This window comes from Pseudomonas brenneri (assembly GCF_007858285.1).
Taxonomy (GTDB): Bacteria; Pseudomonadota; Gammaproteobacteria; order Pseudomonadales; family Pseudomonadaceae; genus Aquipseudomonas; species Aquipseudomonas brenneri.
The window spans coordinates 1-57,671 of the sequence record NZ_VFIL01000004.1 but is presented as its reverse complement, the minus strand read 5'-3'; the positions used below and the strand labels follow the sequence as shown (position 1 = coordinate 57,671).

Annotated in this window: 49 protein-coding genes, 1 tRNA gene and 1 pseudogene (1 of these 51 running past the window's edge); 29 read left to right on the top strand and 22 right to left on the bottom strand. The window is 59.5% G+C overall.

Annotation, left to right across the window (positions count from 1 at the left end; genetic code table 11):
• From FJD34_RS09700 to FJD34_RS09675, 6 genes are all read right to left on the bottom strand, one after another.
• Positions 1-786, bottom strand: the 5' portion of a protein-coding gene (locus FJD34_RS09700) for a vWA domain-containing protein (RefSeq protein ID WP_032860899.1). Its footprint begins 303 nt before the window's first position; only the first 786 of its 1,089 coding nucleotides appear in the window; its start codon is at positions 784-786; its stop codon lies beyond the left edge, outside the window.
• Entirely contained in the window at positions 779-1,273 is a 495-nt protein-coding gene (locus tag FJD34_RS09695; protein ID WP_032860898.1) for a DUF4381 domain-containing protein, read from the bottom strand. Before FJD34_RS09695 ends, FJD34_RS09700 begins: the two co-directional genes overlap by 8 nt.
• A complete protein-coding gene (locus FJD34_RS09690; RefSeq protein ID WP_032860897.1) occupies positions 1,270-2,202 on the bottom strand; it encodes a DUF58 domain-containing protein in 933 nt (310 codons plus the stop codon). The genes FJD34_RS09695 and FJD34_RS09690 overlap by 4 nt, the downstream gene beginning before the upstream one ends.
• A 5-nt stretch (positions 2,203-2,207) precedes the next feature.
• Complete coding sequence (locus tag FJD34_RS09685; protein ID WP_003218556.1) at positions 2,208-3,167, bottom strand: AAA family ATPase; 960 nt, start codon at positions 3,165-3,167, stop codon at positions 2,208-2,210.
• 419 nt (positions 3,168-3,586) lie between these two features.
• Complete coding sequence (locus tag FJD34_RS09680) at positions 3,587-3,940, bottom strand: hypothetical protein (protein ID WP_090290892.1); 354 nt, start codon at positions 3,938-3,940, stop codon at positions 3,587-3,589.
• A 94-nt stretch (positions 3,941-4,034) separates the two neighbouring features.
• Positions 4,035-5,480 carry a dermonecrotic toxin domain-containing protein gene (locus tag FJD34_RS09675; protein ID WP_032860893.1) on the bottom strand — a complete coding sequence of 482 codons (1,446 nt, stop codon included), beginning with the start codon at positions 5,478-5,480 and terminating at the stop codon, positions 4,035-4,037.
• Between the two features lie 688 nt (positions 5,481-6,168).
• Here FJD34_RS09675 and FJD34_RS09670 point away from each other — a divergent pair.
• Positions 6,169-11,028 carry an NAD-glutamate dehydrogenase gene (locus FJD34_RS09670; protein WP_065943635.1) on the top strand — a complete coding sequence of 1,620 codons (4,860 nt, stop codon included), beginning with the start codon at positions 6,169-6,171 and terminating at the stop codon, positions 11,026-11,028.
• 80 nt (positions 11,029-11,108) lie between these two features.
• Here the strand turns inward: FJD34_RS09670 and FJD34_RS09665 are convergent, their stop codons facing one another.
• The 3 genes from FJD34_RS09665 to FJD34_RS09655 all read right to left on the bottom strand — a co-directional run bounded on the left by FJD34_RS09665 (position 11,109) and on the right by FJD34_RS09655 (position 13,625).
• The gene (locus tag FJD34_RS09665) at positions 11,109-12,104 is read right to left on the bottom strand and encodes a tetratricopeptide repeat protein (protein ID WP_065943636.1); all 996 of its coding nucleotides are present in this window, start codon (positions 12,102-12,104) and stop codon (positions 11,109-11,111) included.
• A 102-nt stretch (positions 12,105-12,206) separates the two neighbouring features.
• Positions 12,207-12,908: a GntR family transcriptional regulator gene (locus tag FJD34_RS09660; RefSeq protein WP_032860888.1), complete on the bottom strand. Its 702-nt coding sequence runs from the start codon at positions 12,906-12,908 to the stop codon at positions 12,207-12,209.
• A 15-nt stretch (positions 12,909-12,923) separates the two neighbouring features.
• Positions 12,924-13,625, bottom strand: coding sequence for a FadR/GntR family transcriptional regulator (locus FJD34_RS09655; RefSeq protein ID WP_032860887.1), 702 nt, complete (start codon positions 13,623-13,625; stop codon positions 12,924-12,926).
• A 48-nt stretch (positions 13,626-13,673) separates the two neighbouring features.
• Between FJD34_RS09655 and FJD34_RS28265 the strand changes: the two are divergent.
• A pseudogene (locus FJD34_RS28265) lies at positions 13,674-13,766 on the top strand (outer membrane lipoprotein carrier protein LolA); the annotation flags it as partial.
• A gap of 9 nt (positions 13,767-13,775) precedes the next feature.
• On the opposite strand, the gene FJD34_RS09645 reads toward FJD34_RS28265, so the two are convergent.
• The gene (locus tag FJD34_RS09645) at positions 13,776-15,086 is read right to left on the bottom strand and encodes a C4-dicarboxylate transporter DctA (RefSeq protein WP_090290893.1); all 1,311 of its coding nucleotides are present in this window, start codon (positions 15,084-15,086) and stop codon (positions 13,776-13,778) included.
• Positions 15,087-15,318: 232 nt separating this feature from the next.
• Between FJD34_RS09645 and FJD34_RS09640 the strand changes: the two genes are divergently transcribed.
• A complete protein-coding gene (locus FJD34_RS09640; protein ID WP_032860884.1) occupies positions 15,319-15,954 on the top strand; it encodes a DNA-3-methyladenine glycosylase I in 636 nt (211 codons plus the stop codon).
• On the opposite strand, the gene FJD34_RS09635 is transcribed toward FJD34_RS09640, so the two are convergent.
• A complete protein-coding gene (locus FJD34_RS09635) occupies positions 15,951-16,358 on the bottom strand; it encodes a cupin domain-containing protein (protein ID WP_032860883.1) in 408 nt (135 codons plus the stop codon). The genes FJD34_RS09640 and FJD34_RS09635 overlap by 4 nt on opposite strands.
• An 83-nt stretch (positions 16,359-16,441) precedes the next feature.
• Positions 16,442-17,875 carry a MocR-like pyridoxine biosynthesis transcription factor PdxR gene (pdxR, locus tag FJD34_RS09630; protein WP_090290894.1) on the bottom strand — a complete coding sequence of 478 codons (1,434 nt, stop codon included), beginning with the start codon at positions 17,873-17,875 and terminating at the stop codon, positions 16,442-16,444.
• Between the two features lie 161 nt (positions 17,876-18,036).
• On the opposite strand from pdxR, the gene FJD34_RS09625 reads away from it, so the two are divergent.
• Entirely contained in the window at positions 18,037-18,477 is a 441-nt protein-coding gene (locus tag FJD34_RS09625; protein WP_032860881.1) for a carboxymuconolactone decarboxylase family protein, read from the top strand.
• A 13-nt stretch (positions 18,478-18,490) separates the two neighbouring features.
• Here the strand turns inward: FJD34_RS09625 and FJD34_RS09620 are convergent, their stop codons facing one another.
• From FJD34_RS09620 to FJD34_RS09610, 3 genes are all read right to left on the bottom strand, one after another.
• On the bottom strand, positions 18,491-19,258 hold the full coding sequence (locus FJD34_RS09620) for an SDR family oxidoreductase (protein ID WP_032860879.1): 768 nt from the start codon (positions 19,256-19,258) through the stop codon (positions 18,491-18,493).
• Between the two features lie 21 nt (positions 19,259-19,279).
• Positions 19,280-20,347 carry a phosphotransferase family protein gene (locus FJD34_RS09615; RefSeq protein WP_032860878.1) on the bottom strand — a complete coding sequence of 356 codons (1,068 nt, stop codon included), beginning with the start codon at positions 20,345-20,347 and terminating at the stop codon, positions 19,280-19,282.
• A 129-nt stretch (positions 20,348-20,476) separates the two neighbouring features.
• On the bottom strand, positions 20,477-21,430 hold the full coding sequence (locus tag FJD34_RS09610; RefSeq protein ID WP_065943642.1) for a 2-hydroxyacid dehydrogenase: 954 nt from the start codon (positions 21,428-21,430) through the stop codon (positions 20,477-20,479).
• A 572-nt stretch (positions 21,431-22,002) separates the two neighbouring features.
• Between FJD34_RS09610 and FJD34_RS09605 the strand changes: the two genes are divergently transcribed.
• Positions 22,003-23,280: an HAAAP family serine/threonine permease gene (locus FJD34_RS09605; protein ID WP_032860874.1), complete on the top strand. Its 1,278-nt coding sequence runs from the start codon at positions 22,003-22,005 to the stop codon at positions 23,278-23,280.
• Positions 23,281-23,541: 261 nt separating this feature from the next.
• On the opposite strand, the gene acnB is transcribed toward FJD34_RS09605, so the two are convergent.
• The gene (acnB, locus tag FJD34_RS09600) at positions 23,542-26,151 is read right to left on the bottom strand and encodes a bifunctional aconitate hydratase 2/2-methylisocitrate dehydratase (protein WP_090290896.1); all 2,610 of its coding nucleotides are present in this window, start codon (positions 26,149-26,151) and stop codon (positions 23,542-23,544) included.
• Between the two features lie 393 nt (positions 26,152-26,544).
• Between acnB and FJD34_RS09595 the strand changes: the two genes are divergently transcribed.
• Positions 26,545-27,015, top strand: coding sequence for a DUF1289 domain-containing protein (locus FJD34_RS09595; protein ID WP_029294834.1), 471 nt, complete (start codon positions 26,545-26,547; stop codon positions 27,013-27,015).
• 52 nt (positions 27,016-27,067) lie between these two features.
• Here the strand turns inward: FJD34_RS09595 and FJD34_RS09590 are convergent, their stop codons facing one another.
• On the bottom strand, positions 27,068-27,931 hold the full coding sequence (locus tag FJD34_RS09590; RefSeq protein WP_032860872.1) for a universal stress protein: 864 nt from the start codon (positions 27,929-27,931) through the stop codon (positions 27,068-27,070).
• A 157-nt stretch (positions 27,932-28,088) separates the two neighbouring features.
• Here FJD34_RS09590 and FJD34_RS09585 point away from each other — a divergent pair, with 157 nt between their 5' ends.
• From FJD34_RS09585 to FJD34_RS09575, 3 genes are all read left to right on the top strand, one after another.
• Positions 28,089-28,691 carry a MiaE family protein gene (locus FJD34_RS09585; protein WP_032860871.1) on the top strand — a complete coding sequence of 201 codons (603 nt, stop codon included), beginning with the start codon at positions 28,089-28,091 and terminating at the stop codon, positions 28,689-28,691.
• Positions 28,692-28,851: 160 nt separating this feature from the next.
• A complete protein-coding gene (locus FJD34_RS09580) occupies positions 28,852-29,559 on the top strand; it encodes a response regulator (protein ID WP_032860870.1) in 708 nt (235 codons plus the stop codon).
• Between the two features lie 4 nt (positions 29,560-29,563).
• Positions 29,564-30,844 carry an ATP-binding protein gene (locus tag FJD34_RS09575; protein WP_090290897.1) on the top strand — a complete coding sequence of 427 codons (1,281 nt, stop codon included), beginning with the start codon at positions 29,564-29,566 and terminating at the stop codon, positions 30,842-30,844.
• A gap of 127 nt (positions 30,845-30,971) precedes the next feature.
• On the opposite strand, the gene FJD34_RS09570 is transcribed toward FJD34_RS09575, so the two are convergent.
• On the bottom strand, positions 30,972-31,775 hold the full coding sequence (locus FJD34_RS09570) for a MipA/OmpV family protein (protein ID WP_167360819.1): 804 nt from the start codon (positions 31,773-31,775) through the stop codon (positions 30,972-30,974).
• Between the two features lie 93 nt (positions 31,776-31,868).
• Positions 31,869-32,762 carry a LysR family transcriptional regulator gene (locus FJD34_RS09565; protein ID WP_032860868.1) on the bottom strand — a complete coding sequence of 298 codons (894 nt, stop codon included), beginning with the start codon at positions 32,760-32,762 and terminating at the stop codon, positions 31,869-31,871.
• A gap of 131 nt (positions 32,763-32,893) precedes the next feature.
• On the opposite strand from FJD34_RS09565, the gene FJD34_RS09560 reads away from it, so the two are divergent.
• From FJD34_RS09560 to FJD34_RS09490, 14 genes are all read left to right on the top strand, one after another.
• A complete protein-coding gene (locus FJD34_RS09560; RefSeq protein WP_090290898.1) occupies positions 32,894-33,712 on the top strand; it encodes an HTD2 family dehydratase in 819 nt (272 codons plus the stop codon).
• 28 nt (positions 33,713-33,740) lie between these two features.
• Positions 33,741-34,904, top strand: a complete 1,164-nt coding sequence (locus FJD34_RS09555) for an acyl-CoA dehydrogenase family protein (protein ID WP_090290899.1) — start codon at positions 33,741-33,743, stop codon at positions 34,902-34,904.
• Positions 34,905-34,914: 10 nt separating this feature from the next.
• Complete coding sequence (locus FJD34_RS09550; protein ID WP_090290900.1) at positions 34,915-36,264, top strand: MmgE/PrpD family protein; 1,350 nt, start codon at positions 34,915-34,917, stop codon at positions 36,262-36,264.
• 9 nt (positions 36,265-36,273) lie between these two features.
• A complete protein-coding gene (locus FJD34_RS09545) occupies positions 36,274-37,470 on the top strand; it encodes a CaiB/BaiF CoA transferase family protein (protein WP_090290901.1) in 1,197 nt (398 codons plus the stop codon).
• A gap of 39 nt (positions 37,471-37,509) precedes the next feature.
• Positions 37,510-38,325 (top strand): HpcH/HpaI aldolase/citrate lyase family protein, encoded by an 816-nt coding sequence (locus tag FJD34_RS09540; protein WP_090290902.1) that lies wholly within the window; start codon positions 37,510-37,512, stop codon positions 38,323-38,325.
• A 159-nt stretch (positions 38,326-38,484) separates the two neighbouring features.
• Positions 38,485-39,468, top strand: a complete 984-nt coding sequence (locus FJD34_RS09535) for a TRAP transporter substrate-binding protein (protein WP_090290903.1) — start codon at positions 38,485-38,487, stop codon at positions 39,466-39,468.
• 77 nt (positions 39,469-39,545) lie between these two features.
• Positions 39,546-40,178, top strand: a complete 633-nt coding sequence (locus FJD34_RS09530) for a TRAP transporter small permease (protein WP_032860857.1) — start codon at positions 39,546-39,548, stop codon at positions 40,176-40,178.
• The gene (gene dctM / locus FJD34_RS09525) at positions 40,178-41,458 is read left to right on the top strand and encodes a C4-dicarboxylate TRAP transporter large permease protein DctM (protein ID WP_032860855.1); all 1,281 of its coding nucleotides are present in this window, start codon (positions 40,178-40,180) and stop codon (positions 41,456-41,458) included. The genes FJD34_RS09530 and dctM overlap by 1 nt, the downstream gene beginning before the upstream one ends.
• A 111-nt stretch (positions 41,459-41,569) precedes the next feature.
• A complete protein-coding gene (nosR, locus tag FJD34_RS09520) occupies positions 41,570-43,750 on the top strand; it encodes a transcriptional regulator NosR (protein ID WP_090290904.1) in 2,181 nt (726 codons plus the stop codon).
• 38 nt (positions 43,751-43,788) lie between these two features.
• On the top strand, positions 43,789-45,711 hold the full coding sequence (gene nosZ, locus FJD34_RS09515; protein ID WP_032860854.1) for a TAT-dependent nitrous-oxide reductase: 1,923 nt from the start codon (positions 43,789-43,791) through the stop codon (positions 45,709-45,711).
• A gap of 177 nt (positions 45,712-45,888) precedes the next feature.
• Positions 45,889-47,148 (top strand): nitrous oxide reductase family maturation protein NosD, encoded by a 1,260-nt coding sequence (locus tag FJD34_RS09505; RefSeq protein WP_373290086.1) that lies wholly within the window; start codon positions 45,889-45,891, stop codon positions 47,146-47,148.
• The gene (locus tag FJD34_RS09500) at positions 47,148-48,059 is read left to right on the top strand and encodes an ABC transporter ATP-binding protein (RefSeq protein ID WP_032861110.1); all 912 of its coding nucleotides are present in this window, start codon (positions 47,148-47,150) and stop codon (positions 48,057-48,059) included. Before FJD34_RS09505 ends, FJD34_RS09500 begins: the two co-directional genes overlap by 1 nt.
• Positions 48,056-48,886, top strand: coding sequence for an ABC transporter permease (locus tag FJD34_RS09495; RefSeq protein WP_032860851.1), 831 nt, complete (start codon positions 48,056-48,058; stop codon positions 48,884-48,886). The genes FJD34_RS09500 and FJD34_RS09495 overlap by 4 nt, the downstream gene beginning before the upstream one ends.
• A 19-nt stretch (positions 48,887-48,905) precedes the next feature.
• On the top strand, positions 48,906-49,415 hold the full coding sequence (locus FJD34_RS09490; RefSeq protein WP_032860849.1) for a nitrous oxide reductase accessory protein NosL: 510 nt from the start codon (positions 48,906-48,908) through the stop codon (positions 49,413-49,415).
• 37 nt (positions 49,416-49,452) lie between these two features.
• Here FJD34_RS09490 and FJD34_RS09485 read toward each other — a convergent pair whose 3' ends face one another.
• Entirely contained in the window at positions 49,453-50,739 is a 1,287-nt protein-coding gene (locus tag FJD34_RS09485) for an MFS transporter (RefSeq protein WP_090290905.1), read from the bottom strand.
• Positions 50,740-50,883: 144 nt separating this feature from the next.
• Here FJD34_RS09485 and ggt point away from each other — a divergent pair, with 144 nt between their 5' ends.
• From ggt to FJD34_RS09455, 6 genes are all read left to right on the top strand, one after another.
• On the top strand, positions 50,884-52,608 hold the full coding sequence (ggt, locus tag FJD34_RS09480) for a gamma-glutamyltransferase (protein ID WP_090290906.1): 1,725 nt from the start codon (positions 50,884-50,886) through the stop codon (positions 52,606-52,608).
• A 229-nt stretch (positions 52,609-52,837) separates the two neighbouring features.
• Positions 52,838-52,911, top strand: a tRNA-Cys gene (locus tag FJD34_RS09475).
• A 414-nt stretch (positions 52,912-53,325) separates the two neighbouring features.
• The gene (locus FJD34_RS09470; protein WP_146552197.1) at positions 53,326-54,510 is read left to right on the top strand and encodes a hypothetical protein; all 1,185 of its coding nucleotides are present in this window, start codon (positions 53,326-53,328) and stop codon (positions 54,508-54,510) included.
• The gene (locus FJD34_RS09465; protein WP_090290908.1) at positions 54,507-54,998 is read left to right on the top strand and encodes a hypothetical protein; all 492 of its coding nucleotides are present in this window, start codon (positions 54,507-54,509) and stop codon (positions 54,996-54,998) included. Before FJD34_RS09470 ends, FJD34_RS09465 begins: the two co-directional genes overlap by 4 nt.
• 141 nt (positions 54,999-55,139) lie before the next feature.
• Positions 55,140-55,817 (top strand): Shedu anti-phage system protein SduA domain-containing protein, encoded by a 678-nt coding sequence (locus FJD34_RS09460; RefSeq protein ID WP_090290909.1) that lies wholly within the window; start codon positions 55,140-55,142, stop codon positions 55,815-55,817.
• Positions 55,818-55,863: 46 nt separating this feature from the next.
• Positions 55,864-56,592, top strand: a complete 729-nt coding sequence (locus FJD34_RS09455; RefSeq protein ID WP_090290910.1) for a DUF2971 domain-containing protein — start codon at positions 55,864-55,866, stop codon at positions 56,590-56,592.
• A 52-nt stretch (positions 56,593-56,644) separates the two neighbouring features.
• Here the strand turns inward: FJD34_RS09455 and FJD34_RS09450 are convergent, their stop codons facing one another.
• Positions 56,645-57,493, bottom strand: a complete 849-nt coding sequence (locus FJD34_RS09450) for a tyrosine-type recombinase/integrase (RefSeq protein ID WP_420892872.1) — start codon at positions 57,491-57,493, stop codon at positions 56,645-56,647.
• 69 nt (positions 57,494-57,562) lie between these two features.
• Positions 57,563-57,671: IS3 family transposase (locus tag FJD34_RS09445; RefSeq protein ID WP_130926105.1), on the bottom strand; the 109-nt coding region annotated here is incomplete at its 5' end.

The following is a 57,671-nucleotide window of genomic DNA, read 5'->3' as shown; positions in this document are numbered from 1 at the left end:
CTCGGCAATGGCCTTGAGTGCCGGCTCGTCGAGGTCCAGGCTCGGATTGAGGCCGAGCATGCCCAGGGTCCCGGTTTGTTCTGGGTTGGCGCCGATGCCGATGGGGTAGATCTTCACCCCTTCTTCGCCGGCCAGGCGGGCGGCCGTCAGCGGGTCGATTTCGCCGCCATTGTTGGCGCCGTCGGTGACCAGGATCAGCACCCGGCTTTGTGCCGGGCGTTGGCGCAGGCGCTTGAGGGCCAGGCCGATGGCGTCGCCAATCGCGGTGTTTTTGCCGGCAATGCCGATGCGCGCTTCATCCAGCCAGGTGCGCACGGTGCGCCGGTCGAAGGTCAGTGGTGCTTGCAGGTAGGCCTGGCTGCCGAACAGGATCAGGCCAACACGGTCACCTTCGCGGCTTTCGAGAAAGTCTCCAAGCAGGTGCTTGACCAGGCTCAGGCGGCTGACGTCTTCGTCCTGCCATTGCATATCAGGGAAGTCCATGGAGCCGGATACATCCACCGCCACCAGCAGGTCGCGGCCGCTGGCAGCGATTGGCAACGGCTCGCCGAGCCATTCCGGGCGGGCGGCGGCGGTCAGCAGCAACAGCCATAGCACTACGAAAGGTGCCTGTTGGCGCCAGCCTGGCAGGTTGATCCGCGCGCGCCGCCGGGCCAGGCCTTCGAGGTCGCCGAGGAAGCTGACTTTCAAGGCCGGCTCGCCGCTGTCGGCCACCGGCAGGATCAGGCGCATCAACCACGGCAAGGGCAACAAGGCAAAGACCCACGGCCAGGCGAACTCAAACATGTTTGCGAATCCAGGTGTCGACCGCTTGCGTCAGGCCGGCAATGGCCTTGTCGTCGAGTTTGCATTCGGGTTTGTAGGCGCCTTCCACCAGGACCATCCATCGCGTGAGGCCGGCCGCCGGGCAGCGGTTGTCGAGAAACGCCAGCCATTTGCGGCCATTGAGGGTGTGGCTCTGGCTGTAGGGGTAGTCGTTGCGGCACAGGCGCTTGAGCAGGCCATTGAGCTGTTGCAGCCAGGCGCCGGCCGGTGCGCCATCGTAGGGCTTGGGCATCAGCGCCAGTTCTGCGAGGGCGGCAATGCGCAATGGGTCCAGAGGCTGTTCGGCCCGGCCCACGGGGCGTTTGCCCGGCAGGAAACGACGCAGTGACCACACGCCCCAGCCCGCCAGGGGGATCAGCACCAGCAACAGCCACCAGCCCGGCGCCGGTGGCCAGAAACCAATGGCCGGCGGGGCGATCAGCGGTTGCAGTGGGTCCAGGCGGCTCATGGCTTTTTCACCGGGCGTTGCGGGTTGAGGTATTCGCGCAGTTGCTCGACCATTTCGCTCTGGGTGCTCAAGGGCATCAGCAAGACCCGTAGCTTCTGCGCGAGCAACTCCCAACGGGCGATGCGTGCTTCGGCCTGGGCCTTGTAGGCCTGGCGCAGTTCGAAGTTCAAGGTGTCGATTTCCAACTGCGCGCCGCGCTCGGCGAAACGCAGCAGCCCGGCGGCGGGCAGGGCATGGTCCAGCGGGTCGGACACCGGCAGCAGCAACAGGTCGCAATGGCGTGATAACAGGCTCAGCTGTTGCTCGGCACCTTCGGTCAGGGCGCGTTCATCGCAGATCACAATCACCAGGCTGCCGGGGCGCAGTACTTCACGGCCACGGCGCAGGGCCATGCCCAGGGCATCGGCCTCGGGACGGCTCTCGGTGTTGAGGCTCTGGTTGACCCGCACCAGGCGGTTGAGCAGTTGCAGCAGGCTTTGTTTGCTGCGTCGCGGCTTGATTTCATAGTGTTCGTTGTCACCGAACACCAGGCCGCCGACCCGGTCGTTGTGGCCCAGCGCGGCCCAGCCGATCAGGCTCGCGGCCTGGGCGGCGAGAACCGACTTGAACATCAGCCCGGAGCCGAAAAACAGCCGGCAACTTTGCTCCACCATGATAAAGATCGGGCGTTCGCGTTCTTCATGGAACAGCTTGGTGTGGGGCTCCTGGGTGCGCGCGGTGACGCGCCAGTCGATGGTGCGCACGTCGTCGCCGGCCTGGTACACCCGCACCTGGTCGAAGTCGACGCCGCGCCCGCGCAACTTGGAGTGATGCAGGCCGATCAACGGGCTGCGTTGGCTCGGCGTGGAAAACAGTTGCACCTCTCGCACGCGATGACGCATCTCGATCAATTCGCTGAGGGTGACACGGATCCCGTCGCCGGTATTCATGGGGATCAAGCGACGGCTACGACGTCGAGAATACGCTGCACCACGCGGTCCTGGTCGATGCCGGCCGCCTCGGCCTCGAACGACAGAATGATCCGATGGCGCAGTACATCGAACAGCACGGCCTGGATATCTTCCGGGCTGACAAAGTCGCGGCCGGCCAGCCAGGCGTGGGCCCGGGCGCAGCGGTCGAGGGCGATCGAGCCCCGGGGGCTGGCGCCGTAGGCAATCCACTCGGCCATTTCCGGGTCGAACTTGGCCGGGGTACGGGTGGCCATGACCAGTTGCACCAGGTATTCCTCCACCGCATCGGCCATGTACAGGCCGAGGATTTCCTTGCGTGCAGCGAAAATCGCCTGCTGGCTGACCCGCCGCTCGGGCTTGGTCTCGCCATTCAGGGCTTCGCCACGGGCCTGTTGCAGGATGCGCCGCTCCACGGCGGCGTCAGGGAAGCCGATCTTGACGTGCATCAGGAAGCGGTCGAGCTGGGCTTCGGGCAGGGGGTAGGTGCCTTCCTGCTCGATGGGGTTTTGCGTGGCCATCACCAAAAACAGCGGCGACAGCTCATAAGTACTGCGCCCGACACTGACCTGGCGCTCGGCCATGGCCTCCAGCAAGGCCGACTGCACCTTGGCCGGGGCACGGTTGATTTCGTCCGCCAGCACCAGGTTGTGGAAGATCGGCCCTTGCTGGAACACGAAGCTGCCGGTTTCCGGGCGATAGATCTCGGTGCCGGTGATATCGGCGGGTAACAGGTCGGGGGTGAACTGGATGCGATGGAACTGTGCTTCGATCCCTTCGGCAAGCTCCTTGATGGCCTTGGTCTTGGCCAGGCCGGGAGCGCCTTCTACCAGCATGTGGCCGTCGGCGAGCAGGGCAATGAGCAGGCGCTCGATGAGTTTTTCCTGGCCGAGAATCTGCGTAGAAAGAAAGGTTCGCAGCGCGAGCAGCGCTTCACGATGTTCCATCGATGACGGTTCCTGGAAAGATGAGCCTGGGGAGTGTGAAAAATGCCAGGGCCTGGGGGGCTTACTTTAATGCATTGGAGGGGCTGGCGACTAACGAACCCGGGGGTATTTTTTGGGGTTTGTGGGAAAGGTCTGGGGTTTTTGGCGTCGCTGAGGGCCTCATCGCGGGCAAGACCGCTCCTACACCAATCCAAATGTGGGAGCGGGCTTACCCTAATACCAGTCAGTTAAGCCTTTTTGTAGGAGCGAGGGGGACGCCTAGTTCTTGCTCGCGAAGAACTTGAAAGCGCCGCGTTTACCTAGCAAGCACGCGTTATCGTTGACGTCCTTCGCGAGCAAGCTCGCTCCTACAGAAAGCAGAGTCCGCTTAACTGACTGGCATTAGGGCTTACCCGCGATGGCGATTTTTCAGCCGCCAATCAAGGCGTGCGGATGTAGGTGCCGGTGCCCTTGAGAATGTTCTGCAGGGTTTGCTCCACCTCGGCCATGTCCGAATCAGGCGTGCTGTGTGTGATTTGCAGGTGATCGCTGCCGCCCAATGCGTCCTTGTCCGCCGCACCAATCTCCACCAGCAAGGTGGTTGCACCGAGGGTGATCTTCAGGCCGTCCAGGGTCGAAGGCTCGTAATCCCAGGTGAGCTCCACCTCGTCCTCATCCGGATAACGGGACAGCATGAACATCTCGCCATGGGTGCCGTGGCAGCAGAGCATGGCCATGTTGTCTTCTTCGTCGTCGCAGGGGGTGGCGAGCAGGTGGGCGGTGGTCAGTTGCATGTGGAATCCTGTCTGGAAAGGCGGCTTCAAGGCCGGCAGGTTTTAATTCTGCCATTACCTCGGGCTTTGTGTCGGCTTTTGTATCAAGCGGGCATCAGGGTTTGAGGGCCCAAGCACTGATTGTGCTGCCTATCGGTTTTAAGGCATTCCCCAAACCACTGGTAAAGATTGGTGTAAGGGTTTTCGAGGCACCTTCGCTGATGAGCTTGTCTGCCTCTGGGCGCTTGTTGATATAGCTGTCTATGCCAACGCCGAACTCGGCTGCACCCAGTGAGACGCTTGCCACAGTCAGTGCAATCCCCAGCGGTGGGTAAGCGATGCCTAGCGGGGCTAGAAGGAGCAGCCCATATTTTGCCCAGTCGAGGTACTTGAACACCGTCTTTGCCGTGACGTCGCGATTGAGTACGAATTGAAAACGAGTGGCGCTTTTCAGGTCCTCCTCGGTGCGTTGCTGGAGTTCCTCGAACGGGTTCCCTTGGACAACCTGGCCGCCGAATAGGCCGCCCTCGTCAAAGTAGCCGAGCTTTTCTTGCGTGGAGACAGGAAGGTCACTGTTAAGCACATCGCGGGTATTGTCTATGAGTGCATCGATGCCTTTGGACAGGAATTCATTGGGGCGGTCCTGGGGGCGGAAGTAAAGTTTGAAATTTTCGGCTTGTTCCGGATCTTTCAATTGCTCGGCCAGCCACTTATTCATTTCTTTCTTGGAATCGAAGCCTTTCAACATGGATGCCTGGCCAGGTAGATACAACAAGATCCTTCCTGTGGACTTATCCTGTGTGTAAAAAGCGCGCATGTTAAAACCTTTGAACGTGAGGAATTTGGTTTCCAGATTTGGATCAGCCTTGTAGGGCTGTATCAGGTCATTGTGATTGAGGGACAGGTAATTTTTGTCGGCCGGTATGCCTGCGACGCCCATGGCAGTCTGTCGATCATTTTCGGTAAGGGACCTGTCCTGGTGTTGTGTGTGCGATGCCTTCAAAAAGGCGCCTCTGGACGCTTCGGTATAGGCATGTCGGGAATTGCTGGTCCAGTAACTGTTCAGATACTGGTCATAGGGGGACTTGTAGCTGTTGTCCCAGACCATCTGTTTGAAGTCAGTTGCTGAGATGTCGATTCTATTGCTTGCATCATAGACATTCGCAGACGCCTGCTGCGGTTCAGTGTAAATGCCTTGAAAGTGGCTGCTGAACCCGGTCTCATTTGGGCGGGGGAACATACCAAAGGCATCAGGCTTTTCTGTATGCCTTGAACTTTTTCTTATTTCAAAGGGGCCGTCTTCTTTTGAGCGTTTCGCCCCGTGGAAATCAGGTTCGTCCTGCTGGTTGAGCCTTGCCGCCTGGGTCAGTGATATTTTTTGAACAATGACTCCACTATAAGGTGGGGTGTTAGTACGGTGATCATACTGAATACTCACTAAGTAAGTTTTATCGGGGTCAATATCTTTACCAAACTTTTCCTTGATCTGGCGCCTAACCTCAAGCGAAGTGACTTCGTCCGGTGTCTTGGGGTACGTATAGTCGGTGATGAGTTGTTCCACTGCCTTATTAGCGGATACTGGCGCTTCGAAATAGGCCGCCGAAAGGTCCTGCCTGGGTGCAATGGCTGCCTTGTCCGGGCTTGATTGCGTAGCGGGCCGTACGGAAGGGACCTGGTTCCCACCGGATGGGGTGCTAATAGCGGGTGAATGTATGTTCAATTGAGCCTCGTTGAGTGGTAGTAGGGCCTTTGCTGAAGGAAATACCTGCTCAAACTAAGTGACTGAATTTTGAAGTGCGGTTCCTGTATGGAGCTAGGAATTAGATTGTACGAATGTATGAGATTTTACCTGTCAGCTAACGGGTCATTCATGCATGACCCGCCTCGCTTTTAATCGGCAGTCAACACTTGAGTGGCGGGGGCGGTTGCTCTTGGTGCAACCGTGCATTGCCGGGTGTTGACCGAATATGTCGCAGTGCAGCAAGCAGCCTGCTTGCTGCACTCGTTAAGCTGCGTAACGGATGTGCCTTCTGCGTGACCCTGACCTGCCCGTCGTGCCGTCGTCCGCAGGTGGCACATCCAGTGGACGTCGAATGTGACCTCATTGACTTGTCCAGCTTCACCCACCTGTCACCCTGATTCGTTTATGGTGTTTATCATCATCACCTGCGAACAGAAATGACGGTCTCCCCGCAAGGGGATAACACGCGACGCTTCCATCAATAACAAGCCCAAGCGGAGTACCACAGATGGCGTTCTTCACCGCAGCCAGCAAAGCCGACTTCCAGCATCAACTGCAAGCGGCACTGGCGCAGCACATCAGTGAACAGGCACTGCCACAAGTGGCGCTGTTCGCTGAGCAATTCTTCGGCATCATTTCCCTGGACGAACTGACCCAGCGTCGCATGTCCGACCTGGCCGGTTGTACCCTGTCTGCCTGGCGCCTGCTTGAGCGCTTTGACCACACCCAACCGCAAGTGCGGGTCTACAACCCCGACTACGAACGTCACGGCTGGCAATCGACCCACACGGCGGTCGAAGTGCTGCACCACGACCTGCCGTTCCTCGTGGATTCGGTGCGTACCGAGCTGAACCGTCGCGGCTACAGCATCCATACCCTGCAAACCACCGTACTCAGCGTGCGTCGTGGCAAGAAGGGCGAGTTGCTGGAAATCCTGCCCAAGGGCACACAGGGCGATGACGTTCAGCAAGAATCGCTGATGTACCTGGAAATCGACCGCTGCGCCAATGCCGCCGAACTCAACGTCCTGAGCAAGGAACTTGAGCAAGTGCTGGGCGAAGTGCGCGTGGCCGTGGCTGATTTCGAGCCGATGAAGGCCAAGGTCCAGGAGCTGCTGGCCGGGATCGACAACAGCCAGTTCGCCATCGAAGGCGAAGAAAAGGCCGAGATCAAGAGCTTCCTCGAATGGCTGGTGGGTAACCACTTCACCTTCCTGGGCTATGAAGAGTTTGTGGTGCGCGACGAGCAGGACGGCGGTCATCTGGAATATGACGCCAATTCCTTCCTCGGCCTGACCAAGCTGCTGCGCGCCGGCCTCACCGCTGAAGACCTGCGCATTGAAGACTACGCCGTGGCCTACCTGCGCGAGCCGACTGTATTGTCGTTCGCCAAGGCCGCGCACCCAAGCCGTGTGCACCGCCCGGCTTACCCCGACTACGTGTCGATCCGCCAGATCGATGCTGACGGCAAGGTCATCAAGGAATGCCGCTTCATGGGCCTCTACACCTCTTCGGTGTACGGCGAAAGCGTGCGAGTGATTCCTTATATCCGGCGCAAGGTTGCGGAAATCGAGCGCCGCTCGGGCTTCCAGGCCAAGGCGCACCTGGGCAAGGAACTGGCCCAGGTGGTCGAAGTGCTGCCCCGCGACGACCTGTTCCAGACCCCGGTGGATGAGCTGTTCAGCACCGTGATGTCCATCGTGCAGATCCAGGAACGCAACAAGATCCGCGTGTTCCTGCGCAAAGACCCGTACGGTCGCTTCTGCTACTGCCTGGCCTACGTGCCGCGTGATATCTACTCCACCGAAGTGCGCCAGAAGATCCAGCAAGTGCTGATGGATCGCCTGAAGGCCTCGGATTGCGAGTTCTGGACATTCTTCTCCGAGTCCGTGCTGGCCCGTGTGCAGCTGATTCTGCGGGTTGACCCGAAGAACCGCCTGGATATCGACCCGCTGCTGCTGGAAAAAGAAGTGGTGCAGGCCTGCCGCAGCTGGCAGGACGACTACGCCAGCCTGGTGGTCGAGAGCTTCGGCGAAGCCCACGGCACCAACGTGCTGGCGGACTTCCCGAAAGGCTTCCCCGCAGGCTACCGGGAGCGCTTCGCCGCACACTCGGCCGTGGTCGACATGCAGCACCTGTTGAACCTGACCGAAGCCAAGCCGCTGGTGATGAGTTTCTATCAGCCGCTGGGCCATGTGACCGGCCAGCAGGAGTTGCACTGCAAGCTGTACCACGCCGACACCCCGCTGGCGTTGTCCGACGTGCTGCCGATCCTGGAAAACCTCGGCCTGCGCGTGCTGGGTGAGTTCCCGTACCGCCTGCGCCACGCCAATGGCCGCGAGTTCTGGATCCACGACTTTGCGTTCACCGCCGCCGAAGGCCTGAACCTCGATATCCAGCAGCTCAACGACACCCTGCAGGACGCGTTCGTACACATCGTCAATGGCGATGCCGAGAACGATGCGTTCAACCGCCTGGTGCTGACCGCAGGTTTGCCATGGCGTGACGTGGCGCTGTTGCGTGCCTATGCCCGTTACCTGAAGCAGATCCGCCTGGGCTTTGACCTGGGCTATATCGCCAGCACCCTGAACAACCACACCGACATCGCCCGCGAGTTGACCCGGTTGTTCAAGACCCGCTTCTACCTGGCGCGCAAACTGACCAGCGACGACCTGGAAGACAAGCAGCAACGCCTGGAACAAGCGATCCTCACTGCCCTGGACGATGTGCAGGTGCTCAACGAAGACCGCATCCTGCGGCGCTACCTGGACCTGATCAAGGCCACGTTGCGCACCAACTTCTACCAGGCGGATGCCAACGGTCAGAACAAGTCGTACTTCAGCTTCAAGTTCAACCCGCACGCCATTCCTGAATTGCCCAAGCCAGTGCCGAAGTTTGAAATCTTCGTCTACTCGCCACGCGTCGAAGGCGTACACCTGCGTTTTGGCAACGTCGCTCGCGGCGGCCTGCGTTGGTCCGACCGCGAAGAAGACTTCCGTACCGAAGTGCTCGGCCTGGTAAAAGCCCAGCAAGTGAAGAACTCGGTGATCGTGCCGGTGGGCGCCAAGGGCGGCTTCCTGCCGCGTCGCCTGCCACTGGGCGGCAGCCGGGACGAGATCGCAGCCGAGGGCATCGCCTGCTACCGCATCTTCATTTCCGGCCTGTTGGACATTACCGACAACCTGAAAGACGGCGCCCTGGTGCCACCGTTGAACGTGGTGCGCCACGACAACGATGACCCGTACCTGGTCGTGGCGGCCGACAAAGGCACCGCGACCTTCTCCGATATCGCCAACGGCATCGCCATCGATTACGGCTTCTGGCTGGGCGATGCGTTTGCTTCCGGTGGTTCGGCCGGTTACGACCACAAGAAGATGGGTATCACCGCTAAAGGCGCGTGGGTCGGTGTGCAGCGTCACTTCCGCGAGCGCGGCATCAACGTGCAGGAAGACAGCATCACCGTGGTCGGCGTCGGCGATATGGCCGGTGACGTGTTCGGTAACGGCTTGCTCATGTCTGACAAGCTGCAACTGGTCGCGGCCTTCAACCACCTGCATATCTTTGTCGATCCGAACCCGAACCCGGCGACCAGCTTCGTCGAGCGCCAGCGCATGTTCGAGCTGCCGCGTTCGGCCTGGAGCGACTACGACACCAGCATCATGTCCGAAGGCGGCGGGATCTTCTCGCGCAGTGCCAAAAGCATCGCCATCTCGCCACAGATGAAAGAACGCTTCGACATCCAGGCCGACAAGCTGACCCCGACCGAACTGCTGAACGCCTTGCTCAAGGCACCGGTGGATCTGTTGTGGAACGGTGGTATCGGTACTTACGTCAAGGCCAGCACTGAAAGCCATGCAGACGTGGGCGACAAGGCCAACGACGCACTGCGGGTCAACGGCAACGAACTGCGCTGCAAGGTGGTGGGCGAGGGCGGTAACCTCGGCATGACCCAACTGGGTCGTGTGGAATTCGGCCTCAATGGCGGCGGTTCCAACACCGACTTCATCGATAACGCCGGTGGCGTGGACTGCTCCGACCACGAAGTGAACATCAAGATCCTGCTCAACGAAGTGGTGCAGGCCGGCGACATGACCGACAAGCAACGCAACCAGTTGCTGGCGAGCATGACCGACGAAGTCGGCAACCTGGTGTTGGGCAACAACTACAAGCAGACCCAGGCCCTGTCCCTGGCCGCGCGCAAAGCCTACGAGCGTGCTGCCGAGTACAAGCGCCTGATGAGCGACCTGGAAGGCCGTGGCAAACTGGACCGCGCCATCGAGTACCTGCCGACCGAGGAGCAGCTCACCGAGCGCGCTGCCACCGGCAAGGGCTTGACCCGTCCGGAGCTGTCGGTGTTGATCTCATACAGCAAGATCGACCTCAAGGAAGCCCTGCTCAAGTCCCTGGTACCGGATGACGACTACCTGACCCGTGATATGGAGACCGCGTTCCCGCCGAGCCTGGTGGCCAAGTTCTCCGAGGCCATGCGTCGTCACCGCCTCAAGCGCGAGATTGTCAGCACCCAGATCGCCAACGACCTGGTCAACCACATGGGCATCACTTTCGTGCAACGACTCAAAGAGTCGACCGGCATGAGCCCGGCGAACGTGGCCGGCGCCTATGTGATCGTGCGTGACATCTTTCACCTCCCACATTGGTTCCGTCAGATCGAAGCCCTGGACCACCAGGTCTCCGCTGAAGTGCAACTGGCGCTGATGGATGAGCTGATGCGCCTGGGTCGCCGTGCCACGCGTTGGTTCCTGCGCAGCCGTCGTAATGAGCAGGACGCAGCGCGAGATGTGGCGCACTTCGGTCCGCATCTGGCGGCGTTGGGCCTCAAGCTCGACGAGTTGCTGGAAGGGCCGACCCGCGAAGGCTGGCAGAACCGTTATCAGAAGTACGTCGAGGCTGGCGTACCGGAGTTGCTGGCGCGCATGGTTGCTGGCACGACCCACCTGTACACCCTGTTGCCGATCATCGAAGCGGCCGACGTCACCGGCCAGAGCGCCGCGGATGTGGCCAAGGCTTACTTCGCTGTGGGCAGCGCCCTGGACTTGCCGTGGTACCTGCAGCAGATCAGCGATCTGCCGGTAGGCAACAACTGGCAGGCCCAGGCCCGCGAAGCCTTCCGCGATGATGTGGATTGGCAGCAACGGGCGATCACGATCAAGGTGCTGCAGATGGCCGATGCGCCAGAAGACATGGAGACCCGCGTGGCTCTGTGGCTTGAGCAGAACCTGGGCATGGTCGAGCGCTGGCGCGCAATGATGGTGGAAATTCGTGCTGCAGTCGGTACGGATTACGCCATGTATGCAGTTGCTAACCGTGAGTTGCTGGACCTGGCGTTGAGTGGTCAATCGGTGCTGTAACCGTCTCGCTCAAGCGCTGAAAAAAAAGCCCCGTATCGTACGATACGGGGCTTTTTCATGGTTTGCGCAAAGGCTGGGCGTCAGTAGGCTCTGCCCAGAATGACCATGGGGTTGAGGGTTTTGAACACGACCGGCAGGGTGTCCTGGAGCTCGTTGAGAATGGTCTGTGCCGTGTGGCTGTCTTGTGGGGACAACTGGTGCCGCAGTGCCCAGGCGTCTTGCTCGACGGTCTGTAGAAGCAGTGCACCGTCTGTTTTCATCAGTACGAACTGCAGCATTGCATAGGCCTTGGGCAGGTTTCTCTCAAGCCCATAAGTGTGTGGTGCCCTGGTCCTGTCCTGCGACAGACCGGCCAGTGCATAGCCATATTCCAGGATTCCGTCCAACTGCCCCATCAGTGCCAGTTGAGTAATCCGTGTTTGTTTTTCCTCGACACTGACCGTTTTATCCGACGTAAAAGCCCGGGTGTAGACCGCTTCTGGATATCCACTGTCGGCAGACTTTTGATGCAGCTCTGCAATCAGTGCTGCACGTTCTACCGTGTTGGTAATCAGCTCTGGTCGTTCGCGGTAAGCCTCGGCAAGTGTGTACTGAGCTTCGGGGTTGCCCGTTGCTGTGGCCTTGACCAGCCACTCGGCATCCTGGGTCAGTGTATACAGGTACAGCATGGCGCGAGCACTGCCGTCGGCTGCAGCACTTGTTGCCAAGTCCTTGGCCTTTGCCAGCGAGTCGCGGTCGCCCAGTCGCATCAGTGCCGGAATGTGATCCTGGGCTGCAGCCAGTCTCAGCCATTTTTTGGTGTTCTCACTCGCAGAGCGAAATCCTCCGTCCAGGCGTGTTTCACAGGTCGCCATGGCGTATTGCGACTCTGCGTCTCCAGCGGCGGCGGCAATGGTCAGGTGGTACCTGGCTTTTTCATAGTTCTCCAGTTTGAACAGTGCAAGTCCGGTTTTTTTGGCCGCCTCATTCAATTGGCCCAAGGAAAGGCCCAGGACTGCTGGAGTTGTTTCGGCCTGGGTGTTCAGCTGTGTGAGCAGAGTGAACAGCGACGACAGCGCGGGTGAATCAATAGACATATTCGATACCTGTAATAAAGCACTCAAGTTGTGCGAGATACAGGCTATGGAGAATTTGCTGGTAGGAGTGGCTAGATAGTTACTGCAAGGGTCTGCGGTCGATTAGCCTCGATCGGGCTGGCCCAAACGGTGCTGGAGATGTTCCAGGTGTTGGGTCATCCGTGCAGCGGCGATTGTCGCATCAGCGCTCCCTAGTGCTTCAACAATGGCCATCTGTGCCTGGCCTGCACTATCGCTGTAGGCCTGTGCGTCGTGTCGGGCAACGAACAACGATGTCAGCGGCACCAGGCTATTGAGGAAATGTGCCAACGGTCGATTTCCTGCAATTGTTGCCAGATGCAGGTGAAACTCCCCCGACAGTCGAATCGCCGACCCATACTGGCGCCGCTCGGTGCATTCGTCCTGCTGTGCGATCAGCTCGCGCAATTGGGATATCTGAGCGGGTTTTGCCTGGGCGCAAGCCAGGTGGACCACCGTCACCTCCATTAACCGCCGTGCTTGCAGGACTTGCTGCATGTGGTGGGTATCCGGTGCCGCCACTTGGGCGCGCAAATTGGGGCGAAGGATGATTACTTGCTGATCGGCCAGGCGTGCCAGGACTCGACGAATTGCGCTGCGGCTGACGCCAAAACTGTGTGCCAGGCTTTCTTCGGTAAAGCGACTGGTCGGCACGATGCGTTGCTCCAGAATGGCATCGAACAGTTGTGGGTAGATGTCCTGCGCCGAGCGCTTTTTACCGGCCACCAGGCACATGCTGGGCGGGGCGGTGACAGCGATGTTGCGTAGCAGGGCGTGAGCGTTCATGGCCAGTCTCCGGAGTCAGTTGCCGAGATGATCGTCAGGAATGTTCAGGGCAACGCCCATGCGCTGGCCTTCGTTGAGGATATGGCGGCGCATTTCGGCACTGGCCAGGGCACTGTTTTTATTGCGGATGGCGCGCACGACCGCATCGTTTTCCTGCAGGCGTTCGGCCAGGTGCTCGGGGGAGTTGCGCAGCACCTGGGCGCTTTGCTTGAGGGCGTTGCTGGTCTGCTGCACCACATTCTGGAAGATCGGGTTGGAGGTCAGGGCGAACAGTTCTTCGTGGAACGCGATGTAGGCGTTCATTCCCGCCTCGCTGTCGTTGGCGTCGAGGGCTTCGCGCATGTCCATCAGGGTCAGGCGCAGTTGGCCGATTTCCTTGCTGGTGATGGACTGGGCCACCAAGCCGACGATAAACGGCTCCAGGGTGTAGCGCAGTTGCAGGATGTCGGCGAGGCTGGCGTCGGCCACAGCGTCATGGGACTGGGGGTCGTTGACGCTGGTTTCCAGCACAACCACGCCTTTGCCGGGCATCGAACGTACCAGGCCGAGGGTTTCCAGCACGATCACTGCTTCACGCAGGCTGGGGCGGCTGATGCCCATTTGTTCGGCCAGTTCGCGCTGGCCGGGCAGCATTTCGCCACGCCGCCATTGGCCTCGGGCCAGGGCGGCGCGCAGTTTTTCTACGACTGAATTGACGACGGTTGAGGTGCTGATCACGTCGTGGGCTCCTTGAATTTAAATAACCCTTCAACTGTAGGTGCGAGCTTGCTCGCGAAGGTCGTCAACGATAACGCGGGCAGACTGGGGGCGCGCGGTGCCTTGAAGTTTTTCGCGAGCAAGCTCGCTCCTACAGTGTATGGGGAAGGTTCAGAACTCCTGATGGGCCGGCAACACCGGCTTCTTGGCCTGGAACGCATACCCTTGTTGCCCATCGAGCACCTTGTTGGCCCGTTGGATATCAATGTCTTTTTCCCAGCGTGCAATAGCCACGGTGGCCACGCAGTTGCCGATCAGGTTGGTCAGCGCCCGGCCAATCCCCATGAACCAGTCCACCGCCAGCACCAGCACCAGGCCTACCACCGGGATCGCGGGAATGGCGGTCAGGGTCGCGGCCAGAATCACCAGGGCCGAGCCCGGGATGCCGTGGGCGCCCTTGGAGGTGATCAGCGATACCAGCAAGATTGTCAGCAGGTCGGTCATCGACAGCGGTGTACCGGTGGCGTTGGCAATAAACACAATGGCCAGGGTCAGGTAGATCGAGAAACCGTCGAGGTTGAACGAGTAACCGGTTGGGATCACCAGGCCGACCGTGGAGCTGCCAATGCCCAAATGCTCCAGTTTACGCATGATCTGTGGCAGCACCGCGTCGGAGGAGGCGGTGCCCATCACGATCAGCAGTTCTTCGCGCAGGTACTTGAGCAGTGGCAGCATGCGCAGGCCCGAGAAGCGCATCACGGCGCCGAGGATTATGGCGACGAACGCCATGCACGTCAGGTAGAACAAACCCACCAGGCTGCCCAGGTGTTGCAGCGAGTCCAGGCCGTAAGTGCTGGTGGTAAAGGCGATGGCGCCGAATACACCAATCGGCGCCAGGCGCACGATCATGCCCATGATGCGGAAGATCACATGGCTCAACTCGTTGATCAGACGTGAAATGCCCGAGGCCGCTTCACCCACCAGGTTCAGGGCGCTGCCAAATAGCACCGAGAACAACAGCACCTGCAATACGTTGTTGTCAGCAAAGGCGCCGATCACCGAGTTGGGGATCAGGTCCATCAGGAACTGGCTGGTGCCCTTGATGTGCTGGCCGCGATCCGCCAGTTCATTGAGACCTGCTGAAGACAGCTGTTCCAGGTGGATGTTGGCGCCACTGCCGATCCCGGTGCTGAAGGCCAGGATCAAGCCCAGCACCAGCGCGATGGTGGTCAGCACCTCAAAGTAGATCACCGACTTGAGGCCAATGCGCCCGACCTTTTTCAGGTCGCCGGCACCGGAAATACCGCTGACCACCACGCAGAAGACGATCAGGCCAATCAGCATCTTGATCAGCTTGATAAAGCCGTCACCCAGGGGTTTGAGTTGTGCGGAAAATTCGGGAAGGGCCAAGCCGCAAGCGATGCCGAGCATCAGGCCTATGACGACTTGCAGGAAAATCGAACGCGAGCACCATCTGAGCATGGGAAGGATCTCTATTCGGTGCCCTGGTGGGTCCAGGGCTTAATTGTTGTGGTCTGACCGGTAAGTCCAGTGCGTGGCCAGTCTACGCTGGGTTTTTTGCAAACTACAAGGGGGGAGTGGGGTGTTTAGAGTCTCCGGTCTGACCAGTTGCTCGGTAAGCGTGATGCTTGAGCGGTTGGTCGCCTGGAATTTTTTTCGCTTATCATCTCTCGCTTGGCCGTTGAGGTGATAAATGGATAAGCCCGGACTGACGACGGATGAAACGGGACTGACCCGTTGTACATGGCGCACGGCCGCCGCCCAATACCCTGATTATCACGATCACGAGTGGGGCGTGCCGGTTGCCGATGACATTGCGTTGTACGAGAAGATCTGCCTGGAAGGCTTCCAGGCCGGTATGGCGTGGATCACCATCCTGCGTAAGCGCGAGCACTTTCGCCGGGCGTTCGAGGGCTTTGATTTTCGTCGCGTGGCGCTGTACACCGAGCGGGATGTTGAGCGCTTGATGGCTGATCCTGGCATCGTGCGCAATCGGGCGAAAATTGTCTCGACCATCAATAACGCGCGCAGGGCCTGTGAGCTGGTGGATGAAAGCGGGTCGCTGGCCGCCTGGCTATGGGCGTTCGAGCCGGGCACCGAGGAGCGTCCGGCGTTGGTGGACCTGGCTTATTGGACGGGCAATCCGACGTCGCCGGCGTCGGTGCGTTTGTCCAAGGCCTTGAAAAAGCGTGGCTGGACATTCGTGGGACCGACGACGATGTATGCGTTCATGCAGGCGATGGGCATGGTCAATGACCACTTGGAGGGCTGCGCCTGCCGGCAGCCGATCGAAGATCTGCGGCGCCAGTTCAGGCGCCCTGAACTTTAGTTCTGCGCTGGCAGGGGCGTCAGTACCTCAGCCTTATCATCCAGAACCATCACCACCAGCAACTTGGCCGGCTGGGTCTGGCTGGCATTGCTGGATTCGAAGTGGCGCGAGCCGGCCGGTTCGTAGAACGACTGCCCGACCTTGTAGGTAATGGCTTTCTCATCGTTGACCCGCGAGGTGATTTCACCTTCGAGCACGTAGGCCACGGCGGTGCCGGTGTGGCTGTGAGGGACGGTGGCCTGGCCCGGCGCATAGTCCACGGTCAGCATGATGGTTTTCTTGCCTGGCACGTTGCTCAGGGCGTGCTCTTGCAGCACCTTGATCGATTCCTGGTTGTAGACCGGTTCGTGGGCGAAGACGTTTAACGAAGCCAATAGAAGGGTGGTGCCGAGCAGGGTTTTCATGGTGAGGTTTCCAGTAATTCCAGACCCCTTAACCCTACGCCCGGCAGCGTGGCGTACCTATAGCCAATCGGCCGGAAAAACCCTCAGCCAATCTGCTGCAAGATCGTGCGGACCTTGTCCAGCGAAGGGTCGATATCCAGGGTCTCGATGGCGCCAAAACCAATGATCAGGCCACTGCGCACCGGTGTCTGATGAAAAAATACATCCAGCGGATACAGCCCGACTTCGACCTGGCGCGCCAGCTCGATCAGCAGCGCAATGTTGACGGGTACCTTGCACAGCGCCGCCAAATGGAAGCCTGCCACGCTGGGCACGACGTCGAACCAGGGTGACAAGTCGCCGGCCAGGCGGCTGAGGATGCGCTCGCGGCGAGAAGCGTACACGGTGTGACAGCGCCGGATGTGCTTGAGTAAATAGCCTTCGTTGATGAACTTGGCCAGTGCCCATTGCGCCAGTGTCGAGGTGTGCTGGTCTGTCAGTTGCTTGGCCTTGAGGACGGCGCCGTGGATCACCGGCGGCAGTACGGCATAGCCCAGGCGCAGTTCCGGCAGCAGGCTTTTGGAGAAGGTCCCGACATAGGCGACCATGCCCCACTGGTCCATGCTTTGCAGGGAGTGGGTGGGGCGGCCTTCGTAGCGAAAGTCACTGTCATAGTCGTCCTCGATCACAATGGCACCCAGCTCCAGGGCTCGCGCCAGAAGGGCTTCACGCCGTGGCAGGCTCATTGGCATGCCGAGGGGGAACTGGTGCGATGGCGTGACGTAGATCAGCCGCGTGCCGTCGGGAATCAACGCCACTTCAATTCCTTGTTCGTCCACCGGCACGCAGGCAACCGATGCGCCCATGGCTTCGAACAGTAGGCGCGCCGGGGTGTAGCCGGGGTCTTCCATGGCGACGATAGTTCCCGGCTCCAGCACCACGCGGGCGATCAGGTCCAGCGCCTGTTGGGCGCCGTTGCACACCACAATGTCGTCGTCCCGGCAGTTCACACCTCGGGAAAAGGCAACGTGCCCGGCAATCGCACTGCGCAAGGCGGGCAGGCCTTCGGGCTGGCTGTAGAAGCCACTGTTCTGGGCGGCGCGGCGCAATGCGTCCTGGGTGCAGCGTCGCCACTCGTCCTGGGGGAACAGGCTGCGGGTGGTGGCCCCGCCGATGAATTCGTAGCGCAGGGTGCTATCGCGGGTTGGATGGCGCATGGGGGAGGGCAGTGTCTGCCACTTGGCGAGGTTGGCGGCACAGGCCAGGTCCGTGGCACTTTGCAGCTGTTTGGCACGCAACGCGTGGGCGTTGACGAAGGTCCCGCGCCCGGTCTTGCCGATCAGCAAACCTTCGTAGGTCAGCGTGGTGTAGGTGTCGGACACGGTCTTGCGCGACACCCCCAGTTGCTCGGCCAGCAAGCGGCTGGGGGGCAATTGCGCGCCGGCTGCCAGGCGCCCCGACTCAATGGCCTCGCGCAATTGTTGGTAAAGCTGTTCGGCCAGATCCTTGCGGCCGTTGATGACAACGTGCAGTTCCATGTTTGATCCCGAAGCGGTCGATCCTGCCAAGGTTACTCGCAAGTGCTGCGTGCCGGTATCGTCAAGATGGCCTCCCGCTAAACCTGCAGATTGGCTATTGGGCTTGTGGCAGGGTGCCGTTAGGCTGGATGGTCACCGCATTCGCCACCCGAGATTGCCCAATGGAACGCCTCAATTACTACACCGCCTCGCCTCAAGCGCTCAAGGGCATGCTGATGCTGGAGGCGTCGATCTTTGATCTGTCCATCGAAAAGCCGTTGCTGGAACTGATCAAGATCCGTGTGTCACAGCTCAATCGCTGTGGGTTTTGCACGGACATGCACTCGACGGCTGCGCGTCAACATGGGGAAAGTGAGCGCAGGTTGTTTGCCCTGTGCGTGTGGCAGGATTCACCGTTTTTTACACTGCGGGAAAAGGCCGCGCTGGCCTGGAGTGAGTCGATTGCCTTGCTGCCCAGCTCCAATGTGCCGGATGAACTGTATGCGTCGATGCGCGAGGTGCTCAGTGAGCAGGAGCTGGTGGACCTGACCATGGCGGTGTCTGCCATCAGCGGCTGGAATCGCTTGGCGGTGAGCTTTCGCAAGCAACCGCCAAACCCCTAATCAAAAATGTGGGTCAGGAGAGGAAACCACCGTCCACATTCAGCGATACGCCGGTGGTGTAGGTCGATGCATCGCTGGCCAGGTACAACACGGCGCCGGCCATCTCGCTCGGATCGGCCACACGCTTGAGCGGGATCTGCGCCAGGGCCATGTTGAGGATCGATTCGTTCTTGACCAGCGCCGAGGCGAACTTGGTGTCGGTCAGGCCCGGCAGCAGGGCGTTGCAACGGATGCCGAATGGCGCGCACTCCTTGGCGAAGACCTTGGTCATGTTGATCACGGCGGCCTTGGTCACCGAGTAGATGCCCTGGAAGTGCCCTGGGGAAATACCGTTGATCGAGGCCACGTTGATGATGCTGCCGCCGCCGTTTTCACGCATCAGCTTGCCGGCTTCCACCGACATGAAGAAGTAGCCACGGATGTTCACGTCAACGGTTTTCTGGAACGCGCCCAAGTCGGTGTCCAGCACGTTGCAGAACTGCGGATTGGTGGCGGCGTTATTGACCAGGATGTCCAGGCGCCCGAACTGCTGGCGGATGCCGGCGAAGACCTCGGTGATCTGCTCCATCTCGCCGATATGGCAGGCAATGGCCGTGGCCTTGCCGCCGGCGGCGACGATGGCGTCGGCCACGTGCTGGCAGCCATCGATCTTGCGGCTTGAGACAATCACATGAGCGCCTTGCTGGGCCAGCAGTTTGGCAATGGCTTCACCGATGCCACGGCTGGCGCCGGAGACAAAAGCGATCTTGCCGTCGAGGTCAAACAGGTTGGTCTTGGACATGGTGGTTCCTTGTGAGGGCTATCAGAGGGCGGATTTGCCGATGACATTCAGGCTCATCTGCTCCAGTAATTTGTTCATGTGAATGAACTGCGCAAAACGTTTGTCCTGGGTCTGGCCATGGAAGAAGCGGTAGTAGATCTGCTGCACGATGCCGGCCAGGCGGAACAGGCCGTAGGTGTAGTAGAAGTCGAAATTGTCGATCTGGATGCCTGAGCGCTCGGCGTAATAATCGACAAACTGGCGGCGGGTGAGCATGCCGGGAGCGTTGCTCGGTTGGCGGCGCATCAGTTGCACGGGCGCAGGGTCTGCGGCTTCGATCCAGTAGGCGAGGCTGTTGCCCAGGTCCATCAGGGGATCGCCCAGGGTGGTCAGTTCCCAATCCAGCACACCGATGATTTGCATCGGGTTGTGCGGGTCTAGGATTACATTGTCGAAGCGATAGTCGTTGTGCACGATGCTGGAGGTCGGATGATCGGCCGGCATCTTGTCATTGAGCCAGGCACGCACGGCCTCCCATTTCGGCGCGTCGGGGGTCAGGGCTTTTTCATAGCGCTCGCTCCAGCCACGGATCTGGCGCTGCACGTAACCCTCGGGCTTGCCCAGGTCTGCCAGGCCGCAGGCGTTGTAGTCGACCTGGTGCAGTTCGACGAACTTGTCGATAAAGCTCTTGCACAAGGCCTCGGTGCGCGCCGCGTCCAGGCCCAGCTCCGGCGGCAGGTCCGAGCGCAGGATGATGCCCTTGACCCGCTCCATCACATAGAACTCGGCACCGATCACCGATTCGTCGGTGCAGTGCACGTAGGCCTTGGGGCAGTAGGGGAAACCATCCTTGAGTTGATTGAGGATGCGAAACTCGCGGCCCATGTCATGGGCGGACTTGGCCTTGTGGCCAAAGGGCGGGCGCCGCAGGACGAATTCCTGGTCGGGGTACTCCAGCAGGTAGGTCAGGTTGGAGGCGCCGCCAGGAAACTGGCTGATTTTGGCGCTACCACTCAAGCCAGGGATATGGGCCTTGAGGTACGGGTCGATGAGGCTGGCATCCAGTTCTTCGCCGGGGCGGATCTGGGTGGATTGGTCATTGAGCGCCATGCTTATCCCTTCTGCTTATTCTTGAGGCCTTGGACTATTGGCTAATCTAATGCGCACAGCCGACCCGCCACAAGGCTGGCACGGCTTAATAGGTTAGCGTGTTGGATGATAATCAGCGTGCCTGATCGGTCACTTTTCGGGCGTAGGCAAGGCCACCGGCGTGAGGACCGGGCGCCCGGCGAAGTACTCCAGCAGGTTGTCCGCCACCCGTTGCACGGTGTCATGGGCCGCTTCCGGCGACAGACCGGCTACGTGCGGGGTGAGGACGGTGTTGCAGAGGCGCTTGAGGGCGTCGGGTACGCTGGGCTCATCGTCGAACACATCCAGCGCCGCACCGCCAATGCGCCGTTGTTCGAGGGCGCTGATCAGGTCGGCGGTGGCAATCACGCTGCCACGGGCGATGTTCACCAAAAAGCCATGGGGGCCAAGGGCGTCCAGGGCTTGGCGGTCGATCAGGTGGCGGGTGCCGGGGCCGCCGGGGGTGGCGATGACCAGGAAGTCCGCGGTACGGGCCAGTTCAACCGGCGTGGCGCAGTAGGTGTAGTCCACATCGCTACGGGGCTGGCGGCTGTGATAGCTGATCTGCATGTCAAACCCCAGGGCTGCGCGCTTGGCGATCGCCAGGCCCACCGCGCCAAGGCCCAGGATGCCCAGGTGCTTGCCGGCCAGGGACGGGCGCATGACCTTGGGCCATTCGCTGCGCCTTACGGCAGCGTCTGCCCGGGGAATGTCTCGCACCATCGACAGCAGCAGTGCCATGGCGTGGTCTGCCACCGACGGCGCATTCACGCCCGCGCCGTTGGTCACCACTATTCCCCGATTGCTGGCGGCTTGCAGGTCGACATGCTCATAGCCGGCACCGATCACACAGATGATCTCCAACAAGGGCAGGGCAGCGATTTCCTCGGCATACAAGCCCAGCGGACCACGGGTCAATACGGCCTGGATCTGTCCGCCATGGGTCTTGATTGCCTGGCTGCGCTCAGCAGGTGTGGGGGCGAGGATCACGTGAAAGCCGTTGCTCTCGATGATCGGCAGGTAATCATTGATGGTTTCAACCAGGACCAGAACGGTTGCGGGCATGGGGCGGCTCTTCCTGAGGGGGCGGATGGAAGAGAGAGTATGCGATATTTTATGTGATGGCGGCGTGAGCGCCTGCACCCGTAGCGATAGGGCAACGAATCTATTGCGTAATAGATTCGGTGCCCACAGGGTGTGGCGAGGTTTAGCCAATTCGAGGCGTGGGTATCAAGGTATTGCGAGGCTTGGGCGGGGCGGTGTATTCCACACCGCCGAACGTGAAGGTATTAGTCTGTTGTTGTTTGGGTTTGCCTTGCGCAGCCATTAGGTCTGCAATGTGGGATGACACGCTATCGATGATGTGGCCGGCGTTGTCTATGCTCGATAATGAGGTTGTCATAATGAGTCTCCAGTCAGGGGTAGAGCTTCAACTGAGTGGGCTGCATCGTAAAAAGCGTTCCTGACTCACACATATTGTCGTCAATCGGATTTATCTGCTCCGCACAACCATTCCTCAGCTAAGTCTTTGCTTATTCAGGCGAATCCCGGACAATCGCGCCCCTGTTACGGTCGTGGCGCTGCCTGTCAGGTTTTTCTGACTCGTCGCGATCGTATGAAAGCGGAGATCCGAGCGGATGAATGATCAGGCCAATAGCGTCGATGAACGCTACGCAACGACACCTGTAACCCTCACGGGCTGGAGCCGCCAGGACACAACCTGGATGCTTGGCCTGTTCGGCACGGCGATTGGCGCCGGTACTTTGTTTCTGCCCATCAATGCTGGCCTGGGCGGCTTCTGGCCGTTGCTGATCCTGGCGCTGCTGGCGTTCCCGATGACCTACTACGCACACCGTGGCCTGACGCGTTTTGTCTTGTCGGGCCGTGCGGGCTCGGACATCACCGAGGTGGTTGAGGAGCACTTCGGCATCAAGGCCGGTGCATTGATCACCTTGCTGTACTTCTTCGCGATTTTCCCGATTCTGCTGATCTACAGTGTGGCGCTGACCAATACGGTGGGCAGCTTCATGTCGCACCAATTGCACATTGAACCGCCACCTCGGGCGCTGCTGTCGTTTGTGCTGATCCTTGGCCTGCTGGCCGTGGTGCGTTGCGGCGAACAGGTGATCGTCAAGGCCATGAGCCTGATGGTGTATCCGTTTATTGTCGCCTTGCTGTTCCTGGCGGTGTATCTGGTCCCGCACTGGAATGGCGGGATCCTGAGCACTGCCAGCACCGTGCCGGCGCCGTCGGCGCTGCTGCATACGCTGTGGCTGGCGATTCCGGTGATGGTGTTCTCGTTCAACCACTCGCCGATCATCTCGGCCTTCGCCGTTGACCAGAAACGCCAGTACGGCGCCCACGCCGAGGAGCGTAGCTCGCAGATTCTGTCCCGTGCCCACCTGTTGATGGTGGCGATGGTGATGTTCTTCGTATTCAGCTGCGTACTGACGTTGTCGCCAGGCCAACTGGCCGAGGCCAAGGCGCAGAACCTGTCGATCCTGTCTTACCTGGCCAACCACTTCGATAACCCGACCATCGCCTTTGCTGCGCCATTGATTGCGTTCGTCGCAATTGCCAAGTCGTTCCTGGGCCACTACATCGGCGCCAGTGAAGGCCTCAAGGGCCTGATCGTCAAGAGTGGCCGCCGCCCGGGTGCCAAGGCCCTGGACCGCATGACCGCAGGCTTCATGCTGGTGGTGTGCTGGATCGTCGCCACGCTGAACCCGAGCATCCTGGGAATGATCGAGGCACTGGGTGGGCCGATCATCGCTTCGATCCTGTTCCTGATGCCGATGTATGCGATTCGCAAGGTGCCAGCCATGGCCAAGTACCGTGGGCAGGCGTCCAATATCTTTGTCACGGCGGTAGGCTTGGTGGCGATCACCGCGGTGGTGTACTCCCTGTTGGCCTAAGCCTCAAGGCTGTACAGCGCTAAGCGGGATTGCTCGCGATAGCGGTGGGTCAGTCAATTAAGATGTCGACTGACCCACCGCTATCGCAGGCAAGCCAGCTCCCACATTTGTTTTGTGGTGTGTCCAAAACTCCCTACCTCGCCGAGATCCCCTGTGGGATCGGGCTTGCCCGCGATGAGGCCACAACAGGCCCCAAATTTCTCCAGGCATAAAAAAACGCCGCGTACCTTGCGATACGCGGCGTTTTTACATCAACAGACCTTAGGCTTGAACCACCGGAATGTTGGCGCTTGCAGCGATTTTGCGGAACTCTGCGATCTGGTCGAAGTTCAGGTAGCGGTAGACGTCACTGGCCATGGTGTCCAGTTTGGCCGCGTAGCCCATGTACTCTTCGACGGTCGGCAGGCGACCCAGCGTGGAGGCGACTGCCGCCAGCTCGGCCGAGGCCAGGTAGACGTTGGCGCCATCACCCAGACGGTTCGGGAAGTTACGGGTCGACGTCGACACTACGGTCGAATTCGGCTCAACACGTGCCTGGTTACCCATGCACAGCGAGCAGCCCGGCATTTCCATGCGCGCGCCAGCCTTGCCGTAGATGCCGTAGTAGCCTTCTTCGGTCAGTTGGTGAGCGTCCATCTTGGTCGGCGGCGACAGCCACAGACGGGTTGGCAGCTGACCCTTGACCTGTTCCAGCAACTTGCCGGCAGCGCGGAAGTGACCGATGTTGGTCATGCACGAACCGATGAACACTTCGTCGATCTTCTCGCCAGCCACGCTGGACAGCAGACGGGCATCGTCCGGGTCGTTTGGTGCGCAGAGGATTGGCTCGTTGATGTGTGCCAGGTCGATCTCGATGACTTCGGCGTATTCGGCGTCGGCATCGGCTTCCATCAGTTCTGGGTTGGCAACCCAGGCTTCCATCGCTTGGGCACGACGTTCCAGGGTACGCGCATCGCCGTAGCCTTCACCGATCATCCAGCGCAGCAGGGTGATGTTGGAGTTCAGGTACTCGGTCACGGAGTCTTTCGACAGCTTGATGGTGCAACCGGCAGCCGAACGTTCGGCCGAGGCGTCGGACAGTTCGAAAGCCTGTTCCAGCGTCAGGTCGTTCAGGCCTTCGATTTCCAGGATGCGGCCGGAGAAGGCGTTTTTCTTGCCTTTCTTCTCAACGGTCAGCAGGCCGGACTGGATCGCGTAGTAAGGAATGGCATGAACCAGGTCACGCAGGGTGATGCCAGGTTTCATTTTGCCTTTGAAGCGCACCAGAATCGATTCCGGCATGTCCAGTGGCATCACGCCAGTGGCTGCGGCGAACGCGACCAGGCCAGAACCGGCCGGGAACGAGATGCCCATCGGGAAACGGGTGTGGGAGTCACCACCGGTACCCACGGTGTCCGGCAGCAGCATGCGGTTCAGCCAGCTGTGGATGATGCCGTCGCCTGGACGCAGCGATACACCGCCACGGGTCATGATGAAGTCAGGCAGGGTGTGGTGGGTGGTCACGTCGATCGGCTTAGGGTAAGCCGCGGTGTGGCAGAAGGACTGCATCACCAGATCGGTCGAGAAGCCCAGGCACGCCAGGTCTTTCAGTTCGTCACGGGTCATGGGACCTGTGGTGTCCTGGGAGCCGACGGTGGTCATCTTCGGTTCGCAGTAGGTACCTGGGCGAACGCCTTTGCCTTCTGGCAGGCCGCAGGCCTTGCCGACCATTTTCTGCGCCAGGGTGAAACCCTTGCCAGTGTCGACAGGTGCTTCAGGCAGCTTGAACAGGTCGGTAGGGCCCAGGCCCAGTTCGGTGCGCGCCTTCTCGGTCAGGCCACGGCCGATGATCAGCGGGATACGACCGCCGGCACGGACTTCGTCCAACAGGACCGGGGTCTTCATTTCGAAGGTGGTCAGGACTTCATCGGTGCCGTGCTTGCAGACTTTGCCAGCATGCGGGTACAGGTCGATCACGTCGCCCATGTGCATGTTGGTGACGTCGAATTCGATTGGCAGTGCGCCAGCATCTTCCATGGTGTTGTAGAAGATTGGAGCGATCTTGCTGCCGAAGCAGAAGCCGCCAGCGCGCTTGTTCGGCACGTAAGGAACGTCGTCGCCGAAGAACCACAGTACCGAGTTGGTCGCCGACTTACGGGACGAACCGGTACCGACCACGTCACCGACGTAGGCGATCGGGAAGCCCTGGCCGCGCATTTCTTCGATCTGCTTCATCGGGCCGGTCTTGCCTTGCTCGTCCGGCACGATGCCTTCACGGGCCATTTTCAGCATGGCCAGGGCGTGCAGCGGGATGTCAGGACGGGACCAGGCATCGGGAGCAGGGGACAGGTCGTCGGTGTTGGTTTCGCCGGTGACCTTGAACACGCGCAGGCTGATCTTGTCGGCCAGGGTCGGGCGGTTCTTGAACCACTCGCCGTCGGCCCAGGACTGGATCACTTCCTTGGCGTGCTGGTTGCCATTCTTGGCTTTTTCCGCGACGTCGTGGAAAGCATCGAACATCAGCAGGGTGTGCTTGAGCTGGGCAGCTGCAACGGCGGCCAGTTCGGCGTCGTCCAACAGCTCGACCAGGGTCACGATGTTGTAGCCGCCTTGCATGGTGCCGAGCAGTTCAACAGCGCGTTTTTTGTCGATCAGGGGAGAAGAGACTTCGCCCTTGGCCAGGGCAGACAGGAAACCGGCCTTGACGTAGGCAGCTTCGTCAACGCCTGGTGGAATGCGGTTGGTGATCAGGTCAACGAGGAACTCTTCTTCGCCAGCCGGGGGATTTTTTAGCAGCTCGACCAGGCCTGCGGTTTGTTCGGCGTTTAGCGGCTGGGGAACGATACCCAGGGCTGCACGCTCTTCGATATGTTTGCGGTAGGCTTCAAGCACAGTTATTACCCTCATCAGTGGTCCCACGGGACGCTCATCCAGACATGCACGGCACGCATGCGCTCGGGGGCTTTTTGGGCCGTAGAACCAGCGCTGCCGGCATTTCTCACAGAAGCTGCTTTCAAAGTTTTACGCCTGCAGAACGGAGCTGATGAGGGTTGGCGCTGGTTATTTAAAGGGTAAATAACCAGCGCCAACACCGTTCTGAAGGAACGACTGTGCTCGTGACGCTTTGAAAACAGCTTCCAACGGATTATTTGGCGCCTTACAAGGCCGGATGATTCTACGGCAAAAAATTTCTAAAGGTAAGTTGCCACAGCAAGTTTGCAGGGTGATGAACCTTAGACAAAGGGCTAACATGGGCCACTGTTTCTGATTCGTGCGTTGCCACCCATGTCCAACCAAACCATCAAGACCCCCTGCATCGGCCTGTGCTCCACGGTTTACGGCGATCTTGTATGCCGGGGCTGCAAGCGTTTCCACCACGAAGTGATCCAGTGGAACGGCTATGGCGAGGAAGAAAAACGTGCCGTATGGCTGCGGCTTGAGCAACTGCTGGTGCAGGTCATGGCGGGCAAACTGGAGGTTTTCGATCCCAAACAGCTGCGTTGGCAGCTGGAACAGCGCAAAATCCGCTTTGTGCCGCACCAGTCCGAATACTGCTGGGCCTACCAGTTGATCGCCCGGGGTGCGCGGGTGATCAACAATCTGGAAGCCTATGGGATGGTGCTGATGCCGGAGTTTCGCGACTGGAACCTGCCGGAACTGCGCGATGCCATTGATCGGGAGTTTTTTATCCTGTCCGAGGCGCATTACCAGCGTTACATCGCGCCTGGGTTCCTCAAGGATGCACTTTCTGGCTGAAGACACCGATCAAAATGTGGGAGCAAGCCCGCTCCCACATTTTTGATCTTTGTTATTCCTGGCTGGCCAGTTCTTCCAGGTGATCGATGATGCTCTGGGGCTTGAGTACCAGCACATCACTCTCCAGCGCATCCAGCACCACTTCCGCCGTATTGCCAATCAATGCCCCGGAAATCCCGGTGCGCGCCACGGTGCCAATGATCGTGACCGCCGCGCGCAATTTATGGGCAGCATGGGGAATCAGCACATCGGCCGGGCCTTCTTCGATATGCAGGCGGCTGTCATCAATGTCGAATTCGGCCTGGAATGCCTTGCACTGCTCGCGATAGCGGGCTTCGATGGTTTCCTTGAGCTGGAACACCGGATCCGCGGCCGACAACATGGGCGACGGATGGGCGCTGATCACATGCAACTGACCCTTGGCCAGGCTGGCGATGTCAAAACCATGATCGACAATGGCGGCATGCAGGGTTTTATGCTCGTTATCGAGGTTGCCCACGTCGATGGCCGCCAGGATCACACCGTCGGTCCATGGGGTCGCGGTCTTGACCAACAGCACTGCCGCTGGGCACAAACGCAAGAGTTTCCAGTCATCCGGCGTCAGCAGGGCCTTTTTCAACGGGCTGTCGGGGTAGTGCTGCTTGATCACCAATGCGCACCCTTCGGCCTGTTGAACGTCGATGATGGTTTCGTGTCGGTTGTTGCTCCAGGCCTGTTCGGTGCTGACGCTGTAGCCGTCTGCTAGCAGTTGTTCCTTGAGCAAGCTCAGCAATGCCGAATGCTCATGTTTTCTGTCGCACACCAGCAAATGCAGGTGGGCGTCGGTCACCCCGGCAATCAGCTTGGCGCGCTTGAGGGCCAGGCTTTCTGAATGTTCGGGCTCGATGATCACCAGGATTTTGCCAATTTCGTTCATGAGCGGGATCTCCAGGGGTGGGAAGGGCAAGGCTTGGAACAACTATAGTTGTTGCCCGCCGTACGTCATGTTGATGCACATCAAGGCCCGTGACTGGTGGTCTGCGGCGGGGTCGGTATAATCGGCGGCCTTTTGTGATCCTTTGCCCGTGAGCCCGATGAACCTGCCAGAAATCCACGACTTCCTCGGTTGCCGCACCCCCGACGCCTGGGTCCAGGCGGCACTGGCCGACCAGGAAACGATGCTGATCGACCACAAGAACTGCGAGTTCAAGGCCGCCAGCACCGCCTTGAGCCTGATTGCCAAGTACCACTCCCATGTCGACCTGATCAACATGATGTCGCGCCTGGCCCGCGAAGAGCTGGTGCACCATGAGCAGGTCATGCGCCTGATGAAAAAGCGCAAGATCGAGCTGCGCCAGCTGCATGCCAGCCGGTATGCCTCGGGCTTGCGCAAGGTGGTACGCAGCCACGAACCGGTCAAATTGGTGGATACCCTGGTGGTGGGCGCCTTTATCGAAGCCCGTAGTTGCGAGCGTTTCGAAGCACTGGTGCCACATCTGGACGAAGAGCTCGGCAAGTTTTATTTCGGCCTGCTGAAAAGCGAGGCGCGGCATTTCCAGGGTTACCTGAAGCTGGCCTATCAGTATGGTGAGGCCAAGGACGTTGCCCAAGTGATCGAACGGGTGCGTGCCGCCGAGCAGGCGTTGATCGAATCGCCGGACGTCGAGTTCCGTTTCCACAGCGGCGTGCCAGCCTGAGGCTAAACCCCCGTAAAAGACTGCGGGCTATTTGTTAAAAACTCTTAAAAACATGAAGTTTGCGCCAAAGCCCCTCGGCAAAGGGGTTGGGTGCGCGTGTCGACCGGTGTTGGCCCCTATAATGCGCGCACTTCAATCAGTGCTCGTACAGTGGAAGCTTATGGAAAACTTGGGTCTTGGCAGGGTATTGCTCGTTGAGGATGATCAGAAGCTCGCAGGCCTGATTGCGCACTTCCTGTCCCAGCACGGTTTCGAGGTGTCGACCGTGTATCGCGGGGATCAGGCCTTGGCGGCCTTTCTCGCATTCAAGCCCAAGATCGTCGTCCTTGACCTGATGCTGCCAGGCCAGAGCGGCCTGCATGTGTGTCGCGAAATTCGTAATGTGTCCGACACGCCCATCGTGATCCTCACCGCCAAGGAAGATGACCTGGACCACATCCTCGGCCTGGAGTCCGGCGCCGATGACTATGTCATCAAACCCATCAAGCCCCCGGTGTTGCTGGCGCGCCTGCGGGCCCTGCAACGGCGCCAGGCGCCCGAGCCGACCGTGCGTGGTTCGCTGGCGTTCGGCCAGTTGGCGATTGATCGCAGCTGCCGGGGGGTGAGCCTGGGTGACGAGAAGATCGACCTGACCACCATGGAGTTCGAGTTGTTGTGGTTGCTGGCCAGCAGCGCGGGGAAGATCCTCTCGCGTGACGATATCCTCAATCGCATGCGCGGGATCGCCTTCGATGGGCTCAACCGCAGTGTCGATGTGTATATCAGCAAGCTGCGCAGCAAACTCAACGACAACCCCCGCGAGCCCGTGTGCATCAAGACCATCTGGGGCAAGGGCTACCTGTTCAATCCGTTTGCCTGGGAGGTCTAGCCAGATGCTGCGCCTGTTCCTGCGTCTTTACATCATCCTGGCCCTGGGGTTGGCAGGGGCGATCTGGCTGGTGAACTACACCTTCGACGAATTGCTGCCCGAAGCCAACGAAACCTACAACCGTGAAGCCTTGCGCGGTCCGGCCTACGGCCTGGTGGAGCAGTTGCGTCCATTGCCGGCTGGCGAGGCCCGCGTGGCGCGCCTGGCCGAGCTGCAAAAGCACTATGGCTTGCGCCTGGGGTTTATTGACCGCGACGCCGCCGGGCTCAACCCCCGCGAACAACAATTACTGGCAGACGGCAAGTTGGTGGTGCGCGGCGATTTCATGGAATTCATTACTGAAATCGACGGCGGCGTGCAGTTGCTTGAGGTCAAGCTGCCGGTGGAACCGCGCTGGCTGTACCTGTGGGCCTACAGCTTATTGGGCTTGTGTCTGGCCATCGTCCTGTATTTCTGGGTGCGGCCGCACTGGCGTGACCTGGAGCACATCCGCCTGGCGGCCCAGCGCTTTGGTGACAATGACCTGGGCTCGCGCATCCTGTTGCCGCGCCGCTCCACCGTGCGTGAGTTGGCCGGGCACTTCAACCAGATGGCCGAGCGCATCGAGCACCTGATCGCCAACCAGCGCGAACTGACCAATGCGGTGTCCCATGAGTTGCGCACACCGATTGCGCGCCTGTCGTTCGAGCTCGATCAGCTCAAGCAGGAAGCGGATCCGCGCCAGAGTCACGCGCTGATTGGCGACATGTACGCCGACCTCGGCGAGCTGGAGGAGATGGTTTCCGAACTGTTGACCTACGCCAGCCTGGAGCGTGGTGCAACGCAGGTCACCCGGGAGAATATCGAAGCCCACAGCTGGCTCGACAGTGTGATCGGCAGCGTGGCCCTGGAAGCGGAGGCCGAAGGCGTGCAGTTGTCACTGCGCACCTGTGAAGTCGATTTCATCCAGATCGAGCCGCGATTTATGGCGCGCGCGGTGATCAACCTGCTGCGCAACGCCATTCGATACGCCGAGCATCGGGTGGAGGTGTCGCTGGTCAGGTTTGGCGGTGGGTATGAGGTCCGCGTCTGCGACGATGGCCCCGGCGTTCCCGAGGACGGTCGGGAGAAAATCTTCCAGCCCTTTATGCGCCTGGACGCCAGCCGTGACCGTCGCACCGGTGGTTTCGGCCTGGGGTTGGCATTGGTGCAGAGGGTGAGCCAGTGGCACGGCGGGCAGGTACAGGTCCTGGATTCGCAGTGGGGCGGGGCGTCGTTCCGCATGACCTGGGCTTATGCCGACTGATCCTGTGAAGATCCAAAAAATGTGGGAGCGGGCTTGCTCGCGATAGCATCACCGCGGTGTAACTGATACACCGCGGTGCCTGCTTCGCGAGTAAGCCCGCTCCCACATTTTTGATTGGGTTATCCAATCAGAAGGTGTAGTTCAGCACGCCCATCACCGACGTCTGCATCCTGCGCTCGACAATCGGGCTTTTACCCGCATCGCCGGACAAATACTGCATATCCAGCTGGGTGGAGAAGGTGGTCTGGTCGCTGATGGGCAGGGTCCAGCTCACATTCAAGCCGCGGCTGACCATCCCGCCCTTGGCGTCATACGCGCGAAAGCGGCTGCGCTGGGCCTGGCCTGGGGTCACGCCATACCAGGTCTGCACATAGTTGCTATCGCCAAAACGGCTGTTGAGGCTGGCGTCCACGGTGCCGTAGTCACCGTCATACAGGTTGGTGCCGATGCTCAGTTCTAACGAGGTGAACGCCTTGCCGCTGTCTTTCTTGTCGTCTTCCTCCAAGGCATGTTCCAGGGTCGCGCCCAGGATCGCCGAGCCCAAGGTGTAGCTGGCGCTGACGCCGATCTGCGGCCGCGACTTGATATCGCCCATGCCCTTGAGTCGATCGGAGCCGAGGTGGCCGCTTTTCTTCTTGTCCTTGCGCGACGCACTGGCCCCGACGTAGGCGCTGAAGCTGGCGTTGTCATCCTCATAGCCCCAACCCAGCCCCGTATGGGTGTCGAGGAAAATCCCCCACGGGCTGACGATTTGCCCGCCCAGCACTGGCAAGGTCGTCCGCTCATCGCTGCCGCTATAGCGTGGCATGCTGGCTACGCCGGCCTGAAGGCTGTACTCCCAGTCAGCCGCGGTGGACAGTTGGGCCCAGGTAACCAGCCACAGTGACGTGGCAGACAGGTAGATCGTTTTTGTACGCATGGTGGCCTTCATCGTTCTATCGAAGGCTCAAATGCTAGGCAGTGGGTGTCCAGCGGTCTTTGACAGCTTTGTCGGGAAACTGTCAAAGACTGTTAAGCGCGGGTTTCAGCCTGTTGGCTCTGCTCGCAAAGTGGCAATCAGTGCCTTGATCGCCCCCGGCAGGGCATCCAGTTCGCGTACCAGAATGCTGCGTTCGCGCACCGCCCAGCTTTCATCGAGCTTGACGGTCACCAGTTGCATGGTCCGGCTGTGCCGCACGGCAGCGGACTCGGGGATGATGCCGATGCCGACCCCGGCTTCGACCATCCGGCAGATGGCCTCGAAGCTCGACATCTGGATACGCAGTGACAGCTGCTTGCCCAGGCGTTCGACGTGTTCACGCAAGAAACTGAGCAAGGTGCTGCCTTCGTGCAGGCCGATATGTTGATAGGCCAGGGTTTGCTCCAGGGTGACTGCCGGCTGGTTGGCCAAGGGATGGCCCACCGGCACCGTCAGTACCAGGTGGTCGGTGCTGAAATGCAATACCTGCAAGCCCGGTGCCTGCACGGGGCCGGCGATGATGCCCATGTCACTGGTGCCGTCGAGCACGCCGCGCACGATGTCGCGGGACAGGCGCTCTTGCAGGTCGACCGTTACACCCGGGCGCTGGGAGAGGAAGCCAGCGAGGATTTCCGGGAGAAACTCGGTGACCGCCGTGGTGTTGGCGAAGATGCGGATATGCCCGGCGGAGTCGGCGCCATATTGGGTGAATTCGCTTTTCAGGTAATCGACCTGGCGCATGATCAGCCGTGCGTGATGCAGCAGTCGCTCGCCGGCCGGGGTGATTTCCACGCCGCGACTGTCACGGTACAGCAGGCGCGTATCCAGTTGGCCCTCCAGGGCCTTGATCCGGGCACTGGCAGCCGCCGGCGAGAGAAACGCGCGTTTGGCGCCCTGGGTCAGGCTGGGGGATTCGGCGATATGGATAAACAGGCGCAGGTCGGCCAGGTCGAAGTGCATGCAAGGCTCCCGGGTAAGGACGGCGGCGTTCAGCATAACCGAACGCTGGTTTATTGAAATGCAAATTCTCAGAACGGCCAGGCGCTTGCATGATCCGGGGCAGACACCCACTGCCCGAGGACCTGCACCCGATGAGCGCCACTGATTGGATCGGCCGAAGCGAAACCACCCGCGACCATTTGAGCTGTAACCTACTCAAGCGTATTGCCGCCACCTTCGGCGAGGCGGTGCCGGACGACGGAGCGGATTTACCACCGCTATGGCAGTGGTGCTTCTTCCAGGACCCGTTGCCGGAAACCGCCCTGGGTGCCGACGGCCATCCGGCCCGGGGCGGGTTCCTGCCGCCGGCCGATAACCGCAACCGCATGTGGGCCGGCGGGCGTATCGAGTTCCTGCATGCCCTGCGTGCCGGTGAGGCGGCAACCCGCGTGTCGACCATCACCCAGGTCGAGGAAAAGACCGGTCGCAGTGGCTCGTTGTTGTTCGTCACCGTGCGCCACGACTATTCCCAGGACGGCCGCCTGGCGATCCGCGAAGAGCAGGACATCGTCTACCGCGAGCCCACGCCGCCCAAGTCGGGCAGCGGTGATGCCCTGGTCCGGGGCGAGTGGCTTGAGGTGATCGAACCCACGTCGACTCTGCTGTTTCGCTACAGCGCCGTGACCTTCAACGGCCACCGCATTCACTACGACTACCCCTACGTGACCGGCACCGAAGGCTATTCGGGGCTGGTGGTGCATGGGCCGCTGATTGCCACCTTGAGCCTGCGTGCCTTTTGCCGAGCGCATCCCGAAGCGACCTTGCGCCGGTTCGCCTATCGCGGCGTGCGCCCGTTGATTGCGCCGCAGCCGTTTGAAGTGGGCGGGCGGGTGATGGCGGCCGGTGTTGCCCAGCTATGGGCCGGTAACGCCGACGGCCTGGCGCAGCAAGCTGAAGTGCATTTCGAATAATCCAAGAACAACAGGCGGAGAGCCGTTTATGAACCCCAATGACAACGAAGAACTCAACGCCATCCGCGAAGGCGTGCGGGCCTTGTGCGCTGAATTCGATGCCGCTTACTGGCGCAAAGTCGATGAAGAAAAGGGCTTTCCCGAAACCTTCGTCAAGGCCCTGACCGATGCTGGCTGGCTGTCGGCGATGATTCCCGAGGAATACGGCGGCTCCGGCCTGGGCCTGGCCGAAGCCTCGGTGATCCTTGAGGAAGTCAACCGCTGCGGCGGCAACTCCGGCACTGTCCATGGCCAGATGTACAACATGTTCACCCTGCTGCGTCACGGCAGCGAGGCGCAAAAGCGCTTCTACCTGCCCAGGCTGGCCAGCGGCGAATTGCGCCTGCAGTCCATGGCTGTCACCGAGCCCACCACCGGCACCGACACCACCAAGATCAAGACCACCGCAATCAAGCGTGGCGACGAATACGTGATCAATGGGCAGAAGGTGTGGATCTCGCGGGTGCAGCATTCCGACCTGATGATTCTGCTGGCGCGCACCACGCCGCTGGCCGAGGTGAAGAAAAAGTCCGAAGGTATGTCGATCTTCCTGGTGGACCTGCGCGAAGCTATCGGCAACGGCCTGACCGTGCAACCCATCGCCAATATGGTCAACCACGAGACCAACGAGTTGTTCTTCGACAACCTGCAACTGCCCCTGGACAGTTTGATCGGCGAGGAAGGCAAGGGCTTCAAATACATCCTCGACGGCTTGAATGCCGAGCGCACGCTGATCGCTGCCGAGTGCATCGGCGATGGCCGCTGGTTTATCGAAAAGGCCAGTGCCTATGCCCGAGATCGCGTGGTGTTTGGCCGGCCCATCGGGCAGAACCAGGGCGTACAGTTCCCGATAGCCCAAGCCCATATCGAGATCGAAGCGGCGGACCTGATGCGCTGGCGTGCCTGCGAGGAATACGACAGCGGCGTGAATGCCGGGGCCAGCGCCAACATGGCCAAGTACCTGGCGGCCAAGGCGTCCTGGGAAGCGGCCAATGCCTGCCTGCAAACCCATGGTGGTTTTGGTTTTGCCTGCGAGTACGACGTGGAGCGCAAATTCCGCGAGACGCGCCTGTACCAGGTGGCACCGATCTCCACCAACCTGATCCTGTCTTACGTGGCCGAGCATTTGCTCGAACTGCCACGCAGCTTTTGAGGGCCTGAACATGAGTCATACCCAAGCCTTGTGTCGGTTCCTTGTCGAGTTGAATTACCCGCAGTTGCCCGAGGCGGTGCTGGCACGTACCGAAGATCTTTACCTGGATTGGCTGGCCTCGGCGCTGGCCAGCCAAGGCGCGCACCCGATTCCATTATTTGAGCGCTATGCGCAAAAGATGGGCCCGGCCACAGGACCTGCGCAAGTGATCGTCAACGCAGGCAGCAGCAGTGCATATTTCGCAGCGCTGGTGAACGCAGCCTCATCGCACCTGGTGGAGCAGGATGACTTGCACAACAGCTCGGTGTTGCACCCGGCGACTGTGGTGTTCCCCGCTGCCCTGGCCGCTGCGCAAGACCTCGGCAAATCCGGTCGCGAGTTGTTGCTGGCCTCGGTGGCCGGTTATGAGGCCGGGATTCGTATCGGCGAATTCATGGGCCGTTCCCACTACCGCATCTTCCACACTACGGCCACGGTCGGCACCCTGGCGGCGGCGGTGGCGGTCGGTAAGTTGCTGGCGTTCAACGAGGAGCAGTTTATCAATCTGCTCGGCAGCGCCGGCACCCAGGCTGCCGGGCTCTGGGAGTTCCTGCGCGATGCTGCCGACTCCAAGCAATTGCACACGGCCAAGGCCGCTGCGGATGGCTTGCTTGCCGCGTACCTGACGGCGGATGGCCTGAGCGGTGCGCGCAATATCCTTGAAGGCGACCAGGGTTTGGCAGCAGGCATGTCCACCGACGCGCAGCCGAGCAAATTGTCGGCTGGCCTCGGTAGCCGCTGGGCACTGCTGGAAACTTCGTTCAAGTTCCACGCCTCGTGCCGCCATACCCACCCGGCCGCCGATGCGTTGCTGGACTTGATGCAGCGCGAAGGGCTGGCCGCTGCGGATATCGCCAAGGTCCAGACGCGTGTGCATCAGGGCGCCATCGATGTACTCGGCCGCGTGACGGTGCCGGCCAGCGTACACCAGGCCAAATTCTCCATGGGCACCGTGCTCGGCCTGATCGCCGTGCATGGCAAGGCCGGGCTCACCGAGTTTCACCAGTTGGCCTTGAGCGATCACGCCGTCGCTGCGTTTCGTGACAAGGTCAGCATGACCCTCGACCGCGAAGTCGACGACGCCTATCCGCAACGCTGGCTGGGCCGCGTCACCGTGACCTGCGTCGATGGCCGCACATTGCACGGTGCGATTGACGAGCCCAAGGGTGACCCGGGCAACACCCTGAACCGTGGGCAGTTGGCGGACAAGTTCCAGCGCCTCTGCCAGTTCAGCGGTGCCCGCACGCCGGCCCAGGCCAGTGCCTTGATCGAAAAAACCTGGAACCTGCGCAATGCCGTGTCCATGGCCCATTGGCTTTGAGGAATTGTCATGACTGCTAATCAACGGCCGCTGGACGGCATTACCGTGGTCAGCCTGGAGCACGCGATTGCGGCGCCATTCTGTACCCGTCAACTGGCCGACCTAGGCGCGCGCGTGATCAAGATCGAACGCCCGGGCAGCGGTGATTTCGCCCGTGGCTATGACGAGCGTGTGCGCGGCCTGGCCTCGCATTTTGTGTGGACCAACCGCTCCAAGGAAAGCCTGACCCTGGACCTCAAGCAGGATGAGGCCGGTGCAATCCTCGACACGTTGCTGGGCGATGCCGATGTACTGGTGCAGAACCTCGCGCCCGGAGCTGCGGCGCGTATGGGGCTGTCGTTCGAGGCGCTGCAGGTGCGTTTTCCACGGCTGATTGTCTGCGATATTTCCGGTTATGGCGAAGGCGGCCCCTACGAAAAAAAGAAGGCCTATGACCTGCTGATCCAGAGTGAGGGCGGCTTTCTTTCGGTGACCGGTGGCCCCGGTGAAGACCAGATGGCCAAGGCCGGTTGTTCCATCGCCGATATCTCCGCCGGCATGTATGCCTACAGCGGCATTCTCTCGGCCCTGCTGCTGCGCGGCAAGACCGGCAAGGGCAGCCGCATCGACGTGAGCATGCTGGAAAGCCTGGTGGAGTGGATGGGGTATCCGATGTACTACGCCTTCGAGGGCGCTCCCCAGCCACCGCGTGCCGGCGCGGCGCATTCGACGATCTACCCTTATGGGCCGTTTCCCACGGGCGACGGCGGCACCGTGATGCTCGGTTTGCAGAACGAGCGCGAATGGGCAGCGTTCTGCGACAAGGTGCTGCTCACGCCTGAGCTTGCGACGGATGAGCGCTTCTCGGCCAACTTCAAGCGGTCGGCCAATCGCGAAGTGCTGCGCCAGATCATTGTCACAAGTTTTGCCCAACTCGACGCGCACGCTGTGATCCAGCGCCTGGAAGACGCGCAGATCGCCAGTGCGCGGGTCAACGATATGCAAGGCGTGTGGGATCACCCGCAACTCAAGGCCCGTGACAGCTGGCGTGAAGTCGACAGCCCGGCCGGGCCCTTGCCGTCGCTGTTGCCGCCGGGACGCAATAGCGCATTTACCCCGCGCATGGACGCTGTGCCTGCGCTGGGGCAACACAACCAAGGGATTCTCCAGCGCTTGGGTTACACCCGTGAGGCCATCGAATCCCTGAATACTCGCGGCATCATCTAACCGGCTCCTACAGGAGGGGTGAAAACAGGAAGGTCAGTTATGAAGCATTCTATTGTGCGCTCCGCGCTGTTCGTGCCGGGCAGCCGCCCTGAGCGTTTTGCCAAGGCCCTGGCCAGTGGCGCTGATGCAGTGATTGTGGATTTTGAAGACGCGGTGCAAGAGCCGCTCAAGCGCCAGGCGCGGGACAACCTTGGCGCATTCTTGCAAGCTCATCCTGACGCCCGGGTGTGGGTACGGATCAACGCACCGGAGCATGATGAACACTTTGAGGATGTGGCGTTCTGCAAAACCCATGCAAACGTCGCAGGCGTGCTGCTACCGAAGGTGGAAAGTGCGGCGCAGGTGGCAGTAGTGGCCGCCGCTGGCAAGCTGATCTGGCCGATTATCGAAAGTGCCAAGGGCCTGCTGGCTATTGCCGAAATTGCCCATGCACCACAGGTGCAGCGCCTGTCGTTTGGGGGGCTGGACCTGGCGCTGGACCTTAACCTGAGCAGCCACTCGGCGGCGGCGAATTTTGCCCTTGATCAGGCGCGCCTGGCGCTGATCGTGCACTCCCGCGCCGCCGGCCTGGAGGCTCCGCTAGATGGCGTACACCCGGCCATCGACGACCCCGAGGGCCTGCGCCACTCGATCCGACATGCCTATGAAATGGGTTTTACCGGGGCGCTGTGTATCCACCCCAAACAGGTGCAGGTGATCCATGAAGCCCTGGCGCCGAGTGCGGCGGACCTGGCCTGGGCCCAGCGGGTAGTGGATGCCGGTGCCCATGGGGCAGGGGCCTATCAGATCGATGGGCAGATGGTGGATGCGCCGGTGTTGTTGCGGGCGCAAAGGCTGCTGGCAGCCCAGCTCTGACTGACCAAGCCTGATCTGAATGCAGGCGCTGGAGCTGCATTGTTCCTAGGGTTGGCGTTCGGCTTGGCCGAACGCAGGGTTCAAATATTTGAAATTCACTACACGCGTGACATCAGGCACCTTGCCTGACACCACCACAACAATAAAAAGGTGATTCCCATGCTCAAGCTTTCTCGGGCGCTGTTGTGCGCCGCCACGTTGTTTGCCGCAGGCCTGGCCCAGGCGGCGGATCCGATCGTCATCAAGTTCGCCCACGTGGTTGCCGAAAACACCCCAAAAGGCCAGGGCGCGCTGCTGTTCAAGAAGCTTGTCGAAGAACGCTTGCCGGGCAAGGTCAAGGTCGAGGTGTACCCCAACTCGTCACTGTTTGGCGACGGCAAGGAAATGGAAGCGCTGCTGCTGGGCGACGTACAGATGCTGGCGCCGTCCCTGGCCAAGTTCGAGCAATACACCAAGCAAGTGCAGATCTACGACCTGCCATTCCTGTTCAATGACCTGGCCGCCGTCGACCGTTTCCAGGCCGCCGAGGGCAAGCAACTGCTGACGTCGATGCAGGACAAGAACATCCTCGGCCTGGCGTATTGGCACAACGGGCTCAAGCAACTGTCGGCCAACAAGGCCTTGCATGAACCCAAGGATGCCCGCGGCCTGAAGTTTCGCGTGCAGGCCTCCAGTGTGCTGGAAGAACAGTTCAAGGCGATTCGCGCCAACCCGCGCAAGATGAGTTTTGCCGAGGTCTACCAGGGGTTGCAGACCGGCACCGTCAATGGCACCGAAAACACCTGGTCGAACTATGAAAGCCAGAAGGTCAACGAGGTGCAAAAGTACTTCACCGAGTCCAACCACGGCCTGATCGACTACATGGTGATCACCAACGCCAAGTTCTGGAATGGCCTGGCGCCAGAGATCCGCACCGTCCTGGAGCAGGTCATGGTCGAAGTCACCGTCGAGGTGAACAAGCAGGCCGAAGCGCTGAATCAGTCGGCCAAGCAAAAAATCATCGACGCCAAGACCAGCGAAATCATCGAGCTGACCCCTGAGCAACGCCAGCTATGGCGCGAAGCCATGCGCCCGGTGTGGCAGACGTTCGAGGGGCCGATTGGCGCTGACCTGATCAAGGCCGCGGACGCTGCCAACCAGTGATTTCGGGGTGTACCAGTCTCCCACATTTTGACCCGGTTACCACCCGACCATCCATCTCTGCTTCGCGAGGTTTTGCCATGCAATCCCTAAGGCGCGTCTGGGAGCATCTGGAGGAAGGTTTTATCGCCTTCCTGCTGGCCGCCATGACCTTGGTGACGTTTGTCTACGTCATGCTCAACAACATCTACACCCTGTTTTTTGCCCTGGCTGACAAGTGGGCCTGGAGCAGTGGCTTTTTCAACGCCCTGGGCGACGGCACCATGACCTGGGCCCAGGACATGACCTGGAGCGTCGCGCTGACCAAGGCGATGTTTGGCTGGCTGATTTTCTTCGGTATTTCCTATGGCGTGCGCACCGCCGGCCACTTGGGCGTGGATGCCCTGGTACGCCTGACGCCACGCCGGGTCCAGCGCCTGCTGGGGATGCTGGCGTGCCTGTGCTGCCTGGCTTACGCCGGGCTGTTCATGGTTGCCAGCTACAAGTGGGTGAGTGCGGTGATGACGGCCGGGATCGGTGCCGAAGACCTCGACCATTTTGGCCTGGAGGTCGGGCATATCGTGCTGATCGTGCCGGTTGGCTTCGCCTTGGTGCTGATCCGCTACCTGGAAATTTTCTACCGCCTGTTTACCCACCGCCAGGTCGGGTTGGGGTTGGCCGATGAAGCCGGTGAAGCCAGCAAATTGGCCGGCAGCCATGAGGAGCGTGACTGATGGCCGTTCTCTGCCTGTTTTTGCTGCTGTTGGTGTTTATGTTTCTCGGCGTGCCCATCGCCATTTCCCTGGGCTTGTCGGGCGCGATGTCGATCCTGATGTTCAGCCAGGATTCCTTGAGTTCCCTGGCGATCAAGCTGTTCGAAACCAGCGACGCCTATACCTTCCTGGCGATTCCGTTCTTCCTGCTGTCGGGGGCGTTCATGACCACCGGTGGGGTGGCGCAACGCCTGATCGATTTTGCCAACGCCTGTGTCGGGCATATCCGCGGTGGCCTGGCGATTGCGGCAGTACTGGCCTGCATGCTGTTTGCCGCGTTGTCCGGTTCATCGCCGGCGACGGTGGCAGCGGTGGGGTCGATTGCCGTGGCCGGCATGGTGCGCTCTGGTTACCCCAAGGAGTTCGGTGCCGGGATCATCTGTAATGCCGGGACCCTGGGGATCCTGATTCCGCCCTCGATCGTGATGGTGGTGTACTCGGCGGCGACGGAAACTTCCGTGGGCAAACTGTTCATGGCCGGGGTGATCCCGGGCTTGCTGCTGGGCCTGATGCTGATGATCGCGATCTACATCGTGGCGCGGATCAAGAAGCTGCCGGCCCAGCCCCGGGCGACGTTCAGCCAGTGGCTGGGCTGTGCCCGCCGCGCGTTCTGGGGCCTGTTGCTGTTGGTGATCATCCTGGGCGGTATCTACAGCGGGATGTTCACCCCCACTGAAGCGGCAGCCGTGGCGGCGGTGTACTCGGCGTTTGTCGCGTTGTTCGTGTACAAGGACATGCGCCTCAAGGACTGCCCCAAAGTACTGCTGGAGTCTGGGCGCCTGTCGATCATGCTGATGTTCATCATCGCCAACGCCATGCTGTTTGCCCATGTCCTGACCACCGAGCAGATCCCGCAGGAAATCACGGCTTGGGTCATTTCCGAAGGGCTGACCCCGATTGGCTTTTTGCTGATGGTCAACGTGGTGCTATTGATCGCTGGCAGTTTTATGGAACCATCGGCGATTGTGCTGATCCTGGCGCCGATCTTCTTCCCGATTGCGATGAAGCTGGGCATCGACCCGATTCACCTGGGGATTGTGATGGTGGTGAACATGGAGATCGGCCTGGTGCACCCACCCGTAGGGTTGAACCTGTTCGTGACCTCGGCGGTGACCGGCCTGACCCTGGGCCAGACCATCCGCGCCGCGATGCCGTGGTTGATGATCCTGTTGGCGTTCCTGATCCTGGTGACGTACGTGCCATTTATCTCACTGGCGCTGCCGGGTTGGTTGGGGATGTAGCCCCGCGCCCTAACGCCGCACCCTCCCCAGACTTGATTTCAATCAAGGGCTCACTGGCCACCTGCCACCTACCATCGACTTCATATTCCGGCCGTTGAAGTCAGTGAGCCCATGAACCGCCCCAAGCCCTCGACCCTCGCTACTCTGGCTGCAAGTCCTGTCACCTGGCTGGTAGTGCTGGTACTGCTGTTCAGCCTGGCTGGCCCGGCCCAGGCCAAGACCTACGGCGCGATCGAGCAGCAACGCATCGACAAGATCTTCCCGCAGGCAGACGCCATCTCCGGCCCCGAAGGCCAGTTCAAGGTACGCACGCTGTCGGCCAAAGGTGTGGTCATTGGCTATGTGTTCCAGAGTCTGGATGTGGTGGATATCCCGGCCTATTCCGGTAAACCGATCAACACCCAGGTGATCCTCGATCCGGCCGGGGTGATCCGTGATGCTTATGTGCTGGAGCACCACGAACCGATTCTGCTGATCGGCATTCCCGAGGCCAAGTTGCATGATTTCACCGCCCGCTACAGCGGGATCAACGTCAAGCAGCGGGTGGTGGTGGGGCGCTCCAGCGACAGCCAGGCGGTGACCGTGGATGCGGTGGCCGGCGCCACGGTGACGGCGATGGTGGTCAATGAAGTGATCATGCGGGCGGCCCATGAAGTGGCGGTGTCGCTCAAGCTGATCGAGGACAAGGCCAGCACTGCGCAGAGAATCGCCCTGGTACGCAGCGACCTGTTTGAACCCGCCAGTTGGGCACAGTTGACCGGCAATGGCGCAGTGCGCCGCCTGCATCTGACGCGTGGGCAGGTGGATGAGGCGTTCAAGGGCACCGAGGCTGAGGGCGTCGAGGTGGCGGGGCCGGGGCAGGGCGACGAGACGTTTATCGACTTGTATGTCGCTGATCTCAACGCACCGAGTATTGGCCGCAACCTGTTGGGCGAGGCGCAATACCGAGTGTTGATGCAGGGCCTCAAGCCTGGTGAGCAGGCCATCGCGGTGCTGGGGCGAGGCTTGTTTTCATTCAAGGGTTCGGGCTACGTGCGCGGCGGGATTTTTGATCGGGTGCAGTTGCGCCAGTTCGGCAATGTCATCAGCTTTCGCGATATGGACCACCAGCGGCTGTACGACCTGTTTGCCGAGGGCATGCCCGAGTTCGATGAAATGTCGCTGTTTATCGTGCGGCCCCAGGCGAAATTCGATCCGGGTTCGGCCTGGACCCTGGAGCTGCTGGTGCGGCGCCAGACCGGTCCGGTCAGCGGCACCTTCACCAGCTTTGAATTGCCCTACCAGATGCCCGAGGCCTATCTGGAGCGGCCCTTGCCGACCGCCGCTGAACAGGCCGCCATCGACGAAGCCAACCGGCCGATGTGGCTGACGATCTGGTACCAGAAGCAGTTCCAGATCCTGGTGCTGGGCGCTGCCCTGGCGGTGTTGACGGTGATTCTGTTCCTGCAGGACAGCCTGGCCCGGCGCCCGCGCCTGCTGCACTGGGTGCGTCGCGGGTATCTGCTGTTTACCGTGGTGTTTATCGGCTGGTACGCCCTGGGGCAGTTGTCGGTGGTCAATGTGCTGACCTTTGTGCATGCGCTGTTCCAGCAGTTCCGCTGGGAGCTGTTCCTCACCGATCCGCTGATCTTCATGCTTTGGGTCTTTACCGCCGCGAGCATCCTGCTGTGGGGGCGCGGGGTGTTCTGTGGCTGGCTGTGTCCATTTGGTGCCTTGCAGGAGCTGATCAACGAGGCGGCACGCAAGCTCAAGGTGCGCCAGTTCGAGCTGCCGTTTGCCGTGCATGAGCGGCTGTGGGCGATCAAGTATTTGATCCTGCTGGGGCTGTTTGGCCTGTCCCTGGAGTCGATGGCCACCGCCGAACGCTTTGCCGAAGTGGAGCCATTCAAGACTGCGATTACCCTTCATTTCGACCGCCAGTGGTGGTTCGTGGCCTATGCACTGGCGCTGTTGGTGATCAACATCTTCACGCGCAAGGTCTATTGCCGCTATGTCTGCCCGCTGGGCGCGGCGTTGGCAATCCCGAGCAAGTTCCGCCTGTTCGACTGGCTCAAGCGGCGCAAAGAATGCGGCGATCCGTGCCAGTTGTGCGCCAAGGAGTGCGAGATCCAGGCGATCCACCCCGACGGTCATATCAACGCCAATGAATGCCACTACTGCCTCGACTGCCAGATGACCTGGCACAACGACCACAAATGCCCGCCCCTGATCAACAAGCGCAAAAAACGCAACAAGGCCGCACCCACCACCGGGCAATTGATCCCGGTGGTGCAGGTGGCGGTGCCTGAATGACGGCCTTGGGCACCCACTTTTCCCCTCTGGAGCACATCATGAACGACAGCGAATCGAAAACAGCCGGGGCCACCCCGGAACCCGAAGGCCTGAGCCGGCGTGGTTTCCTTGGCACTGGCGCAGTCACCGGTGCAGTACTGGCCGGGGCCACGGCCCTTGGCGGCACGGTATTTACCCGCGAGTCCTTTGCGGCGGCGGCCAAGGAAGCCAAGTCGAAGATCCACGTGGGGCCGGGTGAGTTGGACCAGTACTACGGTTTCTGGAGCGGCGGCCACCAAGGCGAAGTGCGGGTGCTGGGTGTGCCGTCGATGCGCGAACTGATGCGCATCCCGGTGTTCAACGTCGACTCGGCCACTGGCTGGGGCCTGACCAACGAGAGCAAGCGCATCCTAGGCGAGGGTGCCAAGTACCAGAACGGCGACTGCCACCACCCGCACTTGTCCACCACCGATGGCCGCTACGACGGCAAATACCTGTTTATCAATGACAAGGCCAACACCCGCGTGGCGCGGATCCGCCTGGACATCATGAAGTGCGACAAGATTGTCACGGTGCCCAACGCCCAGGCGATCCACGGCCTGCGCCTGCAAAAAGTGCCGTACACCAAGTACGTTTTTTGCAACGCCGAGTTCATCATCCCGCACCCCAATGACGGCCACACCTTCGATCTGCAAGACAAAAACAGCTTCACTATGTTCAACGCCATCGACGCGGAAAAAATGGAAATGGCCTTCCAGGTCATCGTCGACGGCAACCTCGACAACGCCGACATGGACTACACCGGCAAATACGCCGCGGCCACTTGCTACAACTCGGAGAAGGCGTCCGACCTGGGTGGCATGATGCGCAACGAGCGTGACTGGGTAGTGGTGTTCAACATCCCGCGCATCGAAGCGGCGATCAAGGCCGGCAAGTTCATCAACCTCGATGGTGTCAAGGTGCCGGTGGTGGACGGGCGCAAGGGCGACGATGGCAAGGACAGCGAATTCACCCGTTACATCCCGGTGCCGAAGAACCCCCACGGCTGCAACACCTCGCCGGACGGTAAGTACTTTATCGCCAACGGCAAGCTGTCACCGACTTGCACCATCATCGCCATCGACAAGCTCGACGACCTGTTCAGCGACAAGATCAAGGACCCGCGCGGCGTGGTGGTCGGCGAGCCGGAACTGGGCCTGGGGCCGCTGCACACCACCTACGATGGCCGGGGCTTTGCCTACACCACGCTGTTTATCGACAGCCAGGTGGTGAAGTGGAACATCGCCGAAGCCATCCGCGCCTATGGCGGCGAGAAGGTCAACTACATCAAGCAGAAGCTCGATGTGCACTACCAACCAGGCCACAACCACGCCTCGCTGACCGAAACCCGGGACGCCGACGGCCAATGGCTGGTGGTGCTCAGCAAGTTCTCCAAGGACCGCTTCCTGCCCACCGGCCCGTTGCACCCGGAAAACGACCAGTTGATCGACATCTCGGGCGATGAAATGAAACTGGTCCACGACGGTCCGACCTTCGCCGAACCCCACGACTGCGTAATGGCGCGGCGCGACCAGATCAAGACCAAGAAGATCTGGGAACGCAACGACCCGTTCTTTGCCGAAACCGTGGCCATCGCGGCCAAGGACGGGATCAAGCTGGAGACCGATAACAAGGTGATCCGTGACGGCAAGAAAGTGCGGGTGTACATGACCTCCATGGCGCCGACCTACGGCCTGACCGAGTTCACCGTCAAGCATGGCGATGAAGTCACCGTGACCATCACCAATATCGACCAGATCGAGGACGTGACCCACGGCTTTGTCATGACCAACCATGGCGTGAGCATGGAAATCAGCCCGCAGCAGACCTCTTCCATCACCTTCATCGCCGACAAGCCGGGGCTGCATTGGTACTACTGCAGCTGGTTCTGCCATGCGCTGCATATGGAGATGGTAGGGCGGATGTTGGTCGAGCGGACCTAACGGCGAGCGCCCACCAATGTGGGAGCGGGCTTGCTCGCGAAAGCGGTGTGCCGGCCAGGAATTACTTGACTGACCCACCGCTTTCGCGAGCAAGCCCGCTCCCACACTAGATCTGTGTCGCTCCATAGATTGGGCTTTGATCAAAAGGAATACTCCGTGGCTCGACCCCTCACGTTATTGACCGGGTTTGTGTGGCTGCTGTCTTCGGCCATAACCAGTGCCGCTGTATTGCCCATCACCGACTTGCCGTTGGTCGCCGCAGGCCCGCACCACTGGCGCCTGCCCGTCGGCGACTACCAGGGCTCTTTCAGCATCGACCAAGCCCTGCAACTGACCTGCGAACCCGGTGCGGTGATCCATAGCCAGGGCTTGGGCAACGGCCTGTTGATCAACGCGCCCGACGTCACCGTCGAGGGCTGTACCTTCCTTGATTGGGGCCATGACCTCACCGCGATGAATGCGGCGATCTTCATCCAGCCCAAGGCCCACGGTGCCGTGATCAAGGGCAACCACATGCGCGGCCAGGGTTTTGGTGTGTGGGTCGATGGCACGGCGGATGTGAGCGTGATCGACAACCAGATCCAGGGCGACCCGGCGATGCGCTCCCAGGACCGGGGCAATGGCATCCACCTGTACGCGGTCAAGGGCGCGCGGGTGATTGGCAACCAGGTGCGGGATGCCCGCGATGGCATCTACATCGACACCTCCAACGGTAACCTGCTGCAAGGCAACACCCTGGAAGACCTGCGCTACGGCATCCACTACATGTTCGCCAACGACAACCAGGTGCTGGGCAACATCACCCGCCGCACCCGCACTGGCTACGCCCTGATGCAAAGCCGCAAGCTGACGGTGATTGGCAATCGCTCCGAACAGGACCAGAACTACGGGATCCTGATGAACTACATCACCTATTCCACCCTGCGCGACAACGTCGTCAACGATGTGCGCGACGGTACCACGGGCGACACCATGATCACCGGTGCCGAAGGCAAGGCGCTGTTTATCTACAACTCGCTGTTCAACAGCATCGAACACAACCACTTCGGGCGCAGCGCGGTGGGCATTCACCTCACGGCCGGCTCCGAAGACAACCGGATTGCGGGCAACGCCTTTGTCGGCAATCAGCGCCAGGTCAAGTACGTGGCCACGCGCTTGCAGGAGTGGTCGGCGGATGGTCGCGGTAATTTCTGGAGCGACTACCTGGGTTGGGACCGCAATAACGATGGCCTGGGGGATGTGGCCTATGAGCCTAACGATAACGTCGACCGCCTGCTGTGGCTGTACCCCCAGGTGCGCCTGTTGATGAACAGCCCCGGCATCGAGTTGCTGCGCTGGGTGCAGCGGGCGTTTCCGGTGATCAAGTCGCCGGGGGTGATGGACAGTCATCCGCTGATGAAAGACCCCACGCTATCCCTGCTCAAGGAGCCCGCATGATGCCTGTCGTCGAAATCGAAGGTGTGACCCAGCGTTATGGGCACGCCACTGTGCTGCATGACCTGAACCTGAGCCTGGCGCCGGGGGAGGTGCTGGGCCTGTTCGGTCATAACGGCGCGGGCAAGACCACCAGCATGAAGCTGATCCTGGGTTTGTTGCAGGCAAGCAGCGGCCAGGTACGGGTGTTTGGCCGCGCGCCCAGCGATCCTCAAGTGCGCCGCATGCTTGGGTATCTGCCCGAGAACGTGACCTTTTACCCGCAACTCAGCGGCCTGGAGACCTTGCAGCATTTTGCCCGGCTCAAGGGCGCGCCGATGAGCCAGGTCGCGACCCTGCTGGAAGACGTCGGCCTGACGGCGGCGGCACGGCGGCGGGTCAAGACCTACTCCAAGGGCATGCGCCAGCGCCTCGGGCTGGCCCAGGCCCTGCTTGGCGAACCACGCTTGCTGTTGCTCGACGAGCCCACCGTGGGCCTCGACCCGATCGCCACCCAGGATTTGTATCGCTTGCTCGACCGCCTGCGCGGGCAGGGCACCAGCATCATCCTTTGCTCCCATGTGCTGCCGGGCGTGGAGGCGCATATCAACCGTGCGGCGATCCTCACCCAGGGCCGATTGCTGGCTCTTGGCACGCTGGCGGCCTTGCGCGAAGAAGCCGGGCTGCCGACCCTGATCCGCAGCAGTGGCCTGCAGCGTGCGGCGCTCTTGCAAAAACGCTGGAGCGAGGCTGGCCACGTCACGCGGCGCTGGGGTGTGGAAGGCCTGCAAGTGGCCGCGTTCAACGGCAACAAGCTGGACCTGCTGCGTCAGTTGCTGGATCAGGACAGCCCCAGCGATGTGGAAATCATCGTGCCGTCGCTGGAGGACCTGTACCGCCATTACATGGACAACCCCGTGGAGTACGCCCAATGACGCCGATCTGGAACATGGCCCGCAAGGAGTTCAGCGACGGCCTGCGCAATCGCTGGTTGTTAGCGATCAGCCTGTTGTTTGCGGTGCTGGCCATCGGCATTGCCTGGCTGGGCGCGGCGGCGTCCGGGCAACTGGGCTTTACCTCGATCCCGGCGACCATCGCCAGCCTGGCCAGCCTGGCAACCTTCTTGATGCCGTTGATTGCGTTGTTGCTGGCCTATGACGCGATTGTCGGTGAGGACGAAAGCGGCACCTTGCTGCTGTTGCTTACTTATCCCCTGGGGCGAGGGCAGATCCTGCTGGGCAAGTTCGTCGGCCATGGGTTGATCCTGGCCCTGGCGACCTTTATTGGATTCGGCTGCGCCATGCTCGCCATTGCGCTGCTGGTGGATGATGTCGAGTTCAGCCTGCTGCTCTGGGCCTTTGGTCGATTCATGCTGACCTCGACCTTGCTCGGCTGGGGCTTTCTGGGGCTGGCGTATGTGTTGAGCGCCGTCTCGGCAGAGAAGTCCACGGCGGCCGGGCTGGCCCTGGGCGTGTGGTTCTTTTTTGTCCTGGTGTTCGACCTGGCATTGCTGGCGCTGCTGGTCATTAGCGAGGGTCAGTTCAGCCCGACGTTGTTGCCCTGGCTATTGCTGTTCAACCCGGCGGATGTGTACCGGCTGATCAACCTGTCGGGCTTCGATACCGGCCCGGCGTCGGTGGGCGTGATGGCCCTGGGCGGCGACCTGGCGGTGCCAGCGGCGATGTTGTGGCTGTGCCTGGCGGCATGGGTTGCAGGGCCACTGGCCTGGGCCTATTGGCTGTTTGGGCGGCGCGCAGCCTGAGTTTTTATTAGTGGAGCAGATGAGCATGAAAATCGGGTTGGTGTTGCTGTTGAGCCTGCTGTTGGTCGGGTGTGAAAAGCCGGTGGCGGCGGGCGTAGGTGATGGGCCGGTGGCGTTTCATCCGACGGATGAGTGCCATGTGTGCGGCATGGTGATCAGCGAATTCCCGGGGCCCAAGGGCGAGGTGGTGGAGCAGGGGGCGGCGAAGAAGTTTTGCTCCACGGCAGAAATGCTCGGCTGGTGGTTGCAGCCGGAAAATCATCACACGCCGTCCAAGCTGTACGTGCATGACATGGGGCGCAGCCATTGGGACACCCCGGATGATGCACATTTGATCGACGCCAAGACCGCTTACTACGTGCTCGGTACCGGGCTCAAGGGCGCCATGGGCGTGGTATTGGCCTCGTTTGCCGAGCAGGCGGTGGCACAGAAAGTCGCGGCGGATACCGGCGGGCGGGTGCTGCGCTTTGAGGAGATAGATCTGGCGCTGTTGCAGCAGCCGGCAGGCATGTCCCATAGCGGCCATTGATGTTGTCCTGATATTGCATCCCCTTGTGGGAGCGCTCCTACCGGTTGACCAACTTCGCCGGCAAGGCGATTACCAGCAAGCAGCTCAGTACCAGGCTCCCGGCAAAGAACCACATCGCCCCGGCGCTGCTGCCGGTCACGTCGATTGCCAGGCCCATCAACGAGTTGCTGACCAAGCCGGCGATATTCGCCAGGGAACAGGCCAGGGCAAAGCCGGTGGCCGCCGCGGTGCCGGTGAGGAACGTCGCCGGCAGGCTGAAAAACACCGGCACGGCGCCGAGGATCGCCGCCGAAGCCACGGCAAACAGGGCCACGGTGGCGACCACGTTATGACTGAAGAAGGTGCTGCTGGCCATGGCCACGGCACCCACCAGAAAGGGCACGATAATGTGCCAGCGGCGCTCGCGGTATTTGTCGGAGCTGGCGCCGATCAGCAGTATGCCGGCCAGCGCGGCGACACTGGGCAGGGCGGTGAGCAGGCCGATATGGAAGGTGTCGCTGATCCCGGCGTTGCGGATCAGGGTCGGCATCCAGAAACCCATGGCATAGGCACTGAGCAGGATCGAGAAGTCGATGCCGCCGAGCATCCACACCTTGAGGTTAAAGAACCCATCACGAAAGCGCCGTGGGCTGTGGCTGGCGTGGCTGTCATCGGCGCGCAACTGCTCTTGCAGCAAGGCCTTTTCTGCGGCGGACAACCATTTGGCCTGGTGATAGGTATTGGGCAGCGCCCAGAATGCCAGCACTCCCAACAGCACGCTGGGTAACGCTTCAAGCAGGAACAGCCATTGCCAGCCGCGCAGGCCGCCCATCTGGTCGAAGTGGCTCATGATCCAGCCGGACAACGGCCCGCCAATCACACTGGACAGCGGCAGGCCGATCATGAACAGCGCAATGACCCGCCCCCGGCGATGGGTGGGGAACCAGGTGGTCAGGTAATACAACACCCCCGGCAGGAATCCTGCCTCGGCGACACCCAGCAAAAACCGCAGCACATAGAACTGGGTGGTCGAGGTGACCAGCAGCGTGCAGGCCGAGAGCAGGCCCCAGGTGATCATGATGCGGGCGATCCAGATCCGCGCGCCGACGCGTTCCAGGATCAGGTTGCTCGGCACTTCAAACAGGATATAGCCGACAAAAAACAGACCGGCGCCCAGGCCGAACGCGGTTTCGCTGAACTGCAACTGGTCTTGCATCTGCAACTTGGCAAAACCGATATTGATCCGGTCCAGGTAGGCAGCCAGGTAGCAAAAGCACAGGAAGGGAATCAGCTTCCAGGTGATCTTGTGGTACAGCGCGTGGATCGGGTCGGCGACCGTGGGCATCGGTGTGTCTCATGGGCAATGAGTAGGGCGGGGCGAATATAGCATTCCGGCACCGACAAGCTCTGTCTGAAACGCGCCACCTGGCTGGGGTTGCTGTGCGAAAGCAGCTACGTTTAACGCTTCCAATAAACAGAGTATCCACGGATGAACTACCAACCCTTTACCCGAACCTTGATCGCGACGGCCCTGGTCCTGACATTCAGCGGTGTGCAGGCGGCCTCCCAGGCCCCGGTGGCCGGTGAAAACGGCATGGTGGTGACCGCCCAGCACCTGGCGACCCACGTGGGCGTCGATGTCTTGAAGGCTGGCGGCAACGCCGTGGATGCGGCAGTTGCCGTGGGGTACGCCTTGGCGGTGGTCTACCCGGCAGCGGGCAACCTCGGCGGTGGTGGGTTCATGACCGTGCAACTGGCGGACGGGCGCAAGACCTTCCTCGACTTCCGTGAAAAAGCCCCATTGGCGGCCACCGCCAACATGTACCTGGACAAGGACGGCAACGTCGTCCCCGGCCTCAGCGCCAAAGGCCACCTGGCCGTCGGCGTACCCGGCACCGTCTCCGGCATGGAACTGGCCCTGAGCAAATACGGCACCCTCAAGCGCGCCCAAGTGATCGCGCCGGCGATCAAACTTGCAGAAAACGGCTTTGCCCTCGACCAGGGCGATATCGACATGCTGCACAGCGCTACCGAAGAGTTCAAAAAAGACCAGGACCTGCGCGGCATCTTCCTCAACAAGGGTGAGCCACTGCAGGTCGGGCAGAAACTGGTGCAAAAAGACCTGGCCCGCACCCTGCGGGAAATCTCCGCCAAGGGCACCGATGGCTTCTACAAAGGTTGGGTGGCCAAGGCCATCGTCGACTCCAGTCAGGCCGGCAAGGGCATCATCGCCCAGGCCGACCTGGACAAATACCAGACCCGCGAACTGGCGCCCATCGAGTGCGACTATCGCGGCTACCACGTGGTCTCGGCGCCGCCGCCCAGCTCGGGCGGCTTGGTGATTTGCCAGATCATGAACATCCTCGAAGGCTACCCGATGGCCGAACTGGGCTACGGCTCGGCCCAGGGCACCCATTACCAGATCGAAGCCATGCGCCACGCCTACGTGGACCGCAACAGCTACCTGGGCGACCCGGATTTTGTACAAAACCCGGTTGAACACCTGCTGGACAAGAACTACGCCGCCAAACTGCGCGCCGCCATCGAGCCGCAAAAGGCCGGCGACTCCATGGCCATCAAGCCCGGCGTCGCGCCCCATGAAGGCAGCAACACCACCCATTACTCCATCGTCGACAAATGGGGCAACGCGGTCTCGGTGACCTACACCCTCAACGACTGGTTCGGTGCTGGCGTCATGGCCAGTAAGACCGGGGTGATCCTCAACGACGAAATGGACGACTTCACCGTCAAGGTCGGCGTACCCAACATGTACGGGCTGGTCCAGGGCGAAGCCAACGCCATCGCCCCAGGCAAGGCGCCACTGTCGTCCATGAGCCCGACCATCGTCACCAAGGACGGCAAGGCCGTGATGGTCATCGGCACACCAGGCGGCAGCCGCATCATCACCGCCACCTTGCTGACCATCCTCAACGTCATCGACTACAAGATGAACATCCAGGAAGCTGTCAACGCCCCACGCTTCCACCAACAGTGGATGCCCGACAGCACCAACCTCGAAACCTTTGCCCTGAGCCCCGACACCCAGAAAATCCTCGAAAGCTGGGGCCACAAATTCGCCGGCCCCCAAGACGCCAACCACCTGGCCGCCATCCTCGTCGGCGCCCCGTCCCTGGACGGCAAGCCTGTGGGCAACAACCGCTTCTACGGCGCCAACGACCCACGGCGCAATACCGGGCTGTCATTGGGCTACTAAGCGTAGGCAGGGCAGGGGCCAGCCGCCCCTGCTGTGCTTCACAGAAGAATATTTTTTGAAATCAAGGGCTTGCCAGCCTCGGCAAATCAGTACATAATTGCCGCCATCGAACGCACTGAGGCATAAAAAACTTCAATGTTTTCAATGAGATAGAGTAGAGGCAGGCTTCACATAGCCCACTCAAGTTTATATGCGGTGAATGTCGGTGGTTTTGGCATTGATCGTTTGAGGCCGAGTAGCAAAATGGTTATGCAGCGGATTGCAAATCCGCCTACGCCGGTTCGATTCCGACCTCGGCCTCCACTCTTAAAAACCCCGTAGATTAACGTCTACGGGGTTTTTTATTGCCTACAATTTTCTGATCGCTTCCGCAACTTTTTGAATCGCTTCCGCAACTCGCCTCCTTTTTTGGCTAGAAACGCGCCGCATTTGGTGAGATTGTCATTTGATAAAGTTCGCTCTCGATGCTGCAAGCCGGTTTCTTACAATTGGAGTGGATTTTTGCCACCATCTGGTGGCACATTCGAAGTTATGATGTAGGTTGAGGAGCGCTTGGAGTGCTCACGGAAGGACCATCACCACGTGGCAAGTGAGTGCGTGATTTACCTATCTGAGGGTACAGCCTATGCTTTAGTGCTTTCTCGAAAAGCCAGACGCGATAAGTGTCAATAACCTTTTCGCAATTCGAAAATTATAATACAGGGAAGTACGTCGTTAATGTCAAAGCCTAAGAAAGAACATAATTATGGATATCTGAATTTTTTTGATATCGAGCGTAGCGGTCTCTATCGTGTTCAGCGAAAGTCCTCTGGAAAGGAGCTGATTTCAAAAAATTATGGACTGGAAACCAGCACTGTTTTTCGCGCGCTTACCAAATGGGTAAATAGTCGCGGCTTTAAAGACACTGCTCCTTGGCCGACAAAAGGAGAGTCCGGCACTGATTCCGTAATGTGCTACTGTCGCGAAATTAAGGAGTTTCCTAACGGCGAGTTTATGGTCGTATTGTGGAAGCATGATCCGACAGATACTCGGGGTTTTCGAGGTCTGGAAATCGGGTCAGATGGAAAACCCACGGGTAACTATATTACGAATACTGCCTCGACGACAGGTGAAAATTATGTTTGGGGACACCCTTGCTACTATTGGATTTTGCCGGATAAGGATCTAGTTGTTTCTCTTAAGTTTGATGACTCAAAGTGCGATTCGGAGCTTATGCAGAAGTGGGTTAATTATTGTGTAAGGTACCGACTTAAATTCCCTGGTTATAACTCTCGCCAGCCTGGTGACTCAGAGACGAGAATTGCGTTTAGTCTCCCTCAAAGCCCTGAAACATATAATTTGCTTTACAAGTTCTCTGCTTGCATCAAGATCTTTAAGACGAGTGAAGAGTATTTGGAGAGGATTTGCGAAAAAACCAAGTATATGCTATTGCGTAACGAGGTTGTCGTTAGCGATGCCGCTAAGGAAGTAGAGATGGAGGTGGTTGTCTCGGGGAAAGATGGCCTCGACAAGGCAAATATTGAGATATTTAATTATTTTCAAACGTTCATGGCGAAGTTTTTTCCTAAGGCGAAAGAGACAGACGACAATATCAGAAAGGTTGAGATTAGGTTGGAGGCTACGCCCTCTCTTGAACAAATAAAAGAATTGATCACGTATTCATCTGGCTTTAGTGATGATGGCTGGGCGGATGTTATATTTATTGATGAAAATGAAAGTGGTACATCGATTAAAAGCCATAGAATTGTGGAGCGTGTTGTACTTCCGCCAGCCATCGATGCATACAGCTGTGATCAATTGTATAAGGCATTGTCGGCAACTAGGGATGTGTTTTTACCAATTGTAAGCGGTGCTAAAAAAACGGATGAACCAGCCGAGTCGGTAGCCAGGGTAACTTCATGAAAGCGATTATTGCTTGCTTGATAACTCCTCTCTTGATGCTTTTTTTTAGAGTTGAAATCGATCCCGCCGCGGTATCAAGCATACTTGGCTTGCTCGTTGGCATCGCGGGTGCAATTTTTACAATTATGAGTATTTGGGTTGCATTTCTATACCCCAGTGTTTTGAAAACACTTAAGGGTGAAAACTTAGTAAATGTAGACTTTTCTGCCGGTGGAGAGTACACCGCAAGACTTACAGAGATTATTAGCGTTATAGTGCAGTCAGCTTCAACTATGATTGTTGCGGTTGTGCTTTTAGTACTTGTATCTATTGGGAAAAATTTTGGCTTCAATGCAGAAGCTTGGATCAAAGGTACATGTCAGTTTGGTCTCCTTTTCGTCAGCGGACTTCAAATCTGTGCATTGATAAGCACTATTCGTATTAATTTGAGTTTTATGGATGTCCTTGAAAAGCAAAGAAGTAAACGTGCGAAAGATTGGGATGTTTGATGGTTGGAAAATGACTCCGTGTGATAGTGTTTTTTATTTATGAAGGTTTAACCGCTACGCTTGCAATCGTGTGAAAATGGTCTTGTAAATAGGCGTTGTTGATGGTTTTTTGATTTGCGCTCATGCATAGGTAAACAGATAATGCGTATTTATAAGCCGGGTGAGAAACTGCCCTACTCTAAAGATTGGCCTCCAGAGAGTTACTATGTCAAGTCTAGCGCGGTCAGTAATGCCACCAAAAAAGCATTTATGGAACTGCTTAAAGATGGCGTTAGTGAGACCGTCGTAGATTCTTTTCTTAGAAAGAACTCGGCGTTTTTTGGTCAGTGCCTAAATTTTACAAATTTTGGCCATCATGGCATGTGGGTTGTTTCTCAAAAGTTAATTGATCCCGGGGCAACCCCGTCACAAAAAGGCTTACGCCCTGACTATCTGTTTGGCGGAAAAAATTCAGACGGCTTCTACTGGTGCGTGGCCGAGTTGAAAAGTCCAAGTGCTCGCCTATTTAAGCGCGGGAAAAATGGCAGAAATATTTCGTTCTCCGAAACTGCAAATCAGGGCATCTGTCAATTGCTACGGTACATGGATTACTGTAGTGCGAATCAGAGTTTTTTTCGCGATCATTTCAAATTGACTGATTTTCGCGAGCCAAAAGGGTTTCTCATCATAGGGCGTGAAGAAGAGTTAGAATTAGATGAGCAGCTGCAAGAGTTGAAGAGTGCTTGGAATCGATCGTCTGGTGGGCGAATAATGATTCGCTCCTACGACGCTTTGCTCCGAAGTTCCTCCTCCTCCTGGGCAGAGATCGAACACGGTTGATCTCGAGGTACTCAATAAACTTCTGCCAGCAAAAAAAGGTAAAATCTTGAGAATCGTATTCGATGAAGCTATGGATCTAGATGAGCCGATATGGCGTTATCTCAGGCCCGATCGATTTCTTGACTTAATGGGTAGCGAAAATCTTTATTTCGCTGCAGCACGTCAATTTCAGGATCCATTTGAAGGTGCGACTGCTGTGCTGCCACCTGGCACAAAACTCGATCCGCGGTTTCTACCGCAGAACGAGTATGGCGAGAAAGCCTTTGAAGAATTGCGGCGTCTCACAAAGATTTGCTGCTGGCATCGTGCCGAATATGAAAGTGATGCTATGTGGCAGCTATATGCCTCGGCCTGGAAAGGCGTGGCTATTTTAAGTAGCCCTAGAAAGCTAGCTGAAGCAATCCAGCCCTTTAAGCTGAGGGAGGACTATACAGATGAAACTCTCTGGGCTGGCAATGTCAGATACATCGATCTTCTTCAAGAGAGGCTCGAAGTCAACATGCTTGAACGTTTCATGTATAAACATCAGGCGTTCTCTTGGGAGCAAGAGTTTCGTTTGGTGATATCTCTTAGATTGGCTGAGGAGTACGGTGCCGAGGTTCCTAATGAAGGTATTAGGGTGGTAGTCGATCTTCGCCTACTCGTCGACCGGATCTACCTCGGACCACACCTCGCAGAAGAGGACATTAAAGCGATTAGGCTAGCCGCGGAAGCTGCAGGCGTGGGTGATCGGGTAATGGTGTCTAGTATGCTTGGTGTGCCTAGATACACCTGAGTGATGGGTACGTGATCGGCTAACTCGGACCGTTTTGACTACGGTATGTGAGTCATTTCGTAGGTTTTACTATCTCACCGACTCGCCTATAGACCTTCTTAGTGATCTCCTCGGTAGAGTGGCCCAATAGCCGGCTCGCGTGTGTCAGGTCTATCTCGCTAGCAGCTTTCGGCCGAATGTCCTTGAACTGAAATTGTCGAATGCTCGTGGCCAATGCTGGGTCGCCATCAGCCGCAGCTTTGATTGCCGCCTTCTCCCGCGCGTCGTCCCACCGATTGCGCAACATCTGCTGGCTCATTCGAAGTCCAGACGCGTTGGTGATCAAGGTTGAGGTCCGAATACCGTTGATTGCTCTACGTTCCTGCAGGTCTTCGATAAAGGCGCTCAGCCCGGACTGTACGCCTGCATCCTCCAAACGAAGGCGTAGGCGTTTTTCGGTCTTGCCCTGGCCAATCAGCAAGAAACCGTTGTTCAAGTCGGTGGCTGCAATCTTGAGCACATCGGCGGGGCGTTGGCCGGTAAGGTAGGCCAGATCCATCGCGTCCTTCAGCTCCTGTACCGCCTCTGCGTATACCGCGTTCCATACTGTTTCACCTGCATAGTAGTCCCGTGGCTTTTCCTTGTTGCGGCGAACGCCAAAGCAAGGGTTTGCTTTGTCAGTCAGCCCCCATTCGCGTGCAATGGTAAAGGCATGGGAGAGCAGGGCGATCTCACGGTTGGCTCTGACCTTGGCTGTCCTGGCGTCTCGGTATTGAGCTATTACTTGGGGCGTGATTGACTCAATGGGGGCGCTCTCAAACGCTCTTCTCAGTTGCTTGAGTTCTTTGCGGTTATCGGACTGGGTACGAATTGACTTGCCTGGGATGATTTCTTTTTCATACCGGTCGAACACGTAGCCCATAAGATGGTTGGGTTTCGGTGGTGTTTTTCGCTCGAGCCTTGCCCATTCGACTGAATCGCCCCGGATTCTCTAGACACCTTGCAAGCTCATTGCGTAACGCTTTTCAAACTCTACCGGTGACAGCTGATTGTTGAAACCATGGCGGCGTTTTGCGTTGTAGAACATCTCGATGTAATCA

Coding starts and splice junctions, on each gene's coding strand:
- FJD34_RS09665 (WP_065943636.1), bottom strand. CDS start 12,104: ATGTCTATTGATTCACCCGCGCTGTCGTCGCTGTTCACTCTGCTCACA.
- FJD34_RS09695 (WP_032860898.1), bottom strand. CDS start 1,273: ATGAGCCGCCTGGACCCACTGCAACCGCTGATCGCCCCGCCGGCCATT.
- FJD34_RS09580 (WP_032860870.1), top strand. CDS start 28,852: ATGGAAAACTTGGGTCTTGGCAGGGTATTGCTCGTTGAGGATGATCAG.
- FJD34_RS09625 (WP_032860881.1), top strand. CDS start 18,037: ATGGAACGCCTCAATTACTACACCGCCTCGCCTCAAGCGCTCAAGGGC.
- FJD34_RS09535 (WP_090290903.1), top strand. CDS start 38,485: ATGCTCAAGCTTTCTCGGGCGCTGTTGTGCGCCGCCACGTTGTTTGCC.
- FJD34_RS09620 (WP_032860879.1), bottom strand. CDS start 19,258: ATGTCCAAGACCAACCTGTTTGACCTCGACGGCAAGATCGCTTTTGTC.
- FJD34_RS09640 (WP_032860884.1), top strand. CDS start 15,319: ATGGATAAGCCCGGACTGACGACGGATGAAACGGGACTGACCCGTTGT.
- dctM (WP_032860855.1), top strand. CDS start 40,178: ATGGCCGTTCTCTGCCTGTTTTTGCTGCTGTTGGTGTTTATGTTTCTC.
- FJD34_RS09490 (WP_032860849.1), top strand. CDS start 48,906: ATGAGCATGAAAATCGGGTTGGTGTTGCTGTTGAGCCTGCTGTTGGTC.
- nosR (WP_090290904.1), top strand. CDS start 41,570: ATGAACCGCCCCAAGCCCTCGACCCTCGCTACTCTGGCTGCAAGTCCT.
- FJD34_RS09605 (WP_032860874.1), top strand. CDS start 22,003: ATGAATGATCAGGCCAATAGCGTCGATGAACGCTACGCAACGACACCT.
- FJD34_RS09560 (WP_090290898.1), top strand. CDS start 32,894: ATGAGCGCCACTGATTGGATCGGCCGAAGCGAAACCACCCGCGACCAT.
- FJD34_RS09685 (WP_003218556.1), bottom strand. CDS start 3,167: ATGGAACATCGTGAAGCGCTGCTCGCGCTGCGAACCTTTCTTTCTACG.
- FJD34_RS09485 (WP_090290905.1), bottom strand. CDS start 50,739: ATGCCCACGGTCGCCGACCCGATCCACGCGCTGTACCACAAGATCACC.
- FJD34_RS09500 (WP_032861110.1), top strand. CDS start 47,148: ATGCCTGTCGTCGAAATCGAAGGTGTGACCCAGCGTTATGGGCACGCC.
- FJD34_RS09530 (WP_032860857.1), top strand. CDS start 39,546: ATGCAATCCCTAAGGCGCGTCTGGGAGCATCTGGAGGAAGGTTTTATC.
- FJD34_RS09610 (WP_065943642.1), bottom strand. CDS start 21,430: ATGCCCGCAACCGTTCTGGTCCTGGTTGAAACCATCAATGATTACCTG.
- FJD34_RS09595 (WP_029294834.1), top strand. CDS start 26,545: ATGTCCAACCAAACCATCAAGACCCCCTGCATCGGCCTGTGCTCCACG.
- FJD34_RS09540 (WP_090290902.1), top strand. CDS start 37,510: ATGAAGCATTCTATTGTGCGCTCCGCGCTGTTCGTGCCGGGCAGCCGC.
- FJD34_RS09670 (WP_065943635.1), top strand. CDS start 6,169: ATGGCGTTCTTCACCGCAGCCAGCAAAGCCGACTTCCAGCATCAACTG.
- FJD34_RS09450 (WP_420892872.1), bottom strand. CDS start 57,493: ATGGGCTACGTGTTCGACCGGTATGAAAAAGAAATCATCCCAGGCAAG.
- FJD34_RS09460 (WP_090290909.1), top strand. CDS start 55,140: ATGCGTATTTATAAGCCGGGTGAGAAACTGCCCTACTCTAAAGATTGG.
- nosZ (WP_032860854.1), top strand. CDS start 43,789: ATGAACGACAGCGAATCGAAAACAGCCGGGGCCACCCCGGAACCCGAA.
- FJD34_RS09470 (WP_146552197.1), top strand. CDS start 53,326: ATGTCAAAGCCTAAGAAAGAACATAATTATGGATATCTGAATTTTTTT.
- FJD34_RS09555 (WP_090290899.1), top strand. CDS start 33,741: ATGAACCCCAATGACAACGAAGAACTCAACGCCATCCGCGAAGGCGTG.
- FJD34_RS09690 (WP_032860897.1), bottom strand. CDS start 2,202: ATGAATACCGGCGACGGGATCCGTGTCACCCTCAGCGAATTGATCGAG.
- FJD34_RS09495 (WP_032860851.1), top strand. CDS start 48,056: ATGACGCCGATCTGGAACATGGCCCGCAAGGAGTTCAGCGACGGCCTG.
- FJD34_RS09635 (WP_032860883.1), bottom strand. CDS start 16,358: ATGAAAACCCTGCTCGGCACCACCCTTCTATTGGCTTCGTTAAACGTC.
- FJD34_RS09590 (WP_032860872.1), bottom strand. CDS start 27,931: ATGAACGAAATTGGCAAAATCCTGGTGATCATCGAGCCCGAACATTCA.
- FJD34_RS09585 (WP_032860871.1), top strand. CDS start 28,089: ATGAACCTGCCAGAAATCCACGACTTCCTCGGTTGCCGCACCCCCGAC.
- ggt (WP_090290906.1), top strand. CDS start 50,884: ATGAACTACCAACCCTTTACCCGAACCTTGATCGCGACGGCCCTGGTC.
- FJD34_RS09615 (WP_032860878.1), bottom strand. CDS start 20,347: ATGGCGCTCAATGACCAATCCACCCAGATCCGCCCCGGCGAAGAACTG.
- FJD34_RS09680 (WP_090290892.1), bottom strand. CDS start 3,940: ATGCAACTGACCACCGCCCACCTGCTCGCCACCCCCTGCGACGACGAA.
- FJD34_RS09545 (WP_090290901.1), top strand. CDS start 36,274: ATGACTGCTAATCAACGGCCGCTGGACGGCATTACCGTGGTCAGCCTG.
- FJD34_RS09575 (WP_090290897.1), top strand. CDS start 29,564: ATGCTGCGCCTGTTCCTGCGTCTTTACATCATCCTGGCCCTGGGGTTG.
- FJD34_RS09660 (WP_032860888.1), bottom strand. CDS start 12,908: ATGAACGCTCACGCCCTGCTACGCAACATCGCTGTCACCGCCCCGCCC.
- FJD34_RS09645 (WP_090290893.1), bottom strand. CDS start 15,086: ATGCTCAGATGGTGCTCGCGTTCGATTTTCCTGCAAGTCGTCATAGGC.
- FJD34_RS09465 (WP_090290908.1), top strand. CDS start 54,507: ATGAAAGCGATTATTGCTTGCTTGATAACTCCTCTCTTGATGCTTTTT.
- FJD34_RS09570 (WP_167360819.1), bottom strand. CDS start 31,775: ATGAAGGCCACCATGCGTACAAAAACGATCTACCTGTCTGCCACGTCA.
- pdxR (WP_090290894.1), bottom strand. CDS start 17,875: ATGGAACTGCACGTTGTCATCAACGGCCGCAAGGATCTGGCCGAACAG.
- FJD34_RS09550 (WP_090290900.1), top strand. CDS start 34,915: ATGAGTCATACCCAAGCCTTGTGTCGGTTCCTTGTCGAGTTGAATTAC.
- FJD34_RS09565 (WP_032860868.1), bottom strand. CDS start 32,762: ATGCACTTCGACCTGGCCGACCTGCGCCTGTTTATCCATATCGCCGAA.